The sequence below is a fragment of the Pseudomonas sp. ABFPK genome (assembly GCF_001586765.1).
GTDB lineage: Bacteria > Pseudomonadota > Gammaproteobacteria > Pseudomonadales > Pseudomonadaceae > Aquipseudomonas > Aquipseudomonas asiatica.
This window is the reverse complement of the sequence record NZ_LQXW01000078.1, coordinates 113,245-170,915: the sequence shown is the minus strand read 5'-3', so window position 1 is coordinate 170,915 and position 57,671 is coordinate 113,245. Positions and strand designations below refer to the sequence as shown.

At 64.2% G+C, this 57,671-nt stretch carries 46 protein-coding genes (2 of these 46 only partly in view); 27 read left to right on the top strand and 19 right to left on the bottom strand.

Annotated elements, in window-relative coordinates; all coding sequences use genetic code 11:
* The 13 genes from WM94_RS27440 to WM94_RS27390 form a co-directional block, all read left to right on the top strand.
* A protein-coding gene (locus WM94_RS27440) for a secretin N-terminal domain-containing protein (protein WP_015270590.1) crosses the window boundary here: on the top strand, positions 1–224 show its 3' portion. 1,642 nt of this gene lie to the left of the window's left edge; 224 of the gene's 1,866 nt are visible here — the last part of the coding sequence; its start codon lies off the left edge, out of view; it ends in the stop codon at positions 222–224.
* Positions 221–700: a type II secretion system protein gene (locus tag WM94_RS27435; protein ID WP_015270589.1), complete on the top strand. Its 480-nt coding sequence runs from the start codon at positions 221–223 to the stop codon at positions 698–700. Before WM94_RS27440 ends, WM94_RS27435 begins: the two co-directional genes overlap by 4 nt.
* Before the next feature lie 5 nt (positions 701–705).
* Positions 706–1,080, top strand: a complete 375-nt coding sequence (locus tag WM94_RS27430) for a type II secretion system protein (protein ID WP_024087221.1) — start codon at positions 706–708, stop codon at positions 1,078–1,080.
* Complete coding sequence (locus WM94_RS27425; protein ID WP_061552603.1) at positions 1,055–1,582, top strand: type II secretion system protein; 528 nt, start codon at positions 1,055–1,057, stop codon at positions 1,580–1,582. Before WM94_RS27430 ends, WM94_RS27425 begins: the two co-directional genes overlap by 26 nt.
* On the top strand, positions 1,579–1,980 hold the full coding sequence (gene csgE / locus WM94_RS27420; RefSeq protein WP_061552602.1) for a curli production assembly/transport protein CsgE: 402 nt from the start codon (positions 1,579–1,581) through the stop codon (positions 1,978–1,980). Before WM94_RS27425 ends, csgE begins: the two co-directional genes overlap by 4 nt.
* On the top strand, positions 1,977–2,390 hold the full coding sequence (locus tag WM94_RS27415; RefSeq protein ID WP_061552601.1) for a curli assembly protein CsgF: 414 nt from the start codon (positions 1,977–1,979) through the stop codon (positions 2,388–2,390). Before csgE ends, WM94_RS27415 begins: the two co-directional genes overlap by 4 nt.
* A gap of 33 nt (positions 2,391–2,423) precedes the next feature.
* Complete coding sequence (locus WM94_RS27410; protein ID WP_061552600.1) at positions 2,424–3,272, top strand: CsgG/HfaB family protein; 849 nt, start codon at positions 2,424–2,426, stop codon at positions 3,270–3,272.
* A 375-nt stretch (positions 3,273–3,647) separates the two neighbouring features.
* A complete protein-coding gene (locus tag WM94_RS31270; protein WP_082810658.1) occupies positions 3,648–4,496 on the top strand; it encodes an RHS repeat-associated core domain-containing protein in 849 nt (282 codons plus the stop codon).
* 103 nt (positions 4,497–4,599) lie between these two features.
* Entirely contained in the window at positions 4,600–5,451 is an 852-nt protein-coding gene (locus WM94_RS29950) for an RHS repeat-associated core domain-containing protein (RefSeq protein WP_256207067.1), read from the top strand.
* A gap of 333 nt (positions 5,452–5,784) precedes the next feature.
* The gene (locus WM94_RS27405; protein ID WP_061552599.1) at positions 5,785–7,695 is read left to right on the top strand and encodes a sigma-54-dependent Fis family transcriptional regulator; all 1,911 of its coding nucleotides are present in this window, start codon (positions 5,785–5,787) and stop codon (positions 7,693–7,695) included.
* Between the two features lies 1 nt (position 7,696).
* Positions 7,697–9,430, top strand: coding sequence for an ABC transporter ATP-binding protein (locus WM94_RS27400; RefSeq protein WP_061552598.1), 1,734 nt, complete (start codon positions 7,697–7,699; stop codon positions 9,428–9,430).
* Entirely contained in the window at positions 9,420–10,097 is a 678-nt protein-coding gene (locus WM94_RS27395) for a hypothetical protein (RefSeq protein ID WP_061552597.1), read from the top strand. Before WM94_RS27400 ends, WM94_RS27395 begins: the two co-directional genes overlap by 11 nt.
* A complete protein-coding gene (locus WM94_RS27390; protein WP_061552596.1) occupies positions 10,090–11,382 on the top strand; it encodes an NAD(P)/FAD-dependent oxidoreductase in 1,293 nt (430 codons plus the stop codon). The genes WM94_RS27395 and WM94_RS27390 overlap by 8 nt, the downstream gene beginning before the upstream one ends.
* A 139-nt stretch (positions 11,383–11,521) precedes the next feature.
* Here WM94_RS27390 and WM94_RS27385 read toward each other — a convergent pair whose 3' ends face one another.
* Both WM94_RS27385 and WM94_RS27380 read right to left on the bottom strand, forming a co-directional pair.
* Positions 11,522–12,835 carry a hypothetical protein gene (locus WM94_RS27385; protein WP_061552595.1) on the bottom strand — a complete coding sequence of 438 codons (1,314 nt, stop codon included), beginning with the start codon at positions 12,833–12,835 and terminating at the stop codon, positions 11,522–11,524.
* Between the two features lie 137 nt (positions 12,836–12,972).
* Entirely contained in the window at positions 12,973–14,466 is a 1,494-nt protein-coding gene (locus WM94_RS27380) for an aldehyde dehydrogenase (RefSeq protein ID WP_061552594.1), read from the bottom strand.
* A 458-nt stretch (positions 14,467–14,924) separates the two neighbouring features.
* Between WM94_RS27380 and peaA the strand changes: the two genes are divergently transcribed.
* The 5 genes from peaA (at position 14,925) to WM94_RS27355 (ending at position 21,254) form a co-directional block, all read left to right on the top strand.
* Positions 14,925–16,490, top strand: a complete 1,566-nt coding sequence (gene peaA, locus WM94_RS27375) for a quinohemoprotein amine dehydrogenase subunit alpha (RefSeq protein ID WP_061552624.1) — start codon at positions 14,925–14,927, stop codon at positions 16,488–16,490.
* 49 nt (positions 16,491–16,539) lie between these two features.
* The gene (peaB, locus tag WM94_RS27370) at positions 16,540–17,970 is read left to right on the top strand and encodes a quinohemoprotein amine dehydrogenase maturation protein (RefSeq protein WP_061552593.1); all 1,431 of its coding nucleotides are present in this window, start codon (positions 16,540–16,542) and stop codon (positions 17,968–17,970) included.
* Position 17,971: 1 nt separating this feature from the next.
* Entirely contained in the window at positions 17,972–18,295 is a 324-nt protein-coding gene (qhpC, locus tag WM94_RS27365) for a quinohemoprotein amine dehydrogenase subunit gamma (protein WP_004375838.1), read from the top strand.
* 32 nt (positions 18,296–18,327) lie between these two features.
* Positions 18,328–19,449 (top strand): quinohemoprotein amine dehydrogenase subunit beta, encoded by a 1,122-nt coding sequence (gene peaD / locus WM94_RS27360; protein WP_061552592.1) that lies wholly within the window; start codon positions 18,328–18,330, stop codon positions 19,447–19,449.
* Between the two features lie 131 nt (positions 19,450–19,580).
* Positions 19,581–21,254 (top strand): fatty acid CoA ligase family protein, encoded by a 1,674-nt coding sequence (locus WM94_RS27355; RefSeq protein WP_061552591.1) that lies wholly within the window; start codon positions 19,581–19,583, stop codon positions 21,252–21,254.
* Between the two features lie 169 nt (positions 21,255–21,423).
* Here the strand turns inward: WM94_RS27355 and mobA are convergent, their stop codons facing one another.
* The 3 genes from mobA to WM94_RS27340 all read right to left on the bottom strand — a co-directional run bounded on the left by mobA (position 21,424) and on the right by WM94_RS27340 (position 26,376).
* The gene (gene mobA / locus WM94_RS27350; RefSeq protein ID WP_061552590.1) at positions 21,424–21,999 is read right to left on the bottom strand and encodes a molybdenum cofactor guanylyltransferase MobA; all 576 of its coding nucleotides are present in this window, start codon (positions 21,997–21,999) and stop codon (positions 21,424–21,426) included.
* A 61-nt stretch (positions 22,000–22,060) separates the two neighbouring features.
* The gene (locus WM94_RS27345) at positions 22,061–25,189 is read right to left on the bottom strand and encodes an efflux RND transporter permease subunit (RefSeq protein ID WP_015270564.1); all 3,129 of its coding nucleotides are present in this window, start codon (positions 25,187–25,189) and stop codon (positions 22,061–22,063) included.
* Between the two features lie 11 nt (positions 25,190–25,200).
* Positions 25,201–26,376 carry an efflux RND transporter periplasmic adaptor subunit gene (locus WM94_RS27340; RefSeq protein WP_061552589.1) on the bottom strand — a complete coding sequence of 392 codons (1,176 nt, stop codon included), beginning with the start codon at positions 26,374–26,376 and terminating at the stop codon, positions 25,201–25,203.
* A 272-nt stretch (positions 26,377–26,648) separates the two neighbouring features.
* On the opposite strand from WM94_RS27340, the gene WM94_RS27335 reads away from it, so the two are divergent.
* Positions 26,649–27,350: a response regulator transcription factor gene (locus tag WM94_RS27335; protein WP_061552588.1), complete on the top strand. Its 702-nt coding sequence runs from the start codon at positions 26,649–26,651 to the stop codon at positions 27,348–27,350.
* Between the two features lie 6 nt (positions 27,351–27,356).
* A complete protein-coding gene (locus WM94_RS27330) occupies positions 27,357–28,655 on the top strand; it encodes an ATP-binding protein (protein ID WP_061552587.1) in 1,299 nt (432 codons plus the stop codon).
* A 116-nt stretch (positions 28,656–28,771) separates the two neighbouring features.
* Here the strand turns inward: WM94_RS27330 and WM94_RS27325 are convergent, their stop codons facing one another.
* From WM94_RS27325 to nrfB, 4 genes are all read right to left on the bottom strand, one after another.
* The gene (locus tag WM94_RS27325) at positions 28,772–29,863 is read right to left on the bottom strand and encodes a diguanylate cyclase (RefSeq protein WP_061552586.1); all 1,092 of its coding nucleotides are present in this window, start codon (positions 29,861–29,863) and stop codon (positions 28,772–28,774) included.
* Positions 29,864–30,002: 139 nt separating this feature from the next.
* Positions 30,003–30,842 (bottom strand): DUF4434 family protein, encoded by an 840-nt coding sequence (locus tag WM94_RS27320; RefSeq protein WP_061552585.1) that lies wholly within the window; start codon positions 30,840–30,842, stop codon positions 30,003–30,005.
* Entirely contained in the window at positions 30,842–33,847 is a 3,006-nt protein-coding gene (locus WM94_RS27315; RefSeq protein ID WP_061552584.1) for a phage receptor, read from the bottom strand. Before WM94_RS27315 ends, WM94_RS27320 begins: the two co-directional genes overlap by 1 nt.
* The gene (nrfB, locus tag WM94_RS27310; protein ID WP_061552583.1) at positions 33,844–36,018 is read right to left on the bottom strand and encodes a cyclic di-3',5'-guanylate-activated glycosyltransferase NrfB; all 2,175 of its coding nucleotides are present in this window, start codon (positions 36,016–36,018) and stop codon (positions 33,844–33,846) included. Before nrfB ends, WM94_RS27315 begins: the two co-directional genes overlap by 4 nt.
* Before the next feature lie 193 nt (positions 36,019–36,211).
* On the opposite strand from nrfB, the gene WM94_RS27305 reads away from it, so the two are divergent.
* Positions 36,212–36,643 (top strand): PACE efflux transporter, encoded by a 432-nt coding sequence (locus tag WM94_RS27305; RefSeq protein WP_003259966.1) that lies wholly within the window; start codon positions 36,212–36,214, stop codon positions 36,641–36,643.
* Positions 36,644–36,824: 181 nt separating this feature from the next.
* Positions 36,825–38,384: a threonine ammonia-lyase, biosynthetic gene (gene ilvA, locus WM94_RS27300; protein WP_082810656.1), complete on the top strand. Its 1,560-nt coding sequence runs from the start codon at positions 36,825–36,827 to the stop codon at positions 38,382–38,384.
* Positions 38,385–38,678: 294 nt separating this feature from the next.
* On the opposite strand, the gene WM94_RS27295 is transcribed toward ilvA, so the two are convergent.
* From WM94_RS27295 to WM94_RS30980, 5 genes are all read right to left on the bottom strand, one after another.
* Complete coding sequence (locus WM94_RS27295; RefSeq protein ID WP_039614693.1) at positions 38,679–39,860, bottom strand: hypothetical protein; 1,182 nt, start codon at positions 39,858–39,860, stop codon at positions 38,679–38,681.
* 56 nt (positions 39,861–39,916) lie between these two features.
* Positions 39,917–40,390 carry a VOC family protein gene (locus tag WM94_RS27290; RefSeq protein ID WP_061552582.1) on the bottom strand — a complete coding sequence of 158 codons (474 nt, stop codon included), beginning with the start codon at positions 40,388–40,390 and terminating at the stop codon, positions 39,917–39,919.
* A gap of 110 nt (positions 40,391–40,500) precedes the next feature.
* Complete coding sequence (locus tag WM94_RS27285) at positions 40,501–42,120, bottom strand: NADP-dependent glyceraldehyde-3-phosphate dehydrogenase (protein WP_061552581.1); 1,620 nt, start codon at positions 42,118–42,120, stop codon at positions 40,501–40,503.
* 148 nt (positions 42,121–42,268) lie between these two features.
* Positions 42,269–43,939, bottom strand: coding sequence for a leucine-rich repeat domain-containing protein (locus WM94_RS30985; RefSeq protein WP_256207066.1), 1,671 nt, complete (start codon positions 43,937–43,939; stop codon positions 42,269–42,271).
* Between the two features lie 33 nt (positions 43,940–43,972).
* Positions 43,973–46,096 carry a dermonecrotic toxin domain-containing protein gene (locus WM94_RS30980; RefSeq protein ID WP_256207065.1) on the bottom strand — a complete coding sequence of 708 codons (2,124 nt, stop codon included), beginning with the start codon at positions 46,094–46,096 and terminating at the stop codon, positions 43,973–43,975.
* Between the two features lie 340 nt (positions 46,097–46,436).
* Here WM94_RS30980 and WM94_RS27275 point away from each other — a divergent pair, with 340 nt between their 5' ends.
* From WM94_RS27275 to WM94_RS27265, 3 genes are all read left to right on the top strand, one after another.
* Entirely contained in the window at positions 46,437–47,591 is a 1,155-nt protein-coding gene (locus WM94_RS27275; RefSeq protein WP_061552580.1) for a hypothetical protein, read from the top strand.
* A 72-nt stretch (positions 47,592–47,663) separates the two neighbouring features.
* On the top strand, positions 47,664–48,782 hold the full coding sequence (locus WM94_RS27270) for a glycosyltransferase family 61 protein (protein WP_061552579.1): 1,119 nt from the start codon (positions 47,664–47,666) through the stop codon (positions 48,780–48,782).
* 44 nt (positions 48,783–48,826) lie between these two features.
* The gene (locus WM94_RS27265) at positions 48,827–49,609 is read left to right on the top strand and encodes an AraC family transcriptional regulator (RefSeq protein WP_061552578.1); all 783 of its coding nucleotides are present in this window, start codon (positions 48,827–48,829) and stop codon (positions 49,607–49,609) included.
* Between the two features lie 99 nt (positions 49,610–49,708).
* On the opposite strand, the gene WM94_RS27260 is transcribed toward WM94_RS27265, so the two are convergent.
* Positions 49,709–50,290, bottom strand: a complete 582-nt coding sequence (locus tag WM94_RS27260) for a LysE family translocator (RefSeq protein WP_039614699.1) — start codon at positions 50,288–50,290, stop codon at positions 49,709–49,711.
* A 395-nt stretch (positions 50,291–50,685) separates the two neighbouring features.
* On the opposite strand from WM94_RS27260, the gene WM94_RS27255 reads away from it, so the two are divergent.
* Positions 50,686–52,257: a TerC family protein gene (locus WM94_RS27255; RefSeq protein WP_061552577.1), complete on the top strand. Its 1,572-nt coding sequence runs from the start codon at positions 50,686–50,688 to the stop codon at positions 52,255–52,257.
* On the opposite strand, the gene rarD is transcribed toward WM94_RS27255, so the two are convergent.
* Together rarD and WM94_RS27245 are read right to left on the bottom strand one after the other, a co-directional pair.
* A complete protein-coding gene (rarD, locus tag WM94_RS27250; protein WP_061552576.1) occupies positions 52,220–53,107 on the bottom strand; it encodes an EamA family transporter RarD in 888 nt (295 codons plus the stop codon). The genes WM94_RS27255 and rarD overlap by 38 nt on opposite strands.
* Positions 53,108–53,139: 32 nt before the next feature.
* Positions 53,140–54,726, bottom strand: a complete 1,587-nt coding sequence (locus WM94_RS27245) for a cyclic diguanylate phosphodiesterase (RefSeq protein ID WP_039614702.1) — start codon at positions 54,724–54,726, stop codon at positions 53,140–53,142.
* Positions 54,727–55,025: 299 nt separating this feature from the next.
* Here WM94_RS27245 and hppD point away from each other — a divergent pair, with 299 nt between their 5' ends.
* Positions 55,026–56,102, top strand: coding sequence for a 4-hydroxyphenylpyruvate dioxygenase (gene hppD, locus WM94_RS27240; RefSeq protein ID WP_061552575.1), 1,077 nt, complete (start codon positions 55,026–55,028; stop codon positions 56,100–56,102).
* A gap of 38 nt (positions 56,103–56,140) precedes the next feature.
* Here hppD and WM94_RS27235 read toward each other — a convergent pair whose 3' ends face one another.
* On the bottom strand, positions 56,141–56,926 hold the full coding sequence (locus WM94_RS27235) for a CSS-motif domain-containing protein (protein WP_061552574.1): 786 nt from the start codon (positions 56,924–56,926) through the stop codon (positions 56,141–56,143).
* A gap of 126 nt (positions 56,927–57,052) precedes the next feature.
* A protein-coding gene (locus tag WM94_RS27230; protein WP_061552573.1) for a type 1 glutamine amidotransferase domain-containing protein crosses the window boundary here: on the bottom strand, positions 57,053–57,671 show its 3' portion. It continues 68 nt past the right edge of the window; 619 of the gene's 687 nt are visible here — the last part of the coding sequence; its start codon lies beyond the right edge, outside the window — the gene reads right to left on this strand; its stop codon occupies positions 57,053–57,055.

The window sequence follows — 57,671 nt, the reverse complement described above, 5'->3', positions numbered from 1 at the left end:
AGTCGGAGCTGGTGCTGGCGATCACCCCGCGCATCGTGCGCAACCTGCCGTACCAGAGCCCGTCGGACATGGAGTTCGCCACCGGCACCGAGTCGGCCATGCAGGTGCGGCAGATGGCGCCGTTGCCGCCGGCGGATGTGCCTGGCAATGCCCCGGCCACCGATGCCCCGGTGGTGGAAAGCCAGATGGCGATCGCCCCACCCAAAGGGAGCCCGCGGCCATGATCGCGCAGCGCCGCATGCAGGGCTTCAGCCTGATCGAGGTGGTGCTGACCCTGGCACTGCTCGGGCTGCTTGCCAGCATGGCCGCGCCGCTGACCGAAACCGTGGTGCGCCGCGGCAAGGAGCAGCAACTGCGCGAGGCGCTGTACCAGATTCGCGACGCCATCGACGCCTACAAGCGCGCGTTCGATGCCGGCTACATCGAGAAGCGCCTGGACGCCAGTGGCTACCCGCCGAACCTGCAGGTGCTGGTCGACGGGGTGCGTGATGTGCGCAGCGCCAAGGGCGCCAAGTTCTACTTCCTGCGGCGCATCCCGCACGACCCGCTGGTGGCGGCCAAGGGCGAGGACGAAGGCGGGTGGGGGCTGCGCGCCTACGACAGCAGCCCCGACAACCCGCGCGAAGGCGAAGACGTGTTCGACGTGTATTCCAAGGCCCGCGGCAAAGGCCTGAACAACATCCCCTACGGGCAATGGTGACAGCCATGAAACGCAGCAAAGGCTTCACCCTGATCGAACTGCTGGTGGTGCTGGCGATCATCGCCACGCTGATGACCATAGCCATGCCGCGCTACTTCAACAGCCTGGAAAGCTCCCGCGAAGCCACCCTGCGCCAGAGCCTGGCGGTGCTGCGCGAGGCGCTGGACCACTACTACGGCGACACCGGTCACTACCCGGACTCGCTGGAGCAGTTGGTGGAGCAGCGTTACCTGCGCAACACCCCGATAGACCCGATCACCGAGCGCAGCGATGCCTGGCAGCTGGTGCCACCGCCTGAAGGCGTGGCCGGTGGCGTGGCCGATATCAAGAGCGGTGCCACAGGGAGGGCGCGCGATGGCAGCCTGTTCGCGGAATGGTAAGGCCGACGCCGGCTTCACCTACCTGGGCGTGTTGCTGCTGATTGCGGTCAGCAGCGTGGCCCTGGCCGCCACCGGCACGCTCTGGGCCAGTGCTGCCCAGCGTGACCGCGAACGCCAGCTGTTGTGGGTAGGCAGCCAGTATGCCCAGGCCCTGCGCAGCTACTACCGCGCCTCGCCGGGGCTGGCCCAGTACCCGCAGGAACTGGCCGACCTGCTGCAGGACAACCGCTTCCCGCAGGCCAGGCGGCACATTCGCCGGCTGTACCCCGACCCCATCACCAACAGCGACGAATGGGGCCTGCTGCGCTCGATCGATGGCCGCATCACCGGCGTGCACAGCCGCTCGGACGCCACCCCGTTCAAGCGCAGTGGCTTCAGCGCCGAATGGAGCGGTTTCGACGGGCTGGAACATTACAGCGACTGGCAGTTCGTCGCCGAACAGGCCTTTACCGAAAGTGCCGGTGGCGTGCAGACCCATGCCGGCCCGGGGGACACACCATGAACCGCCTGGCCGCGTTGTGCCTGGGCCTGCTGCTGGTGGCAGTGCTGGCCACCTCGGCCAGGGCCGGGGACGAGGACGAGATGCAAGGCTTCATCGTCGACAACACCATCTCGCACATCGGCCACGACTTTTACTACTACTTCGCCGACCGCCTGCGCGCCACCAGCCGGCTGGATTTCAACCTGGTGGTGCGCGAACGCCCGGATGCCCGCTGGGGCAGCCTGGTCACCGTGGAGTTCGAGCGTGAGGTGGTGTACCGCCGCTTCCTGCCGCCGAACACCACCGAGCTCAAGGACGAGGCCGTTGCAGCAGCCGACCTGGTCAAGCAGCAAATCATCCAACGCAAGTTGCAACGCCTGCTGCAGGACACCACCGATCTGGAGAGGGACGAGCTATGAAGCACCACATACCCCGTTGCATCGCCGCCTGCCTGTTGGCCAGCGCGTGTGCCGCCCAGGCCACCGAGCTGGTGTACACCCCGGTCAACCCGGCCTTTGGCGGCAACCCGCTCAATGGCACCTGGTTGCTGAACAACGCGCAGGCGCAGAACGACTACGACGACCCCGACCTCAAGGACCGTTCCTCGGCCTTTACCGGCACCACGGCCCTGGAGCGCTTCAGCAACCAGCTGGAGTCGCGGATGTTGTCGCAGTTGCTGGACAACATCAGTAACGGCAACACCGGCAGCATGGCGACCGATGCGTTTCTCATCGACGTCATCGACGATTCCGGGGCCTTGAGTATCAAGGTCACCGATCGCGCCACAGGAGAAATTTCGATCATTGAGGTCAGCGGCCTGAACCCTTGAGGGGGCAAGGCTATTTGTTGGGGAGAGAACACCATGAAACATCTGCTGAGCACGCTGCTGATCCTCACCGCCCTGGGTCTGCACGGTTGTGGCCTGCGCGAACCGATGCCCGCCGAACAGGATTCGGAAACCCCGACCCTGACCCCCCGTGCCTCGACCTACTACGACCTGATCAACATGCCACGGCCCAAGGGCCGGTTGATGGCGGTGGTGTATGGCTTCCGCGACCAGACCGGGCAATACAAGCCGACCCCGGCCAGCTCGTTCTCCACCAGCGTCACCCAGGGCGCGGCAAGCATGCTGATGGACGCCCTGAACGCCAGCGGCTGGTTCGTGGTGCTGGAGCGTGAAGGCCTGCAGAACCTGCTGACCGAGCGCAAGATCATCCGTGCTTCGCAGAAAAAGCCCGATGTACCGGAAAACATCATGGGTGAACTGCCGCCGCTGCAGGCTGCCAACCTGATGCTGGAGGGCGGCATCATCGCCTACGACACCAACGTGCGCAGCGGCGGCGAAGGTGCCCGCTACCTGGGGATAGACATCTCCCGCGAGTACCGCGTCGACCAGGTGACCGTGAACCTGCGCGCGGTGGACGTGCGCACCGGGCAGGTGCTGGCCAACGTGATGACCAGCAAGACCATCTATTCGGTTGGGCGCAGTGCGGGGGTGTTCAAGTTCATCGAGTTCAAGAAGCTGCTCGAGGCCGAGGTGGGGTACACCACCAACGAACCGGCGCAGCTGTGCGTGCTGTCGGCGATCGAGGCGGCGGTGGGGCACTTGCTGGCGCAAGGGATCGAACGGCGGCTGTGGCAGGTGGCGGGGGATGCGGGGGAAGGGCAGGCTACGGTGGACAAGTACCTGAGCCAGAATCAGCAGCCGTGATTGGCTACGAGGGCCTCTTCGCGGGTGAACCCGCTCCCACAGGTACAGAGCTGGCCTAAAGGTTGGCGCAATCCCTTGTAGGCGCGGTTTTACCCGGGAAGAGGCCAGGGCAGGCGATAGAATCTTCCGAGTCCATGCTGGTTTTAATTGGTAAATTTCGACCGGTCTCGGATTTCTGCCAGATAACAGCCCATCAAATAGACCACATTGTCATTATGCCTGGAACTCATTATCTGCCCTCTGTTCTGCCTACGTTGGGTATAGCAGTGTTACTGGACTAGCATGAATGTAGCAGCATGAGAACTGGCATTTATGTCAGTGGTGAGTTTCAGATGTATTGTGAGAAGCTCGCGCTAATGACAGCTCTTGTGGTACATGCTAATGCCGCGCAAAAATACAAATGGCCTGAATGAATGTCAGCGACAGTTGTGGCAGGCTCTCAGCTATACACCTTATGGGTACCGCTCGGGATATCCACAATTGCTCGCGTTTAATGGTGAGCGAGCAGATCCAATAACTAGGCATTATCTGTTGGGTAATGGATATCGAGGGTTCAATCCTGTCTTGATGCGCTTCAATTCCCCAGACAGTATGAGTCCGTTCAGAACAGGGGGGCTGAATTCGTATAGCTATTGCATTGGCGACCCAATAAATTTCCGAGATCCAGATGGACATTCAAGGGGGCGCGGAACTTTATCGCGTGCGAATGGGGCGGGGAGATTAATTAAGGCTGTTGTTAGTGCAAGCAAGGAAGTTTATTTTGACTCGTCAAGGCCAATCTATGGCTCCATGCGATCCCTGACTACTGCTTTGCCTGTCGACGACGTTCCCAGTAATTGGGACCTGATAGGATATCATGGAAGCACCAAGGCACATGGTCCCAGTCTGAAGTCTGGATTAAATGTGCGTTTTCAAGGGTCGAGTTATGCACAGCGTTTCGGTGCGGGTTTCTATCTGGCTCCCGATAAGAAGAGGCCATTGGAATATGCTCAGGACCTTAAGAAGAAAGGGCATGAGCCTGAGGTGTATGGTGTTTATACTGAAAACTTTAGTCGCCTGAAGTTAGGTCGGGATTACTCCTTTAGAGTGCGCGAGAGTTTCCCTATGGAACGGAAGTATGGCGAAATTGTGATCAGAGAGGTCGCGTATAGTTTGATTGCGGTCCGATCTGGTAAAGATAGCAGAGCGGTAGTGCCTGCTAAGTCGAATGAGGCACCCTTTTAATGATCTGGTAATTGCAGGGATTTCGCGAAGAGGTCGTATTAATGTATCTTGTGCATGTTTAAGTTTTTATTGTAATTGTTCTTTAGTAAAAAGGAGCATTTCAATGGTCGCTAATAGTTCAGTCAGGTTAAATGTAGGCAGGCAGCAGACGTCGCTGCAGACCTTAGCCTATACGCCGTATGGCTACCGCCCTCGCCATACGGTTTTGCTGGGTTTCAACGGCGAACGCGCAGATCCGATCACGTGCCGCTATATACTTGGCAATGGCTATCGCCAGTTTGACCCAGTTTTGATGCGTTGTATTTCTCCTGACAGTATGAGTCCGTTCCGGCGCGGGGGGGTGAATTCATATGCTTACTGTTTATGCGATCCGGTAAATTTACAAGATCCAAGCGGGCATAGCCCTATAAGGAAGTTATTTTCGCGGACAGGTAAAATAAATTCTGCGGGAGCTGGTTTGAATCAAGTCTCTAAAGGAAGCGGGAAGTATTTCTCTCTGGGGTCATCCGAGGTCGTCCGGACACATGTACAGAAGAAACCCGCAGCACAGGTGCAGTCTTATCCAAATCCAAGCAGCGTGCCAGATGGTTTCGATTTTGCCGGATTTCATGGTAGCCAAATGGCGCATGCCGAGTCATTGGAGGCGGGGGTAAGGCCTCAATACGGTGGTGCGGACGCTTTTGGATCGGGTTTTTATTTTTCACAGGCTTATGATGTCGCTAGTGCATATGCGCGCGGTAGTGATGGGCATGTGTTTGGGGTTTTCGTACAAGACTTTAAAGGGTTGCTCGCGGGTGAGCAATTGGTTGACATCGGTCATGGTGTTGCTGCTATTAGGGAAGGCTATGTGATTCGTGAGTCGGCATTTAATAAAGTAATTGTGCGGAAGGAAGTAGGAGGCACTCTTGTTCGTAGAAATTCGTATCGTGGACCTCGAGTCTATACTTTAGATTGATCCATGCGATTGGGTTGAAAATTTCGAGCTCAGGTGCTGGAGTTGGTCTCTTGTAATAATTAAGGTGCGAGCAATACAGTTTCGTGATATTGGTACTTGCCGAGGGGACTTGTCGTGATCTGGTGATGGGCAATGACCATGGGCTGGTTTCAGGTTTGGTGCGATCCCTGTGGGAGCGGGCTAGCCCGCGAAGCCACCCAAAACCCTAGCCCTGCACCCCCAACCATCCCCCAACCTATCAACCGGATGACGCCCAGCCATTTCTCCCGCACACTGCGGAAAATTCCCAAGCCCGTTCCCCGCCACCTTGGCGGGGCACAGCCGGAGCAGAAAATGGCGCGACAACTAATAACAAACGCCCACGACCCGCTGCACGAATCCCGCCAGGCCCGCCTGAAGCTGGCCAGCGAAGGCGAGCTGCCACTGGGCATGCTGCGCGACGAGATCGATGCCTCCTGGCGCCGCAGCCTGGGCCATGGCCTGGATTGCCTGCAGGGCGAGCAGGTCGGCCTGGGCCTGGAGCAGGGCCACGACCTGCGCATGCTGCTGGAGCGCAACCGCCTGCTGGTCGACGCCGTTACCCCGGAACTGGACTACCTGGTCGCGCGCCAGGGCAAGGCCGGTATCGTCATCCTCGGCGACGCCCAGGCCAACGTGCTGGCCATCGAAGGGCAGAAGCACGTGCTGCAACGCGAGGGCCTGCGCGACCTGCACCCGGGTAGTTGCTGGAGCGAATCACTGCGTGGCACCAACGCGATCGGCACGGCAGTGGTGGAAGGCCGGCCGACCTTGATCAACTGCGGCGAACATTACCTCGACCGCCTGAGCCCGTTCTCCTGCACTTCGGTGCCCCTGCGCGACCCGCGCGGCGAGGTGATCGGCGTGCTCGACATCACCCGTGAAGGGGTGATGGCGCAACCACAGGACAGCCTGTCGACGCTGATGCTGGCGGCCGGCAACATCGAAAGCCGCATGTTCGGCCTGTGCCACCCGGAGCAATTGGTGCTGGCCTTCCATAGCCGCCCGCAATACCTCAACAGCGCCTGGCATGGCCTGCTGGCGCTGAGCCTGGACGGTGAAGTGCTGGCTGCCAACGACAGTGCCTGCCAGCTGTTGCAGGTGCCGCGCCATGAGCTGTTGGGCCGGCGCAGCAGCGACCTGCTGGGTGAACGGTCACCGGCCTTCATCGCCCGCCTGTGGCAGGGCGGGGTGAGCAGTGTGCAGACGGCCAAGGGCGAGTTCTACTTCCGCGCCCTGCAGCTGCCGCGCCATGGCCGGGTCAACGGCAGCACGCCGGTGAGCAAGCTGGCGCCGGGCAAGCAGTCACCCGCCCTCGACGCCCTGGCCGGTGGCGACCCGCGCCTGGCGCGCAACCTGCGCATGGCCCGCCAGGGGCTGGGCAATGGCCTGCCGGTGCTGTTGCTGGGCGAGACCGGTACCGGCAAGGAAGTCGTCGCCCGGGCCCTGCACCAGGCCAGCCCGCGTGCCGACAAACCGTTCGTGGCCGTCAACTGCGCGGCCATCCCCGAAGGGCTGATCGAGTCCGAACTGTTCGGCTACCGTGAAGGTGCGTTCACCGGCTCGCGCCGGGGCGGCATGGTTGGCCGGCTGATGCAGGCCCACGGCGGCACGCTGTTCCTCGACGAAATCGGCGACATGCCGCTAGCGCTGCAGGCGCGCTTGTTGCGGGTACTGCAGGAACGGCGCGTGGCACCGCTGGGGGCGGGCGACGAGCAGGAGATCGACGTGGCATTGATCTGTGCCACGCACCGCGACCTCAAGCGCCTGGTGCAGGAGCAGCACTTCCGCGAAGACCTTTACTACCGGGTCAACGGCGTGTCGCTGCGCCTGCCGGCATTGCGCGAGCGTGATGACCTGGCGGCGATCATCCAGGGGCTGCTGGACAAGTCCGATGCCCGGGGCGTGACCTTGGACCCGGCCCTGACCGCGTTGCTCGAAGGCTTCGACTGGCCGGGCAACATCCGCCAGCTGGAAATGGTCGTGCGCACCGCGCTGGCCATGCGCGAGGACGGCGAACAGGTGCTGACCCTCGACCACCTCACCGACTGCCTGCTGGACGAACTGGCCAGCGGCACCGCGCCTTCCGGCAGCCTCAAGGACAACGAGCTGGAGCTGATCCGTGGCGCCTTGGCGCGCCATCAGGGCAACGTGTCCGCGGCGGCCGAGGCGCTGGGTATCAGCCGGGCCACGCTGTACCGCAAGCTCAAACAGTTGCGCGGCTGACGTGGGCGGCCTGTTCGCCCGGCTGGTGGAGTCCAGCGACCCTTTACTCATGCGCCAGGCGTTGGCCTGGCTGTATGGTTTCGTGCGCCCCCATCGACGCGCCATCGGCCTGTTGCTCGGTTTGTCGCTGGGCGCCTCGTTGCTGGCGCTGGCGCAACCCTGGCTGGTCAAGACGCTGATCGACGAGGGGCTGCTGGCCAAGGACTACCAGACCCTCTGGCACATGGCCGCGATCATGATCGGCGCGGGCCTGCTGGGTACCGTGCTAGCCGGGGTCAACCGCTACCTGCACACGCGCTTGTCGGGGCGCATCCTGTTTGCCCTGCGCGACGACCTTTACCGCCACCTGCAGCAGCTGTCGCCGACGTTCTACGGGCGGCGGCGCATCGGCGACATCCTTTCGCGGCTGGATGGCGATGTGGCGGAAATCCAGCGCTTTGCCGTGGATTCGCTGTTTTCGGCGGTGTCGGCGGTGATCGGCCTGGTGGGCGCGGTGGTGTTGATGCTGATGCTTTCGTGGCAACTGTCGCTGCTGCTGGCGCTGCTGGTACCGATCGAAGTGCTGTGGCTGCGCTGGATGCGGCGCAAGGTGGAGCGCGAAGTACGCAACCTGCGCGAACGCTCGGCAGATGTGTCGTCATTCCTGGTCGAAACCCTGCCGGCGATGAAGTTCATCCAGGCCGCCGGCCAGCAAGGCCGCGAGGCGGGGCGCCTGGACCAGCTGGGCCAGGGCTACATGCGCCAGCTGCTCAAGGTGCAGGTGACCGAATTCTTCACCCAGGCCATCCCCGGCACGCTGACCTCCTGGTGCCGCGCCTGCGCGTTCCTGGTCGGCGGTTGGTGGGTAATCCAGGGCACTTGGCAACTAGGTGCGCTGATCGCCTTTTCCACCTACATGGGCATGGCGGTAGGGCCGGTGCAGAGCCTGCTGGGCCTGTACGTGGCGGTGCAGCGCATGGCGGTGAGCCTGGGGCGGGTGATGGAACTGAAGCAGGAGGCCGTGGCCGTGCGCCCGGCGGCCAACCCGCAGCCGGTGCCCGACGGGCCGGGCGAATTGCGCCTCGAGGGGGTGAGCTTTGCTCATGAAGGGCGCCAGGGCGCGGTGCTGAACGACGTGCAGGTGTGCGTGGCGGGTGGCCTGAAGGTGGCCATCAGCGGTGCCTCGGGGGTGGGCAAGTCGACCTTGATCGACCTGCTGCAGCGCTTCTACGACCCGGACGCCGGGCGCATCCTGCTGGACGGCACCGACCTGCGCGAACTGGACCTGGCTGCGCTGCGCCGGCGCATTGCGGTGGTCAGCCAGGATATCGTGCTGTTCCGCGGCACCCTGGCACAGAACCTGGCCTATGGCGTGCCCGAGGCCAGCCGTGAGGAACTGGAGCGGGTGGTGCGCCTGGCGCGGCTGGACAGCCTGGTCGACAGCCTGCCGCTGGGCCTGGACGGCCTGCTGGGTGAGCGTGGCCAGCAGTTGTCCGGCGGGCAGAAACAACGCATTGCCATCGCCCGCGCGGTGCTGCAGGCGCCGGCGATCCTGGTGCTGGACGAGGCCACCTCGGCGGTGGACGAAGCCACCGAGCGCGAAGTGATCGCGGCCATCGACCAGCTGTTCGCCGGCCGCACGCGCATCCTGATCAGCCATCGCGCTTCGACCCTGGCCGATGCCGACCTGCACCTGCAGTTGCACGCTGGCCAGTTGCAGGTGCTGCCCGAGGAGGTGATCAGGCATGGGCACTGACGTGCGTGTTGGCGTGATCGACAGTGGTTGCACGCCGGAGCAGGCCAGCGCCTTGCTGGGCGCGCGCCGCTTCTGGCTGGAGGACGGCCAGTTGCGCGAAGGTGACATGCTGCCCGACCAGCTTGGGCATGGTAGCGCGGTGCTCGCCGGCTTGCAGCGGGAGGCCGGGCCGGTGCCCGTGCTGCTGGCCCAGGTTTTCGGCGCCCAGGCCAGCACCAGTGCCTTGCAGGTGGCGGCCGCGCTGCTGTGGCTGGTGGAGGCGGGGGTTACGCTGGTCAACCTCAGCCTTGGCCTGCAGCAGGACCGGCCTGTGCTGCACCAGGCCTGCGCCGAGGCTTTGGCCGCGGGTGTGCTGTTGTGCGCCTCCAGCCCGGCCCAGGGCGGGCCAGTGTATCCGGCCAGCTACCCCGGGGTGATACGGGTCACAGGCGACGCCCGCTGTGCGCCTGGCCAGTGGTCCTGGCTTGGTACCCGGCAGGCGGACTTTGGCGGTTATGTGGGGGCGGGCGGCAGGGCAGGCGCGAGCCTGGGCTGCGCGGCCCTGAGTGGCAGGATCGCTGCGTTGCTGCGTGACGAGCCGGGCATGGGCCAGCAGCAGGTTCATGACTGGTTGCGCCACCACGCGGCGTTTACCGGCCCAGAGCGACGAGGTGTCGGCCATGGCTGAACCGCGCATTGTAGTGTTGGGGGCAGGCCCTGCGGGTGCGGCCACGGCCATTGGCCTGCGGCGGCTGGGTTATGCGGTGACGGTCGTGTCGGAGTGGCGCCGGTTCGCGGCGGTCGAAGGGGTTTCGCAGCGGGTGCTGGACGGGCTGCGCCACGCCGGCCTTGGCGGGGCGTTGCGCCAGGCGGCGATGCCGGCGACTCGGCAAGTGCACTGGAACGGCCAGCAGCTGCAACTGAACCAGGAGTTTCTACTCGACCGGCAAAGGTTTGACCGGGCGCTGCGCGACGACCTTCAGCGTGCGGGTGTGAGCGTGGTCGAGGGGCGGGTGCGTGAGGTGGTTCGCCAAGTCGTTCATGGTATTCGCCTGGACGACGGGCAGGTACTGCAGGCCGATTTCCTGGTCGAAGCCCGAGGCCGCCAGGCCCCGTTGGCCGCCGACCGCCTGCGCGGGCCGGAGACGGTCAGCTTGCTGAATGTCTGGCAGGCCGCCCCCGGGGCGCCAGCGTCGGCGGTGGAGAGCCTGGCAGATGGCTGGGCGTGGATGGCGCGCCTGGAAGACGGCCGCTGCTACTGGCAAGTCACCCTGGACGCCGCCGGGCTGCCGGGCAAGGCCGGCTTGGCGGATTACTGTGCGGCGCGGCGAGCTGGCAGCGTGCTGGTGGCCGAGCTGTTCGATGCCAGGGCCTTGGCGCCGGCAGAGGTGCATGCGCGCAGCAGTACCGCGATTCTGGCCGGTGAGTGCGTCGGGCAGGACTGGATACGCGTGGGCGATGCTGCGATGGCCGTTGACCCGCTATCGGGTAACGGGATCTTCCAGTCGTTGTCTTCGGCGCTGCAGGCACCGGTGGTGATCAATACCTTGCTGCGCAGGCCCGAGCGGGCCGGGTTGGCGCGGCAGTTTCATCAGCAGCGGATCGAACAGCTGTTTTTGCGTTTTGCCCGGATCGGGCGGGATTTCTATGGGCAAGAACAGGGTCGGGTGGGGCAGCCGTTCTGGGCGCGGCGGCAGGGGTGGCCGGACATGCAGGCATTGCACGTGGCGGCGGACTGGAGCGCGGTGAGGGTCGAGCGGCGGCCGGTGTTGCGTGACGGGCTGGTGGATGAGGCCGAGGTGGTGGTGACGGCGGATCAGCCGTTGGGGGTGTGGCATTTGCATGGGATGGAGTTGGCGCCGGTGGTGCGCGGGCTGCGTAGCGGCCGACCTATCGAGGCAGTGTTGTCAGGCCTGCCAGGGGAGCAGCAGAGGATGGTGCGGCGGTGGTTGTTGGAGCAGGGCTTGGTTTGAGATTGCCGGGGCCGCTTTGCGGCCCTTTCGCGACACGAGGCCGCTCCTACAGGTTCGGTGATGCCCATGATGCTTGCGCTGTACCTGTAGGAGCGGCCTTGTGTCGCGATGGGCTGCGCAGCAGCCCCAGGATTTCGAATCAGAAGAAAGTCCCGACGATCAGCTGCATATAGGTCCCGGTATCCCGCCCACCCAGCTGCGTCCCGCCATTGGCCGCGCTGCGTTCCGGCTTGTAGAACCCTACCAGCGGGCTGATCAGCAGGTGGTCGTTGACCATCCATTCCACGTACAGGTCCAGCTCCCGTCCGCCCAGGTTGCCTTGGTCGGTGTCCAGCGTATCGAAGTCGAAGTACAGCGCGCCGACGGTCAGGTTGTCCCGTGGCTTGCCCTTCAGTGCCACGTGGTGCACCTGGCTGTTGCTGTTGAACGGCCCGGCATAGTTCGCCGCCACCTCACCCTGGAACCAGGTGCCATAGCCACGGCTCAGGCCATAGAACAGCGGGTCGAAGTCTTCGGAAAAGCGGCTGTAGCGGTAGGTGGCGGTGGGGGACCAGGGCAGTTCGGAAAAGGTCCAGTTGCCTTCCAGGTACCAGGCGTTCTCCCGCCCGCCGGTTTTGTCCTGGGTCACGTACTCGGCGGCCAGCTCCAGGTCTTTCACCCCCAGGTTGCCACGCCCGCGCAGGCTGGCGGTGTCCATGCCGTCGCGGTGTTCCAGGCCCATGATCTGCGCGTAGCGCTGGTCCACGTCGAGGCCGCGGATCCAGCTCAGGCCGACGGTGCCGGCGTCGGCGACGTGCTCCAGGTTGGCCACCGCCAGCGAGGTGTCGGCCTGGTAGTGGTTGTCGGACTTCAGCCACATCAGGTCGCTGCGCCAGCCTTGATTGCCACCAAGGCGCAGCACGGCGGTGCGGTCGAAGGCCTTGCGTGCGGCCAGGTAGTAGGCGCCGCCGCGGTCGAAGTTGGCGCCCAGGTCGACCTTGCCCAGGTTCACCGGGTCGCCCTGGATCAGGAAGCCGTCGCCCAGGGTCACCACCTGGCGGCCGCCGGAAATGTCCACGCCGTCTTCGCCCAGGGCCGGGAACAGGTTGGCCGAGCGCCAGCCCAGGTACAGGTCTTCGATGGCGGTGCGGCGCTCGTCACCCAGGGTCAGGCCGGCGGCATCGCCGTCGCCCCAGGTGGCGGAACTGAGCAGGTTGAAGGCGCCGTAGAGCGCACCGCTGTCGGCCAGGGCCTGGCTGCCGCTGAGGCCATACTTGACGTAGCCTTCCTGCCAGGCGGTGCTGCCGGGCTTGCGGTTGCCGGCCAGGTTGAAGCTTTCGTCGCTGTGGAAGGCGCCGAACAGGGCTTCGAGGTCGGCGTTGAGGGTGGTGCCGTCGTGGTTGTACAGCTCGTAGGCCTGGGTGATGGGGGCGGCGAACAGCAGGGCCAATGTGCAGGCGAGTTTGTGCCTCATGGTGTGCTCCATGTTTTTGTTGTTGTTTTCGGGTTGCCTGTGCCGGCGTCTTCGCAGCACAAGGCTGCTCCTACAAGGACCGCGCTACCTTTGTAGGAGCAGCCTTGTGCTGCGAAGAGGCCGGTACAGGAAAATGATCAGAGCTTGATCAACACCGATTTCAGCTCGGTGTAGTGCTCGATGGCAGCCGCCCCCATCTCACGGCCGACGCCGGACATCTTGTAGCCGCCAAACGGCAAGGCAGGGTCGAGGGCGCTGTGGCAGTTGACCCACACCGACCCCGACTTGATGCGTGGGATCATCCGGTGCACGGCGGCCAGGTCGTTGGACCAGATGCTCGCACCCAGGCCATAGGGGTTGTCGTTGGCCATGCCGATCACTTCGTCGATGTCATCGAACGGCATCGCCACCAGCACCGGCCCGAAGATCTCTTCCTGTACCAGGCGGTGGCGCTGGTCGACATCGACGATAACTGTCGGCTTGACGAAGTAGCCAGGCCCGAAGCCTTCGCCACCACAGGCGATGGTCGCGCCCAGCTCGCGGCCAAGCTCGATGTAGCCGGTGACGCGGTCCTGCTGCTTGGCCGAGATCAGCGGGCCCATCTGCACCGCAGGGTCCAGGCCGCTGCCCAGCTTCATGCCGTTGGCGATGCCGGCAATGTCGGCCACCACGTTGTCGAAGTGCTTGCGGTGCACGTACAGGCGGGACCCGGCGCAGCACACCTGGCCCTGGTTGAAGAAGATCGCCGTGGCGGCGCCGGCGGCGGCTTCCTGCAGGTTGGCGTCGGGCATGACGATGGTCGGCGACTTGCCGCCGAGTTCCAGGGTGACGCGGGTCATGTTGTCCATGGCTGCCTTGCCGATCAGCTTGCCGACCTCGGTGGAGCCGGTAAAGGTCAGCTTGTCCACGCCGGGGTGGCGGCTGAGTGCGGCGCCGGCGCTCAGGCCGGTGCCGGTGACCACGTTGAACACGCCCGCCGGGTAGCCGGCTTCGTCCACCAGTTCAGCCAGCTTGAGCACGCTCAGCGGTGTTTCGTCCGCGGGCTTGAGCACGACGGTGCAACCGGTAGCCAGGGCCGGGCCGAGCTTCCAGCAGGCCAGCAGCAACGGGAAGTTCCAGGCGACGATGGCGCCGACCACGCCCACTGCCTCGCGCCGCACGAAACCATGGAACTGGTCGTTGGGCATCAACGGCATCGAGGCTTCGACGGTGCTACCCTCGATCTTGGTGGCCCAGCCGGCCATGTAGCGCAGGAAGTCGATGGCCAGTTGCACGTCCATCACCTGGGCAACGGCGGCGCTCTTGCCGTTGTTCAGGCATTCCAGTTCGGCCAGCTGGCGGGCGTCGCGCTCCATCAGGTCGGCCAGGCGCCACAGCAGGTTCTGCCGTTCGCGTGGGCGCAGGCGGCTCCACGGCGAATCGTCGAAGGCCTGGCGAGCGGCGCGCACGGCGCGGTCGACATCTTCGGCCTCGGCGGCGGGCACTTCACCCAGTACCTCGCCAGTGGCCGGGTTGCGGAACGACAGGGTGCGACCGCTGGCGGCGTCCTGCCAGTCGGCGCCGATGCGCATCTTCAGCTTGCGTTCGAGAAAGGCGCGGGTGGCGGGCAGGATGGGCAGTTCGGAAAGCATGGGACGATGCCTCTTGTCATTGGATGTGACAGGCATAGGCGCAATGGGCGTGCCAAGGTCGGTAGATGGCTGCAAACCGTTGAACGGGTTGGGTTTTGTCCTGCTGCAAGGTTGGGATTGCAGGGTTGCGCTGTTGCACATTGAGACGGTGTGAGACGGTGGTGAAACAGTGGCTGTTCCGGCCTCTTCGCGGGCACGCCCGCTCCCACCGGTACAGCGCTGGCCCCGGCGTGTGGGAGCGGGCAGGCCCCTGTCTCAGGATGAAACACCCTGTCGCGAAATGGCACGCTGCAATTGGCCATACCTGCTGCTGGCCAAGGCCGAAAAACCGGCTAACAGGTTGAAAGAAAACGCTTTTACAGCACCTGGCACAGTTCCTGTATCACAACCGTCACATGCACACCTGCTGTACCAAAGCGTGCGAAAACGATAAGAACAACAACCGTGGAGGTCTGACCTTGAAGACGACTCGACTCCGGCGGCATGCGGGCAAACTGGCGCTGGTCGCCGCCGCGCTGCTGAGCACCCAGGCCATGGCGGCCGAGCAGGGCCCGAGCCTGTTGCAGAACAAGTGCATGGGGTGCCATATCCCCGAAGGCAACGACACCTACAGCCGCATCAGCCACCAGCGCAAGACGCCGGAAGGCTGGCTGATGAGCATCGCCCGCATGCAGGTGATGCACGGTCTGCAGATAAGCGACGACGACCGCCGCACCCTGGTCAAGTACCTGGCCGACAAGCAGGGCCTGGCGCCCAGCGAAACCGATGGCGTGCGGTATGCCATGGAGCGCCGGCTGAACACTGTCGAGCAGTTCGACACCCAGCTCAGCGAAACCTGTGGCCGTTGCCACTCCGGTGCCCGTGTCGCCTTGCAGCGGCGCCCGGCCAAGGAGTGGGAGCACCTGGTCAACTTCCATCTCGGCCAGTGGCCGTCCCTCGAATACCAGGCCCAGGCGCGTGACCGCGACTGGCTGCCGATCGCCCTGCAACAAGTGGTGCCGGACCTGGCCAAGCGCTACCCGCTGGAAAGCGCGGCGTGGGCCGAATGGCAGAAAGCCAGGCCCAAGGCCGATGCGCTGCCGGGCCAGTGGGCATTCAGCGGCCACATGCTGGCCAAGGGCGATGTACGCGGGGTGATGAGCGTCACGCCTGACCAGGGTGACACCTTCAAGGTCGAGGTCAAGGGCGCTTATGCCGACGGCACGCCGTTCAATGGCAGCGGTTCGGCGATCCTCTACAACGGCTATGAATGGCGTGGCAACGTCAAGGTCGGCGACGCCAACCTGCGCCAGGTGTTCGCCGCGCTGGATGGCGAAATGAAGGGCCGCATGTTCGAGGCCGAGCACGACGAGCGTGGCCTGGACTTCACCGCAGTGAAGGAGGGCAAGGCGCGCCTGCTGGCGGTACAACCGGCATTCATCAAGGCCGGTGGCGAAAGCGAGATCACCCTGGTCGGCAGCGGCCTGGCCGGCAAACCGGACCTGGGCGCTGGCGTGGAAGTGACCGAGGTGCTGGAGCAGACCCCGACCCTGGTACGGGTGAAGGCCCGCGCCGCGGCCGATGCCAAGCCTGGCCAGCGCGAAGTCGCCGTAGGGGCGCTCAAGGGCGTCAACCTGGCGGTGTACGACAAAGTCGAGGAAGTGAAAGTGGTGCCGGCGTTCTCCATCGCCCGCATCGGCAAAAACGGTGCCTCGGTGCCCAAGGTGCAGGGCCGCTTCGAGGCCGAAGCCTGGGGCAAGGACGCCAATGGCCAGCCGCTGCGCATCGGCTACCTGCCGGCCAGCTGGAAAGTCGAGCCCTTCAACGAGCGTGCGGTCGAGGACGAAGACGTCAAGTTCGCCGGGAAGATGCAGGCCGATGGCGTGTTCGTGCCAGGCGGTGCCGGCCCCAACCCGGAGCGCAAGATGATGACCAACAACGCCGGCAACCTGAAGGTCATCGCCACCCTGGCCGACGGTGGCCAGACTGGCGAGGGGCACATGATCGTCACCGTACAGCGCTGGAACAACCCGCCGCTGCCGTAACGGCAGGGGGCTTACGGTTTTCCAACGGATCGATTATCGGGAGGTCGCCATGGGCGCGCTACTGAACCTGGTCGAACGCAACCTGCATGAAGTGCAGGTCGACGCCGACCGCATGCTGTTCCATATCCCCAGCAGTTCGCTGTTCACCGCCGACGGGGTGACCGGCGGCATCATCGACACCCTGCGCCAGCAAGGCTGCTCGGCCGAGGAGCTGATGCAGCGCCTTGGCCAGCGGTTTGCCGGCAGCGATATCCAGGACACCCTGCGCGAGCTGATCGCGCTGGAACTGGTCAGCGACGGCTCGCCGCTGACCCCGGAAATCGCCCTCAAGCAGGTCGAGCGCACGGCGCTGAACACCGTGGTGCTCAACGTCAACACCGGCTGCAACCTCAGCTGCACCTACTGCTACAAGGAAGACCTGGACAAACCGTCCGCGGGCAAGAAGATGAGTACCGCCACCGCCGAGGCTTCGGTGGAGATGCTGCTCAAGGAGTCGCCCGACGAGCAGCGCTACAGCGTGGTGTTCTTTGGTGGCGAGCCGCTGTCCAACCGGCCACTGATCGAGCACATGGTCGCCTACTGCGAGCGGCGCTTCGCCGAGGCGGGCAAGCAGGTGGAATTCATCATGACCACCAATGCCACCTTGCTCAACGAAGAGATCGTCGACTGGCTCAATGCCCATCGCTTCGGCCTGTCGATCAGCATCGACGGCCCCAAGACCGTGCACGACCGCAACCGCATCACCGTGGGCGGGCAGGGCACCTATGACGTGGTGCGGCGCAAGGTCGACATGCTGCTGTCGCGCTACCACAGCCGCCCGGTGGGCGCGCGGGTCACGCTGACCCGTGGCATCACCGATGTCGAGACCATCTGGAACCACCTGTTCAACGAACTGGGCTTCGCTGAAGTCGGCTTTGCCCCGGTCACCTCCGGCGACATGGCCAACTTCAACCTGACCGGCGAAGAGCTGGTGCAGGTGTTCGCCAACATGAAGGCGCTGGGCCGGCGCTACCTGGAGGCTGCGCTGGAGCACCGCAACATCGGTTTCTCCAACCTGCACCAGCTGATCACCGACATCCACGAGGGCCACAAGAAGGCCCTGCCGTGCGGCGCCGGGCTGAAGATGCTGGCCGTGGACCATGAGGGCGAGCTGAACCTGTGCCACCGCTTCACCGGCTCCAGCCTGCCGACCTTCGGCAATGTGCACCAGGGCGTGAAGCAGGCGCAGCTCAACGACTTCCTGTCGCAGCGCCTGGACCGCAGCAACACCGGCTGCGACAGCTGCCGCATCCGCAACCTGTGCTCCGGCGGCTGCTACCACGAAAGCTATGCCCGCTATGGCGACCCGCAGCACCCGACCTACCACTATTGCGAACTGATGCGCGACTGGGTCGACTTCGGCATCGAAGTCTACAGCCGCATCATGGCCGCCAACCCGGCCTTCATCGATCGCTACATTACCCCGCGGAAGGCGCACTGACATGAAGCACTTGAAGCCCCTGAACAACAAGGCGCGCATCCTCGAGCAGGCCGCCGCCGAAGATCGCGTCGAAGAAGTCATGGCCATGAGCGCAGTGGCGGGCTGCACCGCCACCACCGACCCGGGCTGGGAAGTGGACGCCTTTGGTGGCGTGAGCTCGCTGTGCCAGCCGATGGAGGCCGACCTGTATGGCTGCTCCGACCCTTGCTGGTGGCCGGCCCAGGTGCCGGACATGATGAGCACCTACCAGGACTGGAACGCCCAGGCGAGCAACTCGGCGGAAGACTGGCGCAACCTCGGCACCGTGTTCCCGAAAGACAAGTGACCGGCCCAACAAGAATGACAAGGGGAAACCGCATGAAAGCTGGACGCTGCGCGTCACTCGCGCTCACCATCGCCGCCACGGCCTGTGCCGGGCTGGTACAGGCCGCCGACACCGGGCCGGCGTTGAAGGCTGGCCACGAATACATGATCGTGACCAACTACCCGAACAACCTGCACGTGGTCGATGTGGCCAGTGACACGGTGTACAAGAGCTGCGTGATGCCCGACAAGTTCGGCCCCGGCACCGCGATGATGGCGCCGGACAACCGCACCGCCTACGTGCTCAACAACCACTACGGCGACATCTACGGCATCGACCTGGACTCCTGCAAGAACACCTTCCACGCCAACCTGTCCAGTGTGCCGGGTGAGGTGGGCCGGTCGATGTACTCGTTCGCCATCAGCCCGGACGGCAAGGAAGTGTACGCCACGGTCAACCCGACCCAGCGCCTGAACGACCACTACGTGGTCAAGCCACCGCGGCTGGAGGTGTTCAGCACCGCCGATGGCCTGGAGGCCAAGCCGGTGCGCACCTTCCCGATGCCGCGCCAGGTGTACCTGATGCGAGCGGCGGACGATGGCAGCCTGTACGTCGCCGGGCCGGACATCTACAAGATGGACGTGAAGACCGGCAAGTACACGGTGGCCTTGCCGCTGCGCAACTGGAACCGCAAAGGCTACAGCGCCCCGGACGTGCTGTACTTCTGGCCGCACCAGAGCCCGCGCCACGAGTTCTCGATGCTGTACACCATTGCCAGGTTCAAGGATGACAAGCAGGACCCGGCCACCGCCGATCTGCTGTATGGCTACCTGAGCGTCGACCTGAAGACCGGCAAGACCCACACCCAGGAATTTGCCGACCTGACCGAGCTGTACTTCACCGGGCTGCGTTCGCCGAAAGACCCGAACCAGATCTACGGCGTGCTCAACCGCCTGGCCAAGTACGACCTCAAACAGCGCAAGCTGATCAAGGCGGCGAATCTGGACCACACTTACTACTGCGTGGCCTTCGACAAGAAAGGCGACAAGTTGTATCTGGGCGGTACCTTCAACGACCTGGCGGTGTTCAACCCGGATACGCTGGAGAAAGTGAAGAACATCAAGTTGCCGGGTGGGGACATGTCCACCACCACGCCGCAGGTGTTCATCCGTTAGCTCCAGGATGGCTTCACTGGCCTCTTCGCAGCACAAGGCTGCTCCTACAGGCTACTGCACTCCACTGTAGGAGCAGCCTTGTGCTGCGAAGAGGCCCGCTCAATCAACACAAGAACAACAAGAGACCGCCCATGCCCCAGCCAAGCTACTCCCAGGGCAACCAGGACAAACCCCTGCTTACCCAGTGCATCGGCGACGCCTTCGACACCACCGTCGCCCGCTTCCCCGACCGTGACGCGCTGGTCGTCCGCCACCAGGCACTGCGCTACACCTGGCAGCAACTGGCCGAAGCCGTCGACCAGCACGCCCGTGCGCTGATGGCCCTGGGCGTGCAGCCCGGTGACCGCCTCGGCATCTGGGCACCCAACTGCGCAGAGTGGTGCATCACCCAGTTCGCCAGCGCCAAGGTGGGCGCGATCCTGGTCAACATCAACCCGGCCTACCGCTCCAGCGAACTGGACTACGCCCTCGGCCAGTCCGGCTGCCGCTGGGTGGTCTGCGCCGACGCGTTCAAGACATCCGACTACCACGCCATGTTGCTGGGCCTGGTTCCGGGCCTGGCCAGCAGCCAGCCGGGCGCCCTGATCTGCGAACGCTTCCCCGAACTGCGCGGTGTGGTCAGCCTGGCCGTCGCGCCACCGGCGGGCTTTCTCGCCTGGCACGACCTGCAGGCCCGTGCCGCGGCCGTCAGCCGCGAAGCCCTTGCCGAGCGCCAGGCGCAGCTGCGCTGCGACGACCCGATCAATATCCAGTACACCTCGGGCACCACCGGTTTCCCGAAAGGCGCCACCCTCAGCCACAGCAACATCCTCAACAACGGCTACATGGTCGGTGAAAGCCTGGGCCTGACCGAGCATGACCGGCTGGTGGTGCCGGTGCCGCTGTACCACTGCTTTGGCATGGTCATGGCCAACCTCGGCTGCATGACCCACGGCAGCACCCTGATCTACCCCAACGACGCCTTCGACCCATTGGCCACCCTGCGTGCGGTGGCGGAAGAAAAGGCCACTGCCTTGTACGGTGTGCCGACCATGTTCATTGCCGAACTGGACCACCCGCAGCGTGACGAATTCGACCTGTCCAGCCTGCGCACCGGGATCATGGCCGGCGCCACCTGCCCGATCGAAGTGATGCGCCGGGTTATCGGCGAGATGCACATGGCCGAGGTGCAGATTGCCTACGGCATGACGGAAACCAGCCCGGTGTCGCTGCAGACCGGCGCCAGCGACGACCTGGAACGCCGCGTGACCAGCGTCGGGCGCACCCAGCCACGGCTGGAGAACAAGGTGATCGATGCCGATGGCAACACGCTGCCGCGGGGCGAGATCGGCGAATTGTGCACGCGGGGTTACAGCGTGATGCTGGGCTATTGGAACAACCCCAAGGCCACGGCCGAAAGCATCGATGAGGAAGGCTGGATGCACACCGGCGACCTGGCGGTAATGGACGAGCACGGCTATGTGCGTATTGTCGGGCGCAGCAAGGACATGATCATTCGCGGCGGCGAGAACATCTACCCGCGCGAGCTGGAGGAGTTCTTCTTCACCCACCCGGCGGTGGCCGATGTGCAGGTGATTGGTGTGCCGTGCAGCAAGTACGGTGAAGAGATCGTGGCCTGGGTGCGGCTGCACCCGGGGCATACGGCCAGCGCGGAGGAACTGCGCGATTGGGCGAAGGCGCGGATCGCGCACTTCAAGGTGCCGCGGTACTTCCGCTTTGTCGATGAGTTCCCGATGACGGTGACCGGCAAGGTGCAGAAGTTCCGCATGCGCGAGATCAGTGTCGAGGAGCTGTCTGCCGGGTGAGGTGTCGCTTGTACCGGCCTCTTTGCGGGTAAACCCGCTCCCACAGGTACTGCACAGGCCTCAAGGGCAGTGGAGAACCTGTGGGGAGCATCTACTGCCTGTACTGGCCTCTTCGCGGGTAAACCCGCTCCCACAGGTATTGCACAGGCCTCAAGGGCAGCAGATGACCTCAGCCTTGCAACAACTCCGGGCTGTTGAAGTTGCTCAACCTGCGATCATCGTCGGCACATTCCAGCCCCTGCACCGCTTCACGCAACAAGGCCTTCTGCAAACTCCGCTCGCCCGCCGCCCAGGCCTGCTCCAGCACCGGCAACACCCGGCGTGGCAGCACGCTGAACATCGGCTGCCAGTACCCACCCTGGCGCACCATGGCCGCACTGTCACTGGTCACCGCCAGGTGCAGCAGGTCCTCGATCAACCCCCGGTCAACCAGCGGTGCATCACAGGCCAGCAGCACCACCCATTCATGCCGCGCCACCTTGAGCCCGGCAATCACCCCCGCCAACGGCCCGGGGTAGTCCGCCTCGGCATCGCCCACCAACTGGTCGGCATACGCCCGGTAGGCTTGCTGGTTACGGTTGCAGGAAATCACCAGGTCATCGCTGAGCGGCCGTACCACGCGCTGCACATGCGCCACCAGCGGTTCGCCCTGCCAGTCAACCAGGCCCTTGTCGCGGCCGCCCATGCGCTGGCCGCGGCCACCGGCGAGAATGAGGATGGAGCAGGGGGGCAGGGCATCAGGCATGAAAAAGGGTTCCGGGCAGTCAATGCCGGGAACCCTCCCATTTCACGCGGGGCTTGTCCAGTCAGCTGTCGCTGGTCACGGCCTGCGTGTCGGCATTACCCGCCTGGCGTCGCCCGGCAAGGCGCATCACCACCACGAAGAACACCGGCACGAACACCACGGCCAGGGTGGCGCTGAGCATGCCGCCGATCACCCCGGTACCGATCGCCTTCTGGCTGGCCGAGCTGGCGCCGCTGGCAATGGCCAGCGGCACCACGCCCAGGATGAACGCCAGCGAGGTCATCACGATCGGCCGCAGTCGCAGGCGCGCGGCCTGCACGGCAGCGTCAGCGGCATCCACGCCCTGGTCGACCAGGCTCTTGGCGAACTCGATGATCAGGATGGCGTTCTTCGCCGACAGGCCGATCAGGGTGATCAGGCCGACCTTGAAGAACACGTCGTTGGGCATGCCGCGCAGCGTCACCGCCAGCACCGCACCGAGCACGCCCAGCGGTACTACCAGCAGTACTGCGGTGGGGATCGACCAGCTTTCGTACAGCGCTGCCAGGCACAGGAACACCACCAGCAACGACAGCGCCATCAGCATCGGTGCCTGGCTGCCGGACAGCCGCTCCTGCAGCGACAGGCCAGTCCATTCCAGGCCGGCACCGGCCGGCAGCTGGGCCACCAGGCGCTCGATTTCGGCCATGGCTTCGCCCGAACTGTAGCCGGCTGCCGGTTCGCCGGAAATCGACACCGCCGGGTAGCCGTTGTAGCGGGTCAGCTGCACCGGGCCGCTGACCCACCTGGCCTGGACGAAGGCGCCCAGTGGCACCATCTTGCCGCTGTCGTTGCGCACGTGGATCTTCAGCAGGTCTTCGACCTGGCTGCGCTGGTCGCCTTCGGCCTGCACCACCACCCGCTGCATGCGGCCCTGGTTGGGGAAGTCGTTGACGTAGCTGGAACCCACGGCCACGTCCAGCACCGAACCGATATCGGCAAACGATACGCCCAGGGCGTTGGCCTGGCGGCGGTCGATTTCCAGTTGTACCTGCGGGCTTTCCGCCAGCGAGGCTTCGCGCACGTTGGTCAGCACCTTGCTTTTGCCGGCATTTGCCAGCAGCTCGTCGCGGGCGGCCATCAGCTCGGCGTGGCCCATGCCGCCGCGGTCCTGCAGGCGGAACTCGAAGCCGGTCGACTCGCCAAGGCCGTCGATTGGCGGTGGCAGCACGGAATAGGCCACGGCGTCCTTGAGCTGGGTAAAGGCCATGGTCGCGCGGTCGGCGATCGACTGGGCGCTGTCGTCGGCACCGCGCTCGGACCAGTCCTTGAGCGTGGTGAAGGCCAGTGCCGCGTTCTGCCCGCTGCCCGAGAAGCTGAAACCCAGGATCAAGGTGGTGTTACCCACGCCGGGCTCTTCGGCGTTGTGCGCCTCGATCTGTGCCGCCACCTGTTCGGTGCGCATGCGGCTGGCGCCTGGCGGCAGCTGGATGTCGGTGATGGTGTAGCCCTGGTCTTCGGTGGGCAGGAACGCCGTGGGCAGCTGGCTGAAGCCATAGCCCAGCACTGCCAGCAGCAACGCATATACCAGCAGGTAGCGGCCGCTGCGCTTGAGCGCCTGCACCACCCAGCGCTGGTAACCGTTGCTCATGCCCTCGAAGCGCCGGTTGAACCAGCCGAAGAAGCCCTTGCGTTCGTGGTGCTCGCCCTTGGCCACCGGCTTGAGCAGGGTGGCACACAGCGCCGGGGTCAGGCTGAGGGCGAGAAACGCCGAGAACAGGATCGACACTGCCATCGACAGCGAGAACTGCTGGTAGATCACCCCCACCGAGCCTTGCATGAAGGCCATGGGCAGGAACACTGCCACCAGCACCAGGGTAATGCCGACGATCGCGCCGCTGATCTGGCCCATGGCCTTGCGCGTGGCCTCCTTGGGCGGCAGGCCTTCTTCGGCCATGATCCGCTCGACGTTCTCCACCACCACGATGGCATCGTCGACCAGGATGCCGATGGCCAGCACCATGCCGAACAGGGTCAGCACGTTGACCGAGAAGCCCATGGCCAGCATTACGGCGAAGGTGCCCATCAGGGCCACCGGCACCACCAGGGTCGGGATCAGGGTGTAGCGCAGGTTCTGCAGGAACAGGAACATCACCGCGAACACCAGCAGCATGGCTTCGAACAGGGTGTTGATGACCTGCTCGATCGACACCTTGACGAATGGCGAGGTGTCGTAGGGGATGTCGTACTTGACGCCTTCCGGGAAGTAGCGCGCCAGGTCCTGCATCTTCGCCCGCACCAGGGTGGCGGTTTCCATGGCGTTGGCGCCCGGCGACAGCTGCACGCTGAAGGCGGTGGCCGGCTTGCCGTTCAGGCGCGTGCCGTACTGGTATTCCTGGGCACCGATCTCGACCCGGGCGACATCGCCGATGGTCACCGTGGAACCGTCCGGGTTGGCACGCAGGACAATCCCGGCGAACTCCTCGGGGGTGCTCAGCTGGCCCTTGACCACCACGTTGGCGGTGATTTCCTGGGTGCCACGGGTGGGCAGGTCACCAATGCTGCCGGGGGCCACCTGGGCGTTCTGCGCGGCGATGGCCTCGGCCACGTCGTTGGGCGTGAGGTTGAAGCCGATCAGCTTGCGCGGGTCGATCCAGATGCGCATGGCGCGTTCCGAACCGTACAGCTGGGCCTTGCCGACGCCCTTGAGGCGGCGGATTTCGTCCATCACGTTGCGCGCAAGGATATCCGACAGGGCGGTTTCGTCGAGCTTGCCATCTTCGGAGGTGAGGGTGGCTAGCAGCAGGAAACCGGTGGAGACCTTTTCCACCTGCAGGCCTTGCTGGGTTACCGGGCGCGGCAGGCGCGACTCGACCACCTTCAGGCGGTTCTGCACGTCGACCTGGGCCAGGTCCGGGTTGGTGCCCGGGGCGAAGGTGGCGGTGATGGTGGCGCTGCCCAGGCTGCTCTGCGACTCGAAGTACAGCAGGTTGTCGGCGCCGTTGAGTTCCTGCTCGATCAGGCTGACCACGCTCTCGTCCATGGTCGCCGCCGAAGCGCCCGGATACACGGCGTAGATTTCCACCTGCGGCGGGGCCACGTTGGGGTACTGGGCCACCGGCAGTTGTGGGATGGCCAGGGCACCGGCCAGCAGGATGAACAAGGCGACCACCCAGGCGAATACCGGGCGGTCGATGAAGAATTGCGGCATGAATCAGGCCCTCACTGGCCAGTGTGCTGTGCGATGGGCGATGCCCCTGATGCGTTGTCGACCTGCACCTGGTCACCGGCCTTGACGTGTTGCAGGCCTTCCACCACCACCCGCTCGCCGGGGGCCAGGCCTTCGCTGACGATCCAGCGGTCGCCCTGGGCGCTGCCCAGTACTACCTGGCGGTCGCTGACCCGGGCCTGCGGGTCGACCACCAGCACCTTGGGCACGCCAGCGCTGTCGCGCAGGATGGCGCGCTGCGGCACGCTCAGGCCCCTGGGCTGCACGGCCTGTTCCAGGCGCACGCGCACGTAGCTGCCGGGCAGCAGGTCGAGGTCCGGGTTGGGGAACTCGCTGCGCAGGGTGATCTGGTTGGTGCTGGGGTCGACGCTGATGTCGGAGAACAGCAGTTTGCCCGGCAACGGGTAGGTGCTGCCATCGTCCTGGATCAGCGTGGCCCGGGCCTGGCCGTCGCCCACCTGCTGCAGCTCGCCGGCGCGCATGGCGCGGCGCAGGGCGTTGAGCTCGCGGGTCGACTGGGTGACATCGGCGTGGATCGGGTCCAGCTGCTGGATGGTCGCCAGGGGCGTGGTCTCGTTCTGCCCGACCAGCGCACCTTCGGTGACCTGGGCGCGGCCGATACGGCCGGAAATCGGCGCGGTCACGGTGGCGTAGCCGAGGTTGAGGCGGGCGCGTTCCAGGGCGGCCCTGGCCTCGGCCACTGCGGCATCGGCCTGCAGGTAGCTGGCCTTGGCGTTGTCGTATTCCTGGCGGCTGACGGCCTTGTCGTCGACCAGTTCGCGGTAGCGCTGCTCCTGCAGACGTGCCTGGTACAGGGTGGCCTCGGCCTTGGCCAGGGTGGCGCGGGCGCTGTCGTGGTCGGCCTTGAACGGCGCCGGGTCGATCAGGAACAGCACATCGCCCTGCTTGACGTCGCTGCCTTCGCGATACACCCGCTTGAGCACAACGCCCGCGACACGTGCTCGCACTTCGGCGGTGCGCGGCGCGAGGATACGGCCGCTGAGCTCACTGCTGATGGCCAGTGGCTGCAGTTGCAGGGTTTCCACCCGCACTTGCGGGGTGGGGGCCTGTTCTTCCTGTTCGGCGCTGTCGTCGCAGCCGGCCAGGGACAGGCTCAGGAACGCCAGAAGCGCCAACGGGCGCAAGCGTGGGGGGAGGGTAGTAGACATACGGATCTTCCGATGATGACCGCCGGTATGCTACGGCAGGCGTTCCTTGCGTGGCTGTTAATACCTGTAGGACGAGTGTGAAAAAGTGTGAAGAACAATCCTCTCGACCTGTAGGGTTCTATATTCTGCGTGTACCTGTACCGGCCTCTTCGCGGGTAAACCCGCTCCCACAGGGACCGCACAGCATCTGGAACCTGTGCAGTCCCTGTGGGAGCGGGTTTACCCGCGAAGAGGCCGGCAAGGCCTACCACAACCCAGACTTCCAAGCACCTATGCCGAATATTTTCCTGGTCGAAGACGACAGCGCCCTGTCCGAACTGATCGCCAGCTACCTGCAACGCAACGACTTCCATGTCCAGGTGATCGCCCGTGGCGATCATGTGCTTGACGAGTACCGCCGGCGAAAGCCCGACCTGGTCATCCTCGACCTGATGCTGCCGGGCATCGACGGCCTGCAGCTGTGCCGCCTGCTGCGCCAGGAGTCGCAGGGCCTGCCGATCCTGATGCTGACCGCCCGCGACGACAGCCACGACCAGGTTCTGGGCCTGGAAATGGGCGCCGACGACTACGTGACCAAACCCTGCGAACCGCGCGTACTGCTGGCCCGCGTGCGTACCCTGCTGCGTCGCAGCAGCGTCAACGAGCCGCGCCTGGACAACGACCTGATCCTGATCGGTGGCCTGCGCATCGACCTGGCCGAGCGCACTGTGAGCTGGCGCGGCGAAGAGGTGGAGCTGTCCAGCGGCGAGTACAACCTGCTGGTGGTACTGGCGCGCAATGCCGGCGAAGTGCTGAACCGCGACCGCATCCTGCAGCAACTGCGGGGTATCGAGTTCAACGGCACCGACCGCTCGGTGGATGTGGCCATCTCCAAGCTGCGGCGCAAGTTCGACGATAACGCCGGCGAAGCGCGCAAGATCAAGACTGTGTGGGGCAAGGGCTACCTGTTCAGCCGTGTCGAGTGGGAGTGCTGACCGCCCATGCTGAAGATTCTGGTGCGTCTGTACCTGGTGATCATCGTTGCCTATGCCGGTGCGCTGTTGTTCATCCCCGACACCATCGTCGGCCTGTTCCAGGACCGCTTCATGGCCTACAACCTGGACCAGGCCAAGGGCGTGCAGTCGCTGATCGTGCGCCAGTTCCGCCAGGCCCCGCGCGAGCAGTGGCCGGCGGTGGAGCAAGAGCTGGCCAGTGATTTCGCACCGCTGGAACTGCAACTGCTGCGCATGGACCAGGCCGACCTGAGCGAGGACGAGCAGGCGCGCCTGGAGCACGGCCTGTACGCCGTGCGCATCGCCGAATGGGGCTACTACGAGACGGTGCTGGCGCCGCTGGACAAGGAATGGCTGGTGCGCCTGCACTCACCGCCAGACCCGCTGGATATCAACGTGCTGTCGTGGGGTGTGACCGTACTGATCGGTGCAGCCATGCTCGGTTGCCTGCTGCTGTGGGTATGGCCGCACTGGCGCGACCTGGAGCGCCTCAAGGAAACCGCCCGGCGCCTGGGCCAGGGGCAGATGGCCGAGCGTACGCACATCTCGCCGCACTCCAACATCGGTGAGCTGGCTGGGGTGTTCGACACCATGGCCAGTGACCTGGAACGCCACGTGAACCAGCAGCGCGAGCTGCTCTATGCGGTGTCGCACGAGTTGCGCACGCCGTTGACCCGGCTGGACTTCGGCCTGGTGCTGCTGTTCGACGAAGTGCCGCCGGCCAGCCGCAAGCGCCTGCTGGAGCTGGTGGGGCATGTGCGTGAGCTGGATGAGCTGGTGCTGGAACTGTTGTCCTACAGCCGGCTGTACAACGCCGACCAGGCCCGCGAGCGGGTCGAGGTGTCGTTGCTGGAGCTGGTCGACAGCGTGCTCGGCGGCTTTGCCGAGGAGCTCGATGGCCGGGGTATCCAGTGGGAGGTGCGGGCCGAGGGGGATTTGCCGCGTTTTGTGCTGGACCCACGGCTGACGGCACGGGCGGTGCAGAACCTGGTGCGCAATGCCATGCGTTACTGCGACGAGAGCCTGTTGCTGCGCTTGCGCCTGGAAGACGATGGCGCCTGCCTGGTGACGGTGGAGGATGACGGGATCGGTATTCCGGTGGAGGAGCGCGAGCGGATTTTCCAGCCGTTCTACCGCCTGGACCGTAGCCGTGACCGCAATACCGGCGGGTTTGGCATGGGCTTGGCGATCAGCCGGCGGGCGATCGAGGGGCAGGGTGGCACCTTGACCGTGGCGCAGTCGGCGCTGGGTGGCGCGCAGTTCCGGATTCGCTTGCCTGCCGGGTGATGGGCTGCCTGTGCCGGCCCTTTCGCGGGTGAACCCGCTCCTACAAGGGCCGTACAGATTTCACACACTGTGGAGCACCTGTGGGAGCGGGTTTACCCGCGAAAGGGCCGGGCCTGCTAATCACTTTCTGCCAGCCGGGCAGACCACAGCACAAACCGGTCCTTGCCACTGTGCTTGGCCTCGTACAGCGCCTGGTCGGCGCGCACCAGCGCCGTGGTCAGGCTGTCGCCCTGGTCCACCCGGGCCAGGCCAATGCTGATGGTTACCGGGTGTTCGCCAACATCTTCACGTACTCGTTGGCACAGCGCCGCCACTCGTTGCTCGGCGCCTTGCTGGTCCAGCCCCTGGAAAAAGATCGCGAATTCTTCACCACCCAGTCGGGCAAACTCGTAACCGGCCATGCTCGCCTTGATATGCAGGGCCACGCGCTTGAGTACTTCATCGCCCACGTCATGGCCAAAACGGTCATTCACCCGTTTGAAGTTGTCGATGTCGATCATCGCCAGGTACTGCTCGGCCGTGGCCAGGCGCAGCTGGCGGTCGGCCTGGGCCATGAACGAACGGCGGTTGGGGATTTCGGTCAGGGCATCGACATAGGCCTGGTCCAGCAGCACCTTGGACAGGTAGAAGTTGTGCAGCTTGGCCTTGCGCATCTGCAGGTAGCTGTAGATGACCAGGCCGCTGAGGAACACCGCGTAGCTGAACAGCATGGCGCCTTCGAGTGCGTCCGCTTCGATACGGGTGTGGTAGAACGGGTTGAGCACCACCCAGGTGATGGCCATGGCGCAGAAGAACGACCAGCGCCGCACCGGTAGCACCGAAACGGCATACAGCACGGTGGACACCCCGAGCACCAGCCATACCGAGCGCTGGGCCACCGGGATGCCTTCGATCACCAGGCGCATGCCCAGGGTGATGGCGGCGATGAACAGCAGGTTGAGTACATCGAAGTGATGGCTGCGACGGGTGAACCGCAGCACCACGGTGAGGCTGCCGAGCAGGGTGATGAACAGATAGGACAGCCAGGTGAAACCCTGGCCGCCGAGGAAGCTGACGATCAGGTCGAACACCAGCCAGATCAGGATGCTGACGCAGAATACCAGCAGGCAGAACGGGCGCATGACCTCGAATTCGTGCTGGCGGAATTCGGCGCGCAGGGCGGCGGGGGCGACCTGTTTGCGAACGTGGGCTTCGATGGTCTTGAACATTCGGGCTCCTGTGAGTACTGCTATGCCAGGCCCGGCCCTTTCGCGGGTAAACCCGCTCCCACAGGTCTTCCACAGCGCTGGAAATCTGTGCGGTCCCTGTGGGAGCGGGTTTACCCGCGAAGAGGCCAGGCCTGAAGACTCAATTGGTGGGCAGAACACCCCGGGCCCATGGCCGGTAACGCAGGTCGAACACCGCCTCGGCATGGCACCCGGCGCCCAGCTTCGGCTGGGCAGGCTCAGCCCGAAACGCCTGGCCTGGCGCGCTCACCTGGCGGAACGCCTCGCGCACTACGCCAACCCGGCACGGCAAGGCCTGCTCGTAGCCTTGGCGCACCAACGCGGGCAAGCGCCCGGTCCCGGCGCCATCCTGCCACCACACAGTCAAGCCCAACCCGGCCAGTTGATCCAGCCATGCGGCATTGACCCGCGGTGAGAGTTTGCCGGCGCTGAAAGCGCTGATGTGCAAAGGCTTGTCCAGTTGCCGGTTGAAGGCCTGCAACTGGCTGTGCAGGGCATCCCGGCGCTCGGCCTCGCGAAAGTGATGGTCGTCCAGCTCCATGGGCAGGTACCAGCCGTCCACCGGCAACTGCCACGCCTGGCGCAGTTGCTGATACTGGCTGAGCGAGCGCCCCAGCTGCGCCTTCCAGTAGCTGTTCAGGCCTTCACCGTCCAGCTCGTCGATGCGCTGGTAATAGGCCGGGTCCATGTACAGCCCCAGCACCAGTTGCAGGCCCTGGGCACGCGCGCTGCGCAGGCTGTCGGCCAGCCAGCCCCGGGCACCGCCGAAATCGCTGTCGCCATAGGCGCTCCACTGCACGATCAGGGTTTTGCCGCCCTGGGCCACGGTGGCATGCCACAGTTGCTGCCACTGGGCGGGGGTGACATTGGCGTCGCGGTTGAGGGGTTGGTAGAACAGGCGCTGGTCGGCGCTGGCTGGCAGGCACAGGGCGAGCAGGCAGAGGGCCAGGAACGTACGCATCAGAAGGTCATCTCCCCACCGACCAGCACGCCATTGGCGCGCTCGTATAGATTGCCGCCCAGCGATTGCTGGTACTCGGCACGCACTTTCAGCGAACCGCGGTAGGCGTTGTAGCGGTCATCATCGAACCACCACTGCCAGCGCACGCCCACCCCGGCCCGAGCGTCCTGGCGCCAGTCGTTGCTCGGGTCCTGGCTGGAAAACTCGACAAAACCATAGGGCATGATGGTTTGCGGCGAGCTGCCCGGCAGCTTCCAGGCGTGGCCTTGCTGGTAGCGCGACAGCCAGGCGTGGTCGCCGGCACGGGGCCACCAGGCGGCGTCGAGGTAGAGGAAGCGTTCGTTCCAGTCGTCTTCATCGACCCGCCAGTCGTTGCGCCAGTCGCCCTGGTCGAGGAAAGAAGCGGTGGCCCGCAACAGCAGGTCGTTGCTCGATTCGGCGTGGTGACGCAGGTCGCCCCAGTTGCCGCCGACCTTGGCCGGGCTCAGCAGTTGGCCCAGGCTCAGCCCGCGGTAGTGTTCCTCGTCGATCTGACGCTGGTGGTACAGCTCGGCATACAGGTTGAGGTTGGCCTGGCCGAATGGTTTGTAGCGCAGGCCGACACCGGTACCCATGCTTTGCGCGTAGTCGGTGCGGCTTTGCCCACCGAACAGCACGCGGCCATACACCGACAGGGTGCTGCCGTTGCGGCTGGGCTCCTCGCCCAGGGCGTGGTCCCACATGGCCAGTTGCACGTTCTGCGATTGCGCGCGGCGCGAAGTGCCGCTGCGCTGGCCATTGTCGAGGAACTTGTCGTTGGTCGAGGTGCCGGCCGGCGACCAGGTGCTGGCCAGGGTGATGGTGTCGCGCCGCGACAGGCTTTCGTGGGCGCGGCGCTGGCGGTACCTGCGCGCTTCCAGGCTGCCGTATTCGTCGTCGCCGTCGACCAGGTCCTGCTCCACATCGAGGATGCGGCGCAGTTCGCGGCGCGCCGAAGCGCTGTCTTCGGCTTCGTCGTAGCGCAAGGCCAGCGTCTCGCCAAGGCGGTAGTCCTCGGGGAAGTCGTGGGTGGCGCGTTCCAGGTAGGGGATCGACTGGCGGCGCTGGGCCTTGTCCGTCGAGCCGGCCAGGCGCATGCCGTAGTCGGCGCGGTAGCGTGGCTGGTCGGGGGCCAGGCGCACGGCTTCGGCCAGCCAGGCGCTGCTCTGGGCACTGTCGCCAGCCAGTTGCGCGGTGCTGGAGGCCGCGTAGTAGTGGTCGGCCCGCGGGTTGTGTGCCAGGGCCTGGCGCTGGAAGCCCAGCGCCGCCTGGTAATCGCCTTGGCGCTGGGCGATGGCGGCACCCAGGGCCCAATCGTCGGCGCTATCGTGCGCGGCGGCGTCCCAATAGCGCCGGGCCGCTTGTGCGTCGCCGGCGTTCAACGCGCCGCGAGCGGCAGTGAGGCGGGCGTTGTCGGTCCAGGCACTGTCGGGCTGGGTGCGCCAGATGGGCAGGGCCGCTTCGGAGTCGCCAGCGGCTTCCAGGGCATAGGCCAGGGGCAGGCGGCTCCCGCTGTCGCCCAGGCGCTCGGCGGCCTGGTAGTAGACCACCGCTTCGCCTGGGTGGTCGGGCATGGCGCAGCGGCCCAGGGCGCGGTACTGGCCAGGTTCGCTCGGGCTAGCCGGTACTGCCTGGCGCACGGCGTCGCACTGGCCAGCCTCGGCAAGGCGGCCGAGCAACTGGGCCCGGGTAGTGGCGTCGACCCGAGGGACCAGGCCGAGCATGCGGCGGGCGTCCAGCGGGCCGTCGTTACGCGCATACAGGTTGCCAAGGCGCTGCAGCAGCGACGGTGCAAGGCGGCCTTTGTGGCGGTCGTAGGCCTGCTCCAGCAATTGCCGGGCGTGTTCGTCATGGCCTTGCTGCATCAGCAGGAAGGTGGCTTGCTCCAGTGCGGCCATATCGCCGCTCTGTCGATAGCGTTGCTCCCACTCGGCGGCGGTGCGTGGTTGCGGGGGCTGGGGCGGGTCGCCGTACAGGCGTTGCTTGAGCACGGCGTAGGCCTTGGGGTCAGTGCTGGCTGTGCAGCCCTTGAACTGCTCGCGCGCCAGCTGCGGGTCGTGGCGCGACAACCAGTCCACGGTTTCCAGGCAGGGCCGTTGCAGTTCGTTGCTCAGGCGCTGTACCAGCGGTGCGTCGTCGCCTTCGCGGGCGAGCTCCCACAGTTGCTGGCGCTGCTCGGGCTGGTTCAGCTCTGCGGTGGGCAACGCCTGCAGCCAACGCTGTGCCTGCTGGTTATGGCCGACGGCAATGGCGCGGTTGGCCATGGCCAGGCGAGCCTGGTTGGCTGCGTCGGGGGAGGGGGCGCTGGGCAGCAGTGCTTTCAGCCCTTTCTCATCCACTTGCTGGATGTAGGCATTGGCCAGGCGTTGCCAGTCTTGCGCCGGCAACTGGCCCTGCTCGGCCAGCGGCTGCAGCTGTTCGATGGTCTCCTTCCAGTTGCGCAGTTGTTCGGCGAAGTTGGCCCGGGCCAGGCGCAGAACCTGGCCGTCCCCCTGTGCCGGCAGATGATTGAGCCAGTCCAGCGCCCTGGCAGCACCCCCGAATCTGGCCAGGCTCAGGCTATAGGCCTGCCACAGGCGCACCCGTTGAGCGCCGTCGCTGCTGGCCAGCCATTGTTCCACCTGGCTGGCCGGCGGTGGGTCCTGTTCGATCCAGGTCAGGCGCAGTTCCAGCAGGGCGTTGGCGTGTTCGGGGCTGTCACCCAGTTGTTCGGCGAGGGCTTCGGCCTCCTTGTAGCGGCGCTGGCGAGCCAGGGCCTCCACCAGCAGCGCACGGGCTTCGTCGTTGTTCGGCACCCGGCCTAGCACGTGGCGGGTCAGGCGCTCGACCTCGGGCCAGTTGTCCTTCTTCGCTTCGCGGTAGCTGCGCTCCATGAACGGGTAGCTGGTGAACCGCTGAAAGTCGGTCATCGGCGCCGAAGCGGCGCAGGGCAGTGCGGCGGAACACAGCAACAAGCCAGTGAAGGTGAGGGAAAAGCGCGGCTTCATGCCACCTCCCGGGTCAGGTCAAAGGCGGCCTGCTGTTCGCTAGCCTGTTCGATCAGGGCCTGCTGCAGCACCTGCTCGGTGATGATGCCGCGGGCGATCAGGTGCTCGCCGAGGCTCTGGTGTTCCGGGTCGAAGTCGATCAGCGCCTGGTTGAACAAAGTGACCGGGACCATGCCGCGCACTTGCAGCAGGGCGCCGAGCATTACCTGGTGATGGCTGACCTGTTCGAGCAGCTGTTCGTCGTCCTGATGGCGTTCCAGAATGGCCAGCATGTCGCGGGTTTCCGCCTTCTGCCAGGGGCTTGGGTAGTGGTAGCGCAGGCCCAGGGTCACCCGGCCCTGGGGCGCCAGGCGGGCGCTGACCGGGCGCTTCAGGTGGCGGCTGATTACCCCTAGCGACACCTGGCTGACCGGGCTTTCGCTGGCCAGTACCAGCGTGTCGCCGTCTTCGGCCACCGGCAGCACGCCATAGTGCGTCGCCAGCTTGCGTGGCAGTTTGGCGATCAGCTGCGGGTCGAGCTTGAACGGGTTCAGCGGCGCCCAGGGCAGGTCCATCTGCTCGGCCAGGGTGGCGACCAGCTGTTCGCTGTTCAGCCAGCCGCGCAGCAGCAGCTCGCGGCCCAGGCGCCGGCGTACCGGGCTGGTGATCGCCTGTTGCAGCTGTTCGTCGCTGATCAGGCCCTTGGCCACCAGGCGCTGACCCAGCGGCGTGCGGGCGGGGGCAGCGATGGCGGGGAATTCGTGGGTGGTCTTGTCCCAGGCCACGCGCCGCGAGTCACCCATTTCCATCACCTGGCGCAGGGCACGCAGGTTGGCGAAGAAGTTGACGAAGTTGCTCCACATCATCCGCGGTGCCGACAGCAGCCCTTCGCCGATGCCATAGAAGCGGGTGACGAACCAGGCGCGCTGGAACAAGCGGTTGAACAGCATCAGCCCGTTCAGCCACAGCAAGGTGGTCAGCAGCCAGCTGTCGCTGAGGATCGACATGAAGCGCCACGACTCTGGCGCAATCACCGTGACCAGCCACATGGCCAGCAACACCAGCAGCAACAGGTTGACCAGGAAACTCAGCAGGTAGGCGAACAGGCCGCGGCGGTCGCGCCAGAGGAAGTAGTTGAGCGCGCCCTTGCGACTCCAGCCGAGGTTGCTGGTGCCCTGGAACACGATGCCGACGATCCACCGCGACTTCTGCCGGATGGCATGCTGCCAGTCGCGCGGGAAGTGCTCGCGCACGCAGATCACCTGGCAAAATTCGCGGCTCATGCCCGGGCGCCATTCCTGCTTCAGGGTCAGCGCCGGGTCGGTGATGGAGTAACGGGCGAAAATGCACTTCATGCCCTTCTGCTTCAGGCGGAAGCCAATGTCGTAGTCTTCGGTGAGGCTCTGTACGTCGAAGGCGATGCCGTCGCCGTCCTCGAGCAGCGCGCTGATGGCGCGGCGGCTGAAGCAGGTGCCGACCCCGGCGCTGGGCACCTGGCCGGTCAGGGCCTCGCGCACGATCACGTCCTTGCCGTGGTTTTCGGCGAACTCATCGACATAGTGGCCGGCGGTGAAGCCTTTCCATTCCGGTGCGTAGGGGTAGACCGGGATCTGGATCATGTCCTTGTTCGGCAGCAGGTAGTTGAACAGGCGCAGCTCCATGGGCGAGATCACGTCTTCGGCGTCGTGCAGGATGAAACCGGCAAACTCGATGCCGGCGTCCTGCTGGAAGCGCAGCAGCGCGTCGATGATGTTGTTCAGGCAGTCGGCCTTGCTGGTGGGGCCGGGGCGGGCGCAGACCACCTTGTGCACGTTGGGGTAGTGCAGGCACACGGCGTCGACATCGGCCTGGGTTTGCGGGTCGTTGGGGTAGGTGCCGACGAAGATCTGGTAGTTCTCGTAGTCGATGGTCGAGGCAGCCAGGCGCGCCATCTCGCCCACCACGCCCACTTCGTTCCAGGCCGGGACCATGATGGCCAGCGGTTTCTCCGGTACCTCGAACAGGCGTTTTTCGTCGGCTTTCTCGTACTTGTCGTAGATGCGAAAGCGCCGGATCAGCTTGCGGCCCCAGTAACACAGGTCGATGAACAGATCATCCAGACCCAGCAGGAACATCAGCGAGGCCAGGATGATCGCGAGGATCTTCAGGCCGAACAGCACGTAGGTGAGGAAGTCGATGAATACCAGGCTCATTTGCCGGTCACCGACAGGAAGGGGTGGGCCATCGTCTTTATCCTCGTTCGATTCCCTGGACGAAGTTGTACGACTTGCTGCCTTTTGTACTGGATAGATACAAGCAGCCGAACGCGGGGTTGTCCAAATTTCAGGCTTTTTCTTGTGGGCCACTTCTTGTAGTTTTACAGGTCGTTTACCCAGGGAGCTGAACATGCAAGGCAAGGCACGCAAGATCGTCCAGGCCATCCTTTACGAGGCCATCGCCGTCGCCTGCGTGGCGCCCGCGCTGGAGCTGGCGTTCGGTGCCGGCATGGCGCAGTCGACCGTGCTGTCGGTGCTGATGTCGGGCATCGCGATGAGCTGGAACATGGCCTACAACTGGGTGTTCGAACGCTGGGAAGCGCGCCAGCACCGGCGTGAGCGCACGTTCCTGCGGCGCCTGCTGCATGCGCTGGGCTTCGAGGGCGGGCTGGTGCTGATCCTGCTGCCGCTGGTGGCGTACTGGCTGGATGTCAGCCTGTGGGCGGCGTTGCTGACCAACCTGGCGTTGTTCGTGTTTTTCTTCGTTTATGCGTTTGTCTTCCAGTGGGGCTTCGACAAGGTATTCGATGTGCCGCTTTCGGCGCAGCAGGCCAAGTGTTGACTTTGTGCTGCGCTACCGGCTAAGTTCCTACCCCATGAAAACTTTCCAGCACGTCAACGCCATTATTATTACCGCCATTATCAGTTTGGCGGGCTAGCGCGTACGTGCACCGAACCCGCCCTGGAGGCGGGTTTCTTCTCTCTGACTCCTGGGCAACGTGAACACAGCCAAGGAGTCATCGATGACCAGCTTCGTCAGCCCTCGTTCTACCGTCACCCCCCAGCAACTGCTGTCGGAGCAGGTGCGGCGCATTCTTGCCGCCCCGGTGTACGACCTGGCCATCGAAACGCCTTTGCAAGCTGCGCCTGCGTTGTCTGCCAGCCTGGGCAATCAGGTATTGCTGAAGCGGGAAGACCTGCAGCCTACCTTTTCGTTCAAGATCCGCGGTGCGTATACCCGCCTGTCACGGCTGAGTTCCGTGCAGCGCGAGCGCGGGGTGATCACCGCCTCTGCGGGCAACCATGCCCAGGGCGTGGCCCTGGCGGCATCGCACCTGGGCATGAAGGCCACCATCGTCATGCCTACCACCACGCCGTCGCTGAAGGTGGAGGGTGTACGCTCGCGCGGTGGTCATGTAGTACTGCACGGCGAGAGCTTCCCCCATGCCTTGGCCCATGCGCTGAAACTGGCCGACAGCGAAGGCGCCACCTTCGTGCCACCGTTCGACGACCCGGATGTGATCGCCGGGCAGGGCACCGTGGCCATGGAAATCCTGCGCCAGCGCCCGGGTGCGCTGGACGCCATCTTCGTGCCAGTGGGCGGTGGTGGTCTGATTGCGGGTATTGCCGCTTATGTGAAGTACCTGCGCCCGGAGGTGAAGGTGATCGGCGTCGAGCCGGAGGACTCCAACTGCCTGCAGGCTGCCATGGCGGCCGGTGAGCGGGTGATCCTGCCGCAGGTCGGCACCTTCGCAGATGGCGTGGCGGTAGCGCAGATCGGCGCCCATTGCTTCGAGTTGTGCCGGCACTTCGTTGATGAAGTGGTGACCGTGAGCAGCGACGAACTGTGCGCGGCGATCAAGGACATCTACGACGATACCCGCTCGATCACCGAGCCGTCAGGCGCCCTGGCCGTGGCGGGGATCAAGAAATATGTGGCGCGCGACGGCGTGCAGGGGCAGACCCTGGTGGCCATCGACTCCGGGGCCAACGTCAATTTCGACCGCCTGCGCCATGTGGCGGAGCGTGCCGAACTCGGCGAGCAGCGCGAGGCGATCATCGCTGTCACCATTCCGGAGCAGCCGGGCAGTTTCCGCGCCTTCTGCCAGGCCCTGGGCAAGCGGCAGATCACCGAGTTCAACTACCGCTATTACCCTGGCAAGGAGGCGCGGCTGTTCGTTGGGGTGCAGACACACCCACTACACGACCCGCGTGAGCAGTTGCTGGCCAGCCTGCGTGAGCAGGGCTACAGCGTGCTGGACCTGACCGACAACGAACTGGCCAAGCTGCATGTGCGCCATACCGTTGGCGGCCATGCCGCGCCCGGGGCTGACGAGCGGGTGCTGCGCTTCGAATTCCCCGAGCGCCCGGGGGCTTTGCTGGGCTTTCTGGAGCGGCTTGGCAAGCGCTGGAATATCAGCCTGTTCCATTACCGCAACCATGGCGCGGCAGAAGCACGGGTATTTGCGGCGCTGGAAGTACCGGGGGATGAGTTGGCGGGGTTGCCGCTGGCGCTGGATGAGATGGGGTACCGCTACTGGGATGAGACCGACAACCCGGCTTACAAGCTGTTCCTGGGGTGATTTCGGTGCACCACGAGATTTATAGCGCCTGGCAGATCGAGCGCCGCCCGCGCGGCGCATCGCGAGCTGCGCTCGCTCCTACGTTTGTTTCGGGCCAGTCATGCCTGTGCAGGCGCGCGCGACCGCCTTGTTCGTACGACGCCATATCGAGCCATGCACCAAGGCGTTCGCGCGCAAATCCCACAGGAATAATTGGCCCGAAACAAACGTAGGAGCGAGCGCAGCTCGCGATGCGCCGCGCGGGCGGCGCTCGATCTGACAGGCGCTACAAAGATCAAGGCGAGCCCACGGCCCTCAGCGCTCACGCATGAAGAAGCCGGCAACGAATTTGCGGAAGGTTTCCAGGCTCTTGAAGTCGGCGTAGCGCTTGAAGTTCTCGGTATCCGGTTCGGGGCCGATGGGCTGCTCCAGCAACGATACCGACAACACCCGGTCCTGGTCCGAGGTCATTACCAGTTCGTCCATCACCTGGCCGCCGATCACCGGCCGGCGCATCTGCACTTTCACGCCTTTACCGGCCATCCAGTCGACCAGCGACACCAGGGCCTTGAGCGGCTCGCGTTCTTCATCGCGGTAAACAGGGAACAGATGAGCACGCGATAGCACCGGCACGCTGGCCACATGGATCAGTTCGTAGTAATGGCTGCCGGCACTGGTCGGTGAATAGAGCATCAGCGCCAGCAATGGCCCGCTGGTGCGGTTGCCGCCCCAGTAGAGGTGATGCCCCTGGAAGTCGAAGCCGTCTTCACTTCGGTTATTGAACAGCTTGCGTCCCTTGATCTGGTCCACGCAATCCAGCAGCAGGCCGTGGCGGCGGTGGTTGCCGAACACCGTGGCTTCACGCAGGCGGGACTTGAGCATCATCATGTGCTTCATGTCCAGGCGGGTTTCCAGGTAGTTGCTTGCGGGCACCCGTTCCAGCAGCGGATAGCGGCTGGCAACGCTGCGCAACTCGGCAAACTGCCCGGTCAGGTCCTTTTTCAGGTGCGTGGCATACAGGTTCAGGCCGCTGGTCTCGATCCAGGTCAGCAACAGTGACAGCAGGCGCTGTTGTTCACGCCGTTCGCTGCCGTCGCCACCACTGCTGGTGGTGCTGCTGCGGAAATCACCAATCAGGCGCAACGGTGTGTCGGGCGGTAGCCAGGCAGCAGGTGGCGCGGGGTCGTTCTCGCGCTCGGTCGCTTCGCGCTCGTCCTTGGTGAACGGGCAGCCAGGCGCGTGTTCGGCAGTTCCCGGGTTGTTCTTGAGAAACAGCGTACCGGTGCTGCCGTTGAGGGTGACATTCAGCACCGGCAAGGCATCGTTGCGGCAATCGCAGGCCAGCCACTGGTTGGCGTTGCGCACCTTCATCAGCAACTGGTTGGCCTGCAGCAGGCGCGGGCCGGTGAGGCTGCCGGTGGCAAAGCCGACCAGCAGCTCCTCTTCTGCAGGGGTCAGGCTACGGACCTGGGCGGCGGTTTTGTCGATGATTCGCATGAAGCAGCTCCCAGCTACGAGCCCCAAGCTTCAAGCAAAGTGGCGCCGCTTTCAACTTACTGCGCAGTGCCAGTAAACATCTTCGCAGCACGGGCGCGAATTTCATCGGGGGTCAGGTCCTCCTTGTGGGTGGAAACGAACCAGATGTTGCCGAAGGGGTCTTTCAGGGTGCCGCTGCGGTCGCCGTAGAACTGGTCCGTCACTGCACGCAGCTGGGTGGCGCCGGCCGTCAGGGCCTGGGCATAGACCTTGTCGCAGTCCTCGACATACAGGTGCAGGCCTACGCTGGCGCCGCTGAGCTTCTGGCTGGCGGTGAGGCCGCCTTCCATGTCGCAGGGGTCGCCCAGCATCAGCGACGAATCGCCGATTTTCAGCTCGGCATGGCCAACGCGGCCGCCAGGGGCATCGAGGCGGAACATTTCCACCGCGCCAAAGGCCTTCTTGTAGAACTCGATGGCCTTGGCGGCGTCGTTGATGGCCAGGTAGGGCGTAATGCTGTGCTGGCCTTCGGGAATGGGTTTGGCTGCCATGTTCGACTCTCCTTGGAAGTGGGCGCCGGTTGGCGCCCTTTTGCTTAGAGTCGTTTGCGCTGATGGAAAATCGACAGGGGTGATAGATCGATTTTCTATAAGCGTGGCGGTCAGAAGATGTAGTCGGTGGTCAGGAAGGTCGACTGCCGGTTGCGAATGATCTCGCTGATCAGTTCCTTGTTGGCCTCCTGGAAGCGCGTTGCGACCAGCGTGCGGATAGAGAACACTCGCAGGGCGTCGTGTACCGACAGGGTGCCCTCGGCGCTGTTCTTGCGGCCGTTGAACGGGTAGGTGTCGGGGCCGCGCTGACATTGCGCATTGATGTTGATGCGCCCGACCTGGTTGGCAAAGATGTCGACCAGGCTGCCGATGGTCGCCGGGTCATTGCCGAACAGGCTCAGTTGCTGGCCGTAGTCGGAGTCCAGCACATAGTCGATCACCGTCTGCAGGTCGCGGTAGGGCACTACCGGCACCAGCGGGCCGAACTGCTCCTCGTGGTACACGCGCATGTCGCTCTTCACGGGGTACAGCACGGCGGGGTAGAAGAACGAGCCACGGCTGTGCCCACCACCTTCGTTGAGCACGCGTGCGCCCTTGGCGGTGGCATCAGCGACCAGGCCGTCGAGGTAGTCGACCTTGCCGTGCTCTGGCAGAGGTGTCAGTGCTACGCCAGACTCCCACGGCATGCCAGGCTTGAGCGCGGCCAGCTTGCGCTGGAACTTGTCGAGGAACGCATCGACCACATCCTCGTGCACGAACAGGATCTTCAGCGCCGTGCAGCGTTGGCCATTGAACGACAGCGCACCAGTGACGGCCTCTTCGACGGCGTTGTCGAGGTCCACCTGGGGCAGCACGATGCCCGGGTTCTTGGCATCCAGCCCCAGCGCGGCGCGCAACCGGTGCGGGCGCGGGTGCAGTTTTTTCAGGTCGCTGGCGGCCTTGTGCGTGCCGATGAAGGCGAACACATCGACCTTGCCGCTGGCCATCAGCGCGCTCACCGTTTCCCGGCCACGGCCGTAGATGACGTTGATCACCCCCGGCGGGAAGCTGTCGCGGAAGGCTTCGAGCAACGGCCGAATCAGCAGCACGCCGAACTTGGCCGGCTTGAACACCACGGTGTTGCCCATGATCAGCGCCGGGATCAGCGTGGTGAAGGTCTCGTTCAGCGGGTAGTTGTATGGGCCCATGCACAGGGCCACGCCCAGCGGTGCTCGGCGGATCTGGCCGAGCGTGCCCTGTTCCAGCTCGAAGCGGCTGGAACGGCGGTCGAGGTCCTTGAGGGCGTTGATGGTATCGACGATGTAGTCGCAGGTGCGGTCGAATTCCTTTTCCGAGTCCTTGAGGTTCTTGCCAATTTCCCACATCAGCAGCTTGACCACGGCCTGGCGCTGCTCGCGCATGCGCGCCAGGAAGGTTTCGACATGCTGGATTCGCTCGGCCACGCGCATGTTCGGCCAGGCGCCACGGCCTTTGTCGTACGCCTGCACGGCGGCATCGAGGGCGGTGAGCGCGGTGTCGGCATCGAGCAGTGGAGCGCTGCCCAACACCACCTGGTGCTCATCGTCGCCTTCCTTGAGCCAGACCGGGCTGCGCACTGTGGCCAGTGGGCCGTCCCACCGCCTGAGCTCACCGTTCACCAGGTAGTCGCGTTGTTCCAGGGGGGCTTCCAGGCGCCAGGTTTCCGGGATGTCCTCGGCGCTGGGGAAGAGTGAATCGAGCAGACGGTCCATGGGTACTGCACCTCACATTGCTGGGTGGGTTTCGAGCTGGGTGAAACGCTTCAGCAGCGAGCATGCACCGCTCGCCGGAAAAACACCAGTCTGGCTTAACATGACCACCCGCGCCTGCCTGTTGGACAGGCAGGCATCCGTATTCCTGTCAAAGCGGGAGGTTGAACAGGTCATAGGGTGGGTGCGTCAACCATTGCTGGCGCAGGGCCGGGTCTGCGTCGATCAGGGCCAGGCGCCGCCAGAACTCTGCACGGGCTTGCCGTGGGCGGGACACGAACGGTTCAAGTTCAAGCAAGGGCCTGAGGTCGCGCCGATACTGCAGCGGCAATCGCTGCCACAGGGCCATTTCGGCCGGGCCGGTCTGTTCGAAGAATTCCAGGTAGTCGCCTTCGCACACCAGCAGGTCCACCTGGTGCATCGCGTTGTAGGCCTCGATCTGCGCAAGCACTGGTGAACCCAGCCATTCGCTTTCCAGGCGCAGGGCGTTTGCGACTGGCCGTGGTACGTTGAAACCGTCAGGCAGCCGCAGCAGCTGGTTGTCGCCAATGTCCAGGATGATGGGCTCGATCATCTGGTCCAGGCCTTGCGGCAATTCGCTGAGCGCACAGTCGTTCAGGAACAGCGTCCTCAGGTAGGCCAGCCCGCGCAGGTCCGGGGCCTGCAGCAGCGGGTTGCCCGAAAGGTCCAGCACGCTGAGCCCGGGGTAGCGGTCCAGGGCCTGCTGGGCCTGGGTACTCCAGGTGATGCGGTTGCCTTCCAGGTCCAGCCAGGCGAGCTGCTCAGGGCTGCCCAGGTGGGGCACGGTGTCGAACCGACAGTCGGTCAGCAGCAGGCGATTGAGGTTGGGGAAGCGTTCGTGGAATTCGGCCGGCAACTGGCTGAGCGAACGGTTGTAGCTGAGCGACAGGTGCTGCACATGGGTGAAGTCGTCCGGCAAGGCCAGGCTGGCCAAGGCCTGGTTGTCCAGGTCCAGGCCGGAAAGGTCCAGGCTGTGCAGGCGGCCACCCCCTTCAAGCGTTATTGTCGACAGCCGTCGCCAGGCGTTGAGGATGGGGCGGATGGCCAGGTGTCGCTGGTGAGGGCGCTGCGGATCGGGCCGGGCCCATTCATGCAGGTCGCGGCGCAAATTTTCCAGACGCTGCTGCAGGTCATGCAGGCGCTGTGTGGGTGAGCGAATGTCATCGACGTACAGGTTGTCCTCGTCGTTGCCTAGCCAGTTTTCGAATTCCCAGTCGGTGGCGTCAGGGAACAAGCGGCGATAAGCCCCGGCCAGGGAGCTTGCCAGGCGCGGCTGAGGCGGTTCGGGGTCAAGCGGCCGACCGCCGCGCAAGTTGCCCATGGGCTTGCGCAGCAGCGCGCGGTGCCCCCAGAGCCGTTGGGCGAGTGCCTCCCTGTGCTGGTCGACCCAACCCAGTACGCGCTGGCGTAGCGAGCTGCCATCGGCCGTCGTGATGCCCAGCGTATCGCGATGTGGGCGCGGCAGTGCCTGCTCGATGGCGCGGCAGAGGTCTGGATCAAGCGGTGCAGGTGCAGGGCGCTCGCCCCGGTCGACCTCATAGCCTTCGACCGATTTGATCACGCGGCGCAGGGTGCCGGCCTGTTCGCGGCCGGCATGCTCCAGCAAAGGGCCTCCGGGGCTCGCACCGTGCAGCTCCAGGCGCAGGTCCGCGGGCCAGTCAGGCATGGCATCCAGGGCGCTGAACAGCAAGCGTTCGCTGTCGCTGCTGGCCCGGGCTGGCTGAAGCACACCTTCCAGTGCACGTACCAGCGGCAGCTCGCTGTGCACCTGCTCCAGCAACTGGCGAACCTGTGTGGGCAACTGACTGTGCTCTTGCCAGGCGAACGTTTCGGCCTAGCTCAGCGGCGCCAGCAAGCGTCTGGCCAAGGCAGGGGACAGCCGCGCATAGGCGTCGAGCAGCTTCTGCGTTGCCGGGGTGGCGGGCGCGCTGCCATTGTAGAGCCGCTCGAACAGGCCTGGCGGGGCTTTGTCGGCCAACGCCTCTACCTCGGCCTGTGCCGTCATGCGTTGCAGGGTATCGAGCAACAGCGGGGGCGTTGGTTGGCCTTCCAGGTGCACCCGGCGCAAGCGCGCGGTGTCGATGCCGCAGAGGCGCCCTGCCTTGGCCAGCTGTTCTGGTGTGAACGCGGCATACGCCTCGCCAAGACGGCGCGCCAGCTTCGCGAATGGCCACTGGCCGGACTGTTCATGCTGGCCGCGCCAGGCACCTTGGGCATTGTGCGCCAGCGGTGGCTGCCAGGCATCGGGCGTGTCGGGGTGAATGGCCCGCCATTGCTGCAGGTTGTGGTCAAAGCGTTGTTCGAAGAGCTGGCCGTCCATGCGGATGAAATACCGGCCCTGGTACAGGTACTGGCCAAGTGCATTGGGCTGCAGGGCTTGCGGCAGTGTCACGGCACTGCGGTAGGGCGCGAGGTCTTCATTCCAGAGCCGGTAGCGCCCGTCGCTGCCGCGTACCTGCTGCAGGCTTTCCATCAACGGGCTGTTGAACAGCTTGGGTACCACCTTGCCCGCCGCCACGAAGCCGCCGATCAGGGCCAGGTTCAGGCCGACCGCCTCCAGGTGGCGCAGCGCCAGGTGACGGTCGCCTTCATGCCAGGCCTGGTAGCCTTCGAAGGCCTCGCCGAGCAGTTGGCAGGCCGTGACGGCCAGCATCAGTGTGCCAGCACCTGGAATGAAGAACGCAGCAATATTCAGAGCATCCAGGCCAAGGTTTTCCCACTCATCCAGGCGCCTGGCCCGCGCGTTGGCATCGGCCATCGCGGTGGGGACCGCGAGCAGGCTGGCTTCGTGCTTGAGGCGGGCCAGGTGCAGGTCCTGGTAATGGCCGAAAGGCTCGGCTGTGATAGCCACGCGTGTGGGACGCAGGTCCGCTTGCGCTGCACGCTGCCAAGGGCGGTCATAGGCAGTATTGCCTGTGGCGTCGAGGTTCTGCTGCAACAGGTCGAGAAAGTGCGTGCGCTGGTCCTGCCTGATGTAGGCCGTGAAGGCTTGGCGGGCATCGGGCTCCAGCAGCAAGGTCGCCAGCGTGTCGTGTACCGCGTCCAGGTTGCTGCATTGGCGCAGGGCCGGGTCATGGCCGGGCAGATACAGCGCCAGCCCCGCACCGCCGGCATCGATCAGCATGACCTCGTGCAGGGGCGTGCCGAACAGCGCCAGTTGCCAGCACGGTACGGTGCCACCCTGCAACAGCCGTTCGATCTGGTCAAGGGTGCTGCCATCAAGCAGGTGCCGCATATAGGCAAGGTCGGCCGCCAGGCGCAGGCGGTCTTTCTGCACCCTGATGGCCAAGCCCCGTGTGGCGGGTTGGGCGAGGTGCTGTTCCAGGTGGGCCTGGTAAGCCTTGCCCAGGTCCAGGTCACGGCACAGGGTGGCGAAAGCGGCCGGTGCGAGTGGCAGCCGTTCCACCTGGTAGTGCTCCGACTGCAATGGAAAGTGTGCGACGGGTACTTGCATGCCGACAGGGACGGCGCCTTGTATCTGAATCGGCGTGACATGAATGTTATCGCCCAGGGCAATGGCACTTTCAGCAGTGAACACCTCGTCACTGGCGAAGTTCTGCAGCGCGGCCTGCAGCAAGTTGTCGCGTCGATGGCTGAATAGATAGCGCAGGGCGGCCCAGTGCCAGTTGCGCTCGACCCGCAATAGCTGGCTATTGCGCAGCTGCGCGTGAAAGCCGTGTTCGGCAAGACGCCGTTGCAGCAATGGCTCGGCGAATTCTGTGATTTGTTTCAGGCCTTTGAGTGAGTTGGCCAAGGCTGCTTGCGCCTGCATCAGGCGCGCCTGGCTGGCGCACGCTGCTTCACGCAGGTCGGGGGCAGCATTGGCGAACCAGTCCTGCCTCTTCCACGGGGCGACCTGGGTTCGCTTCAACGCGGCCCACTGATTGGACGTTACCTGGCGAGCCCAGTGCGGCAACTGCGCCTGAAGCAGGGGTTGATGGGGATTGATGGCTGGCATGTCGATGCTCCTTTCATGCAAAAGGGGGCATCAAACGTCAATTCCAGACAGGCGAGTGGTAATGGGATAACGCGGCTTGGATATATCGGTGGAAATTCGCTGTCTGAATCGGTCATTCATGCAGGAAATTTGACGTCATGAAACTTTACATGGCGTGAGGAAGCTTTAAGGAAATGCAATCAAAGTGCCACTTGATAAAGTGTTTGGGCGCACCTTAAATTGTTAATTGATATGGGGGTTTCTGGATAATTTCAGAATATCAACATGATACGTGCTTTTTACTGAATTGCTGTCCTTTTCCGATTGACCATGCTGTGTCTCAAAGGACGTCGAAGAAGAAATGAAAGCGACCTTGACGGCAGCGGCGAGGAAACTCGTCTCGCCCTCCATACGCTACGAAATCAGACACCTGGCCAGCAAGGTATCTGAAGTGATGGCGCGTGCCTGTTTCTGGCGCTGGGAAGTCGCCAGGTTCAGGTTGCAGCAGGAAAGCCCCTACGAAATCATCTATATCGGCCGGAAGCAGCAACGGGAAATGGCCAAGCTGCTGATTGCCGGCAAGGGTTCGGGCAATGCTGCAATTGTTGACAGCGCAAGCGCGACGGTAGCGGCCAATCACGTGGTGGTGGTCAGCGAAATGCCGACGTCGGGGGCATTGTCGGTACCGCATTACCTGAGCGCCGTGGTGCCGCTGGGGCGCTCGCTGGAGGATATCACCGCGCGCTACGACAGCGAGTTGCGGCGCAGCATCCGCAAGAACCGGCCGCTGTACCAGATGCGCCAGGCCCGGTCGGATGACGAGATCGCCATGGCCGACCGCAACCTGCTGCGCCCTTATGCCAGCGCCAGGCAAGGTATCCACGCCGCGCAGTTTCCCACTGAAGAAGTGTTCCGCATTGCCAGGGGCGTCGGTCGGCTCGACTTGATCACCTGGGGTGATGAAGTGATCGGCTGCCACCTGGGCTGTGAAGTGGTGCGCGGTGGCAAGCGTTATTGGAGCACCCTGCGTTTCGGCTATTGCGAGGCGGTGTTCACCGATGCGCGGAAGTTGCGCGAGGTAAATTCGATCACCACCTTCATGGCCCTGGAGTGGGCACTGGCGCAGGGCTTCGACTATTACGATATCGGCCTTTGCCTGGCGCGCCCGGATGACGGTTTGTTGAAGTGGAAGCGCCGCCGCGGTGGCGATATCGACTCGCTGGGTAACCATGCCTACCTGTTTGTCCGCTTGCCCAGAACCGGCACGGCGAAGTTCCTCTGGGATACACCGATGTTCGCGGTCGAAGGCGACAAGCTCACGCTGCACCTGGGGTTGCCCGAGGGCGCGAGTGACGAGGAAGTTGCCAGCCGCTACCAGGAAATGGTGTTTGGCGGCCTGCACAAGATCTACTTCTATGGGGGCAACGGTACGGGCGAAACGTTCGTGGAAAGCCTGCGTCACCGTTACGCCAACCTGCGGTCACCACCCACCATGGAAAGGGTCACGTGCAGCTGAGCGGTTGCCAGGAGGCGTTGATCTGGCGCCTTGCGCCAGGCTTTTGACCTTGTCATCAAGGGAGGACGCTTCATGGGAAGCGACATCTCGAAGTTCAGTGCATCGCCTGCGGCCAGGCAGCACACCTGGACCCTGGCCGCCTACCGCTACATGGCGCGCAAACGGCTAGGCAGGAACAGCGGCATCGACCTCAAGAGCGTGGCGGACAAAAGTTGGGACATTGCCCCGGGAGAAGTCACGGTTTCGCCCCCGGCCGTTTTCCTGCCAGGCCAGCTGGAGCGAGTAACGGGGTGGGAAGGCAAGCGTTTCTATCCCTACGTGCACCCTGCGCGCACCATGGAAGGCGGCATCAGCACGCTGCAAGGGCCAACCCGGGGCTACCTGATCAAGGAGGTATGGCTGGTCGACGGGGCGTTGTACAAGGGCAAGGCCAGCCAATGGCTGTCGTTGAAGCCGGGCCCCTTTCCGAGCATCGTCGTGGAAAACGAAATCGACCGCGCTGCCATCTATTGCACGCAAAACGGCAACACGTGGTTCGGTACCTGGCTGATGGAGGATTGCCCGACCTATGCGCTGGCCTGTAACGAAGGCATACCGGTAACCACCGCGCCCTCGGCCAGATTCCCGCTGTTTGCCCAGGCCCCGGCCTATGAAGACTGGCTGGAAATGAACCCGCTGCGCCTGCGCAGTGCGTTTTTCCGTGAGCTGGTGCTGTTCGATGACCAGGCCAACAACCGCAGCCGGCATGCCCGCTACCGGGCCATGGGCGACAAGTTGCTGTCGCATGTGCCGCATGCGCCGCACCCGGGGGTGTTCCTGCTGCGTGGTGGCGATGGTGACCTGCGCCTGCTGCGCAATGAGCTGGCGCTGGCGGAGCATTTGCGCGCCACCCGCGGTTTTCGCATCGTCAACCCGCTGAAGTCCGATGTGCCGAGTATCGTCGCGGCCTGCGCCGGGGCGAGGGTGGTAATCGGTGTGGAGGGTAGCCAGCTGGTGCATGGGGTCAACGTACTGCAGGCCGGTGGTTGCCTGCTGACGTTGCAGCCGCCCAATCGGTTTGTCAGCTACTACAAGTACCTGACGGACCGAGACCACCAGCATTTCGGCTTTGTGGTCGGGATACCGGACGGCGATGGTTTCACGATCGATGTCGGCGAAGTTGAGCGGACGCTGGACCTGTTTCCGCGATAGGCGTGTAGTATTCAGGCGCATGGCAGCGGCGAGCGGGGTGAGGGATGATCGAGGTATCACGGTTCTGGCGCGACCCGTCGTTGCCCTTTGTCGAGGCCCGGCGGGTAGGGGACGGGCGCCAGGTGTGCTACGCCGCGCATTCCCATGAGAGCTTTTCCATCGGAGTGATAACGGGTGGGCGCAGCTCCTATCTGTACGGTGACCAGTGCATAGAGGTGGCTGCTGGTACCACGGTGCTGATGAACCCAGGTGTGGTGCATGCCTGCAACCCCATCGACGGGGAACACTGGTCCTACCTGATGATGTTCGTCGATATGCCCTGGTTGCAGGCGCTGGGGTTCACTTTGCCGGCCCGGCCCTGGAGTAGCTCGCCGGTGTTGTACCGGAGCCTGTTGCAGGCCTTTGCCGACCTGTTCGACGCCGGCGTGCCAGACCGGGAAGGGCGCCTGGCGGCGCTGTTTGGCGCACTTCCAGGTTTGCTTGGCGGCGATGCCAGCGTCAACGACGAGGGCAACCCACGACTGGACACGGCGGCAGCGTTCATTCGCGCCCATCGTGGCGACCCGCTGAGCCTGGACGACATCTGCGCGGCGTGCGGCCTGTCGCGTTCCTACCTGATTCGCGCGTTCCGCCAACGCTTCGGCCTGACGCCGCATGGTTACCTGCTCGACCAGCGCGTGCAGCTGGCCAGGGCGCAGTTGCGTCAGGGCCGAGCTATTGCCGAGGTTGCGCAGGAGGCCGGGTTTGCCGACCAGGCGCACCTGCAGCGGGCCTTCAAGCAGCACTTGGCGGCGACACCGGGGCATTACCGCAATGCATTCGGCTGAATTGCCATTTTTGGCGGTGGCGGCCCTATCGCCGGCAAGCCAGCTCCCACAGATACTGCGCAGGCCTTGAGGGCAGCGATAGGGCCGGTGCAGCCAGGCTCAAATGACCAGATAGACCGCGCTGCCCACGAGCAGCAGCGCCAAGCCCCGATTCAGCAGGCGCATGTGCCGTGGGTTGCCGAGGTACTGGCGAACCACGCTCCCGGCCCACGCCCAGCTGGCCACTGAAATGAAGCAGATCGGCCCGTAGATCCAGGCAAACAGCCACAGCAGCTGCTGCTCACCGCCGGTATAGGCACCAACCCCGGCCACCGCTGCCAGCCATGCCTTGGGATTGAGCCATTGCATCGCCGCGCCGTGCCAGGCCGAGGGAGCCTGGGTGGGATGGGCACTGCCCAGTTGCCCATCGTCGCTGGCCAGCTTCCATGCCATGTACAGCAGGAACCCCACGCCGCCCCAGTGCAAAATCAGGCCCAGCAAAGGCCAGCGCAGCAACAATTGATGCAGGCCCAGCCCGACCAGCACCAGCAGCAGGCAGAAGCCCAGCGTGGCGCCAGCCACATGTGCCAGGCTGGCACGCAGGCCATGGCGGGCACCGCTGCCCAGCGCAACGATGTTGACCGGGCCGGGGGAGATCGAGGCCGCAAGTGCGAAAGCGGCCATGGACAGGGACAGGCTCATGAGGGGGATCCGTTTGGTTGAGGTGGGCCTTCATGCTCGGGCATTGACAGCCTGCGGTATTGAAGAAAAGTACCTCACGCACGGCCTGCGCATTTTTGTGTAGGAGCGGCCTTGTGTCGCGATCGGGCCGCGGAGCGGCCCCAGCTGTTGATGCAGCGCTCCTGAAACCTGGGGGGCGCTGTGCGGCCCGTTCGCGACACAAGGCCGCTCCTACAAGGTTGTTACAGGTTTTGTAATAGTTTTGCGCTATTACGGAAAGCTGCTGTGCTTGTAGGATCATTTTCCCAATTTGCTAACAAGGTCTATATGAGCACCTTCGCGGAGCCCCCCAGTCCCCGGTCTTCCCGGCCTTCTTTCACCCGTCCTCGTGACGCTGCCCTCGTGAGTACCCGCTAATGGAATGGCTAGCCGACCCCACGGCCTGGCTGGGCCTGTTGACGCTTATCGTCCTCGAGCTGGTGCTGGGTATCGACAACTTGGTGTTCATCGCCATCCTCGCCGACAAACTGCCGCCGCATCAGCGCGACCGCGCACGGGTCATTGGCCTGAGCCTGGCGTTGATCATGCGCCTTGGCCTGTTGGCCAGTATCTCGTGGATGGTCACCCTGACCGCGCCGTTGTTCGAGGTGTTCGAAAAGAGCTTCTCGGGCCGCGACCTGATCATGCTGTTCGGTGGCGTGTTCCTGCTGTTCAAGGCCACCATGGAGCTGCACGAACGCCTGGAAGGCCACGTGGCCCAGGCCAGCGGCACGGTACGCCACGCTGCGTTCTGGCCGATCGTCGCGCAGATCGTGGTGCTTGATGCGGTGTTCTCGCTGGACGCGGTGATCACCGCGGTTGGCATGGTCGAGCAGTTGTCGGTGATGATGATCGCGGTGATCTTCTCGATCGGCATCATGATCGTTGCCAGCAAGCCGCTGACCCGCTTCGTCAACGCCCACCCCACGGTGATCATGCTGTGCCTGGGCTTCCTGATGATGATCGGCTTCAGCCTCACCGCCGAAGGCCTGGGCTTCCATATCCCCAAAGGTTACCTGTACGCGGCCATCGGCTTCTCGATCCTGATCGAGCTGTTCAACCAGCTGGCCCGTGCCCGCCGCAAGCGCAGCCTGCAGCAGCACCGGCCGCTGCGTGAGCGCACCGCGCATGCCGTGCTGCGCCTGCTGGGTGGCCGCCGGGTCGAGGCTGACGAGGTGGGCGAGGAAATCGCTGACCTGGTCGAAGGCGGTGAGGAGCAGGTGCTGTTCGACCGCCGTGAGCGGGTGATGATCAGTGGCGTGCTGAACCTGGCCGAGCGGCCTATCCGCACGGTGATGACCGCCCGCGCCGAGGTCGATGTGATCGACCTGGCGCAGCCGGCCGACGCCATTGCCCAGGCCCTGGCCAATTCGCCGTACTCGCGCCTGCCGCTGATCCGCGATGGCCGCGTGGACGAGCCACTGGGCTTCGTGCACAAGAAGGAACTGCTCAAGGAGCTGCTGTCGGGCAGCCAGCCCGATCTGGAAGGCATGGCCCGAGTACCGCTGAACCTGCTGGAGAGCTTCAGCATCCTCAATGCCCTGGAGCAGATGCGAGGCCAGTCGACGCACATTGCTTTCGTCGTCAACGAGTTCGGTGACTTTACCGGCCTGCTGACCATGACCGATATCCTGGAGTCGATTGCCGGCGAGTTACCGGATGCCAGCGAGGTCGAAGGCCCGGGCATCGTTCAGGAAGGTGAAGGCTTTGTGGTCAGCGGCGCGTTGAACCTGAGCCAGGTGCAGGCGCGTACCGGCTTCTGCGCCCGAGCCACCGAGGACTACCAGACCCTCGCGGGCCTGGTGATGAGCCTGCTCGACCGCCTGCCTATGGTTGGTGACCGCCTGGCCTGGAATGGCTGGACGCTGACCGTGGAGGCGGTCGAGGAGCGGCGGGTGCGTCAGGTTCGGCTTACACCGAACGGCGACGTTGACGCAGCAGGTGCTTGAAACCCTCGATCACCAGCACCAGCACCGCGGCCCAGATAGGAAGGTAGGTCAGCCACTGATCCGGGCCGATGGTTTCGCCCAGCAACAGCGCAACGCCTACCAGCAGCACTGGCTCGACGTAGCTGAGCAGGCCGAACAGGCTGAAAGGCAGCAGGCGGCTGGCCAGCACGTAGGCGATCAGGGCCGAGGCGCTGATCGCCCCGAGGATCGGGATCAACGCATACAGCCCAGGGTGTGCCTGCAGATCCGCAGCGGAAAGCGGACCCTGGATCACGAAATACAGCGCCCATGGCAACAGCAGGCACATGTCGCACCACAGGCCGCCCAAATGGTCGGTGCGGCAGCGCCTGCGCAACACGAAATAGATCGGGTAGCCGATCGTCACCACCAGGGTTTCCCAGGCGAAACTGCCATGCTGATACAGCTCGTGGCCCACGCCCAGAGCAGCGCAGGCCACGGCCACCTTCTGCAGCCGTGACAGGCGCTCGCCATACACCAGCCGCCCGGTCAGGACCATGGCCAGCGGCAGCAGGAAATAGCCCATCGACACTTCCAGGCTGCGCCCGTGCAGGGGCGCCCAGAGGAACAGCCACAGCTGCACGCCCATCAGCCACGATGTGCCGACCATGCCCAGCAACAGCAGCGGCGTATGTTTTACCCGGGCGAGCAGTTCGCCCACCCGTTTCCAGTCTTTCGAGACAAGCATGAACAGGGTCAGGCAGGGCAGCGTCAACAGGGTGCGCCAGCCAAAGATCTCCTCGCCATCGAGCGGCGTGAGCAGAGAGGTATAGAAGTACATCACGGCGAACAGACAGGACGCCATGACCGACGAAAGAATGCCTTTTGACACGAATGCCTCGAATAGGGAATTGAGCAGGTGGATCAGCCGCGCATGATCTCAGGGGGCGCGGCTTGCGGCAACCGCGACGCAGCCGGGCGTGCGGCCAGCGCTTCGAGGAACTGGGCAGCCGGCATGGGCCTGGCGAACAGGTAGCCTTGCTGGAAGTCCACCTCATGACGGGCCAGGTAGTCGCGCTGGGCTTCTGTTTCCACGCCTTCGGCAACGATGCCCAGGCCCAGCTTGGCCGATAGCTCGATGATGGTCTCGAGGATGTGCACCGACAGTGCATCGCCACCGATCATGGCCACGAAGCTCTGGTCGATCTTCAGGTAGTCGACCTTGAACTGGCGCAGGTAGTTGAGGCTTGACTGGCCGGTGCCGAAGTCGTCCAGGGCGATCTTCACACCCATGGCGTCGAGCTTCTCGAACAGTTCCAGGGCCACCGGCGTGGGCTCGATCAGCTTGCGCTCGGTCAGCTCCAGGGTCAGCACCACCCGGCCTGGCGGGAAGTGCTGGAGGAAGGTTCGGCAATCGTCCAGCAGGCTGAAGTCGCGGCAGTGGTCGGCGGTGATGTTGATGCCGATATGGAAACCGTCCTCCAGCAGCCCGGCAAAGGGTGCCAGGCTCTGCGCGGTGTGCATCATCAGCGCACGGGTCATGGCGACGATCTGCCCGCTGTGTTCGGCGTAGGGGATGAACAGGTCGGGGCGCACCAGGCCTTCGCGCGGGTGGTTCCAGCGCATCAGCACTTCGGCGCCAGCCCAGCGGTAGTCGCCCTTGCGCACTACCGGCTGGAAGTACGGCAGGAACTCGTCGGCCTCCAGGGCCCGGCGCAGTTCGGCACGGGGCGAGGTGGCGCGGCGAACCTGCCAGCGGCACACCAGGCCGGCCACCGCGCCCAGTATCAGCAGCAGACCGAACAGGGCGGGATAGTGGCTGCGCCACAGCTGGCCCTGCTTGTCGGCGCCGTAGCCGCCATGCACGCTGAACGGGTAACGGGTCGAGCCCAGCTGCACATTCGCGCTGGCCGCGGCAGGTGGCACGCCCTTGTGCACGATGCCATCCTTGCCCAGCCAGGCATCGCCCACGCGGATCTGCAGCTCTTCATCGGGGCCGATCAGGCGCAGCGCCGTCAGCAGGTGTTCGCCATCGACCGTACTGATCGCGCCGCGGTCGCCGTCGCTGGCCCGATACACCAGCAGCGGGTGCCCAGGGGTGACCGAGTTGCCGTCCATCAGCCACAGCTTGCCGTCGATGTAGTCGCCGGGGTTGACCGGCTCGTCGAATGCGCCAAACAGCGAGGTGCAGTAAAGGGCGTTGTGCCGGAACAGGTTGGTCGAGCGTACGAAGGCGTTGCGCGTGACCTGGGCGCGCAGCATGAGCTGGGCCTCGTCGCATGGGCTGTCGACAAGCGGAAGCAGAGCATGGGCAGCGCTGGACAGGTTGTCGAGAATGCGCTCGACGTGCTCCACCACCTGGCGGGTGGTAGCCTGGCTGCTGGCGTGCATTTCACGCTCGATCTGCCAGTTCATCACGGCCAGGCCGCATGCCACGGGCAGCACGCCGACGACCCAGGGCAACAGGGTGCGCCAGCCGAGGCCGGCGCGGCGTTTGACGGTAAGGGGCATGCTGACCTGATCTGTATAAAGGATTACGAGAGGATAGCCGCTTGTCGGAACCGGTGAGCAACTAAAGGGCGACAAACCATTTTACGCAATGTAGAATCCATTTACGAATACAACAATAAGGTCCTTCGATGCCGAAGGATCAAGCCCGCCGAGAATGGGTCCATATGACATACCATGGGTTCAAGCTGATAATAGGTGATTTCCTCGCCCGCAGCGTGCGGGGTATCCCGTGCTCCCCGCCGTTTCCGTTCCACATCCCACGCAATCAATAATTTTTCGCTGCAGATGAGGACACGAACATGGCTGATATCTTCGACAATCCGATGGGCCTGATGGGCTTTGAATTCATCGAACTGGCTTCGCCGACCCCTGGCGTGCTCGAGCCGGTATTCCAGATGCTGGGCTTCACCAAGGTCGCTACCCACCGTTCCAAGGATGTGCACCTGTATCGCCAGGGTGACATCAACCTGATCCTGAATAACGAACCCAAGAGCATCGCCTCGTACTTCGCTGCCGAACACGGCCCGTCGGTATGCGGCATGGCGTTCCGCGTGCGCAATGCCCATGAGGCCTATGCCCGCGCCCTGGAACTGGGCGCCCAGCCGGTGGAAATCGAAACCGGCCCGATGGAACTGCGCCTGCCGGCGATCAAGGGCATCGGCGGTGCGCCGCTGTACCTGATCGACCGTTTCGAGGAAGGCAGCTCGATCTACGATATCGACTTCAAGTTCATCGAGGGTGTGGACCGCAACCCGGTGGGTGCCGGCCTGAAGATCATCGACCACCTCACCCACAACGTTTATCGCGGGCGCATGTCGTACTGGGCCGGCTTCTACGAGAAGCTGTTCAACTTCCGCGAAATCCGCTATTTCGACATCAAGGGTGAGTACACCGGCCTGACTTCGCGTGCCATGACCGCACCGGATGGCATGATCCGCATCCCGCTGAACGAAGAATCGTCCAAGGGCTCCGGGCAGATCGAAGAGTTCCTGATGCAGTTCAACGGCGAAGGCATCCAGCACGTCGCCTTCCTGACCGATGACCTGCTCAAGACCTGGGACGCCCTCAAGGGCTTCGGCATGCGCTTCATGACTGCACCGCCGCAAACCTACTACGAGATGCTCGAAGAGCGCCTGCCAGGTCACGGCGAGCCGGTCGACCAGTTGAAAGCACGCGGTATCCTCCTCGATGGTGCCTCCGAGCCTGACGACAAGCGCCTGCTGCTGCAGATCTTCTCCGAGACCCTGCTCGGCCCGGTGTTCTTCGAGTTCATCCAGCGCAAGGGGGATGACGGCTTTGGCGAAGGCAACTTCAAGGCCCTGTTCGAATCCATCGAGCGCGACCAGGTACGTCGTGGTGTGCTGAGCACCGAGTAACCCCAGGGTACCGCCGTCACGATTCGATGGCGGCGGTATCAACCCTTCTTCTTGCCCGAAATGGTCAGGCCCAGGTACATGATGAACATGCTGGCGACCCCGACCAATACCAGCGAGGGCAGTACCTGATGCAGGGATAGACGAAACTCCTGGGTGGCGTATCCTTTGGGGTAACCGCCGATCACCACGTAACCATGTTTCTGGGAAACCGATCGCTCGTTGAATTCGACCTGGGAGGGCCGTTGTGCGTCGCGGCTGTCTCCCTCGCTCCAGATATACAGGTCGCCGAATTCCAGAAGCAATATCAGGCCGTCCTGGAAAGCACGCAGTTCGTCACGCAGCTGCCGACCGTACGCTGTTGCGATTATCCCAGGGTTGCTGTTCGGTCTCTGGACTTTGATGATCGCCGCGTTAGGCGACGATGGAGCGTCGAATGCCAGCTCTGTCTGCCGTCCGGACAGGGCAAAAGCCGAGTTATACGCCAAAGGGTCCATGTCCGTCGCACAATACGCTTGTTGGTCGCGGGTGAGTATCAGTGAGCGAAGGTGCTGGCTGTTGGCGACTCTCTGCTCCAGCGTACCGAGCACTTCGTCACAGGGCTTGCCTGCCAATGGCAGGATCAGGTCCAGATCGCCTTCCATGCGGCCCAGTGCCTGGTCGATGCTGAAAATCGCCTCTTGAACAGAAACCTTGGCATTCTCCTCAAGTTTTCTGTCCAATTGATAGTTCATCATCAGTAACCCGGACAGTACCGGTATTGCGCCGATGGACAATATCAACAGTAACTTCCGCCAGTTGATGCCGAGACTCGGTATTGCTGCCATAGGACCGCCGCTCCGTTGAACCTTGCTGTTCGGGTTGAACAGGTCAGCGCTGATCCTATGTGCTTGATGGTGCTCCGGCTGTAGGCCAAAAGTGTTGCGGTTTTACAGAAAAGTAGAACCTCGTTGTCAGCCTCGCTTCAGCCTGGCGAGCACTTTTTCGGCCAACTGGGCCGTGGAGGCCGGGTTCTGCCCGGTGATCAGCCGATCATCGGCCACCACGAACGGCTGCCACGGGTCTTCATGCTTGCTGTAGGCACCACCGCGGGCACCCAGCTCGGTTTCCGTCAGGAAGGGGACCACCTTGTCCAGTTCGACGAGTTTTTCCTCGGTATTGGAGAAGCCGGTCACCTGACGGTCCTTGAGCAACAGGCTGTTGTCGCTGAGCTTGATGTTCAGCAGGCCGACAACCCCATGGCAAACCGCCGCGACAATGCCCTTGTGCTCGTACACCCGGCGGGCCAGCTCTTGCAGCGGCTGGTTGTCTGGAAAGTCATACATCACTCCGTGCCCGCCGGTGTAGTAGATGACGCTGTACTCTTCTGCCTTCACCTGGCCAGGGCTCAAGGTGTTGCCCAGGCGGGTCATGAAGCGCTTGTCGTCATACCACAGCCAGTCCAGGTCGGGGGCCATCTGCAAGCTATGCGGGTCGACAGGGACGTAGCCGCCCAGCGGGCTGACATAATCGACCTCGTAACCGGCTTTTTCGACTTTTTCGACAAAGTGCACCGCTTCCCCCAGCCACAAG

Excerpts from the sequence above, each read along its gene's own strand:
- WM94_RS27315 (WP_061552584.1), bottom strand. The coding sequence starts at position 33,847 with ATGAAGCCGCGCTTTTCCCTCACCTTCACTGGCTTGTTGCTGTGTTCC.
- nrfB (WP_061552583.1), bottom strand. The coding sequence starts at position 36,018 with ATGAGCCTGGTATTCATCGACTTCCTCACCTACGTGCTGTTCGGCCTG.
- hppD (WP_061552575.1), top strand. The coding sequence starts at position 55,026 with ATGGCTGATATCTTCGACAATCCGATGGGCCTGATGGGCTTTGAATTC.
- WM94_RS27435 (WP_015270589.1), top strand. The coding sequence starts at position 221 with ATGATCGCGCAGCGCCGCATGCAGGGCTTCAGCCTGATCGAGGTGGTG.
- WM94_RS27275 (WP_061552580.1), top strand. The coding sequence starts at position 46,437 with ATGAAAGCGACCTTGACGGCAGCGGCGAGGAAACTCGTCTCGCCCTCC.
- csgE (WP_061552602.1), top strand. The coding sequence starts at position 1,579 with ATGAACCGCCTGGCCGCGTTGTGCCTGGGCCTGCTGCTGGTGGCAGTG.
- WM94_RS27345 (WP_015270564.1), bottom strand. The coding sequence starts at position 25,189 with ATGCCGCAATTCTTCATCGACCGCCCGGTATTCGCCTGGGTGGTCGCC.
- WM94_RS27260 (WP_039614699.1), bottom strand. The coding sequence starts at position 50,290 with ATGAGCCTGTCCCTGTCCATGGCCGCTTTCGCACTTGCGGCCTCGATC.
- WM94_RS27295 (WP_039614693.1), bottom strand. The coding sequence starts at position 39,860 with ATGCGAATCATCGACAAAACCGCCGCCCAGGTCCGTAGCCTGACCCCT.
- WM94_RS27385 (WP_061552595.1), bottom strand. The coding sequence starts at position 12,835 with ATGAGGCACAAACTCGCCTGCACATTGGCCCTGCTGTTCGCCGCCCCC.
- WM94_RS27330 (WP_061552587.1), top strand. The coding sequence starts at position 27,357 with ATGCTGAAGATTCTGGTGCGTCTGTACCTGGTGATCATCGTTGCCTAT.
- WM94_RS27270 (WP_061552579.1), top strand. The coding sequence starts at position 47,664 with ATGGGAAGCGACATCTCGAAGTTCAGTGCATCGCCTGCGGCCAGGCAG.
- WM94_RS30980 (WP_256207065.1), bottom strand. The coding sequence starts at position 46,096 with ATGCCAGCCATCAATCCCCATCAACCCCTGCTTCAGGCGCAGTTGCCG.
- qhpC (WP_004375838.1), top strand. The coding sequence starts at position 17,972 with ATGAAGCACTTGAAGCCCCTGAACAACAAGGCGCGCATCCTCGAGCAG.
- WM94_RS27290 (WP_061552582.1), bottom strand. The coding sequence starts at position 40,390 with ATGGCAGCCAAACCCATTCCCGAAGGCCAGCACAGCATTACGCCCTAC.
- WM94_RS27265 (WP_061552578.1), top strand. The coding sequence starts at position 48,827 with ATGATCGAGGTATCACGGTTCTGGCGCGACCCGTCGTTGCCCTTTGTC.
- WM94_RS27380 (WP_061552594.1), bottom strand. The coding sequence starts at position 14,466 with ATGCTTTCCGAACTGCCCATCCTGCCCGCCACCCGCGCCTTTCTCGAA.
- WM94_RS27255 (WP_061552577.1), top strand. The coding sequence starts at position 50,686 with ATGGAATGGCTAGCCGACCCCACGGCCTGGCTGGGCCTGTTGACGCTT.
- WM94_RS27335 (WP_061552588.1), top strand. The coding sequence starts at position 26,649 with ATGCCGAATATTTTCCTGGTCGAAGACGACAGCGCCCTGTCCGAACTG.
- peaB (WP_061552593.1), top strand. The coding sequence starts at position 16,540 with ATGGGCGCGCTACTGAACCTGGTCGAACGCAACCTGCATGAAGTGCAG.
- WM94_RS27285 (WP_061552581.1), bottom strand. The coding sequence starts at position 42,120 with ATGGACCGTCTGCTCGATTCACTCTTCCCCAGCGCCGAGGACATCCCG.
- WM94_RS27355 (WP_061552591.1), top strand. The coding sequence starts at position 19,581 with ATGCCCCAGCCAAGCTACTCCCAGGGCAACCAGGACAAACCCCTGCTT.
- WM94_RS27395 (WP_061552597.1), top strand. The coding sequence starts at position 9,420 with ATGGGCACTGACGTGCGTGTTGGCGTGATCGACAGTGGTTGCACGCCG.
- WM94_RS27430 (WP_024087221.1), top strand. The coding sequence starts at position 706 with ATGAAACGCAGCAAAGGCTTCACCCTGATCGAACTGCTGGTGGTGCTG.
- ilvA (WP_082810656.1), top strand. The coding sequence starts at position 36,825 with ATGACCAGCTTCGTCAGCCCTCGTTCTACCGTCACCCCCCAGCAACTG.
- WM94_RS27405 (WP_061552599.1), top strand. The coding sequence starts at position 5,785 with ATGGCGCGACAACTAATAACAAACGCCCACGACCCGCTGCACGAATCC.
- WM94_RS27410 (WP_061552600.1), top strand. The coding sequence starts at position 2,424 with ATGAAACATCTGCTGAGCACGCTGCTGATCCTCACCGCCCTGGGTCTG.
- WM94_RS31270 (WP_082810658.1), top strand. The coding sequence starts at position 3,648 with ATGCTAATGCCGCGCAAAAATACAAATGGCCTGAATGAATGTCAGCGA.
- mobA (WP_061552590.1), bottom strand. The coding sequence starts at position 21,999 with ATGCCTGATGCCCTGCCCCCCTGCTCCATCCTCATTCTCGCCGGTGGC.
- WM94_RS29950 (WP_256207067.1), top strand. The coding sequence starts at position 4,600 with ATGGTCGCTAATAGTTCAGTCAGGTTAAATGTAGGCAGGCAGCAGACG.
- peaD (WP_061552592.1), top strand. The coding sequence starts at position 18,328 with ATGAAAGCTGGACGCTGCGCGTCACTCGCGCTCACCATCGCCGCCACG.
- WM94_RS27305 (WP_003259966.1), top strand. The coding sequence starts at position 36,212 with ATGCAAGGCAAGGCACGCAAGATCGTCCAGGCCATCCTTTACGAGGCC.
- WM94_RS27320 (WP_061552585.1), bottom strand. The coding sequence starts at position 30,842 with ATGCGTACGTTCCTGGCCCTCTGCCTGCTCGCCCTGTGCCTGCCAGCC.
- WM94_RS27340 (WP_061552589.1), bottom strand. The coding sequence starts at position 26,376 with ATGTCTACTACCCTCCCCCCACGCTTGCGCCCGTTGGCGCTTCTGGCG.
- WM94_RS27245 (WP_039614702.1), bottom strand. The coding sequence starts at position 54,726 with ATGCCCCTTACCGTCAAACGCCGCGCCGGCCTCGGCTGGCGCACCCTG.
- WM94_RS27235 (WP_061552574.1), bottom strand. The coding sequence starts at position 56,926 with ATGGCAGCAATACCGAGTCTCGGCATCAACTGGCGGAAGTTACTGTTG.
- WM94_RS27415 (WP_061552601.1), top strand. The coding sequence starts at position 1,977 with ATGAAGCACCACATACCCCGTTGCATCGCCGCCTGCCTGTTGGCCAGC.
- WM94_RS27390 (WP_061552596.1), top strand. The coding sequence starts at position 10,090 with ATGGCTGAACCGCGCATTGTAGTGTTGGGGGCAGGCCCTGCGGGTGCG.
- WM94_RS27325 (WP_061552586.1), bottom strand. The coding sequence starts at position 29,863 with ATGTTCAAGACCATCGAAGCCCACGTTCGCAAACAGGTCGCCCCCGCC.
- WM94_RS27425 (WP_061552603.1), top strand. The coding sequence starts at position 1,055 with ATGGCAGCCTGTTCGCGGAATGGTAAGGCCGACGCCGGCTTCACCTAC.